This window comes from Pseudomonas sp. PDM17, from assembly GCF_014851985.1.
Classification (GTDB): domain Bacteria; phylum Pseudomonadota; class Gammaproteobacteria; order Pseudomonadales; family Pseudomonadaceae; genus Pseudomonas.
On the sequence record NZ_JACVAT010000007.1, the window covers coordinates 230,686 to 286,149 of the forward strand.

The 55,464-nt window shown below is 65.1% G+C and carries 54 protein-coding genes (2 of these 54 cut by a window edge); 20 read left to right on the top strand and 34 right to left on the bottom strand.

Annotated elements, in window-relative coordinates; translation table 11 throughout:
* The 6 genes from IB256_RS24560 to IB256_RS24585 form a co-directional block, all read right to left on the bottom strand.
* Window positions 1–766, bottom strand: the beginning of a protein-coding gene (locus IB256_RS24560) for an outer membrane protein transport protein (protein WP_139791695.1). 833 nt of this gene lie to the left of the window's left edge; the window shows 766 of its 1,599 coding nt (coding positions 1–766); its start codon is at window positions 764–766; its stop codon lies off the left edge, out of view.
* Window positions 767–784: 18 nt separating this feature from the next.
* Window positions 785–1,789, bottom strand: coding sequence for a transporter (locus tag IB256_RS24565; protein WP_081520583.1), 1,005 nt, complete (start codon window positions 1,787–1,789; stop codon window positions 785–787).
* Window positions 1,790–1,837: 48 nt separating this feature from the next.
* On the bottom strand, window positions 1,838–2,599 hold the full coding sequence (locus tag IB256_RS24570) for a C39 family peptidase (protein WP_081520584.1): 762 nt from the start codon (window positions 2,597–2,599) through the stop codon (window positions 1,838–1,840).
* 90 nt (window positions 2,600–2,689) lie between these two features.
* On the bottom strand, window positions 2,690–3,145 hold the full coding sequence (locus tag IB256_RS24575; protein ID WP_017516894.1) for a DUF6160 family protein: 456 nt from the start codon (window positions 3,143–3,145) through the stop codon (window positions 2,690–2,692).
* 231 nt (window positions 3,146–3,376) lie between these two features.
* Window positions 3,377–6,100 (bottom strand): helix-turn-helix transcriptional regulator, encoded by a 2,724-nt coding sequence (locus IB256_RS24580; RefSeq protein WP_192295409.1) that lies wholly within the window; start codon window positions 6,098–6,100, stop codon window positions 3,377–3,379.
* 1 nt (window position 6,101) lies between these two features.
* The gene (locus tag IB256_RS24585) at window positions 6,102–8,810 is read right to left on the bottom strand and encodes a helix-turn-helix transcriptional regulator (RefSeq protein WP_192404450.1); all 2,709 of its coding nucleotides are present in this window, start codon (window positions 8,808–8,810) and stop codon (window positions 6,102–6,104) included.
* Between the two features lie 162 nt (window positions 8,811–8,972).
* Between IB256_RS24585 and pabB the strand changes: the two genes are divergently transcribed.
* Window positions 8,973–10,316, top strand: coding sequence for an aminodeoxychorismate synthase component I (gene pabB, locus IB256_RS24590; RefSeq protein ID WP_192295407.1), 1,344 nt, complete (start codon window positions 8,973–8,975; stop codon window positions 10,314–10,316).
* Window positions 10,317–10,374: 58 nt separating this feature from the next.
* Here pabB and thrH read toward each other — a convergent pair whose 3' ends face one another.
* Window positions 10,375–10,992 (bottom strand): bifunctional phosphoserine phosphatase/homoserine phosphotransferase ThrH, encoded by a 618-nt coding sequence (gene thrH, locus IB256_RS24595; RefSeq protein ID WP_024765701.1) that lies wholly within the window; start codon window positions 10,990–10,992, stop codon window positions 10,375–10,377.
* A 189-nt stretch (window positions 10,993–11,181) separates the two neighbouring features.
* Here thrH and IB256_RS24600 point away from each other — a divergent pair, with 189 nt between their 5' ends.
* The 3 genes from IB256_RS24600 to IB256_RS24610 all read left to right on the top strand — a co-directional run bounded on the left by IB256_RS24600 (window position 11,182) and on the right by IB256_RS24610 (window position 13,609).
* Window positions 11,182–11,916 (top strand): phosphoadenylyl-sulfate reductase, encoded by a 735-nt coding sequence (locus IB256_RS24600; protein ID WP_081520588.1) that lies wholly within the window; start codon window positions 11,182–11,184, stop codon window positions 11,914–11,916.
* Window positions 11,917–12,001: 85 nt separating this feature from the next.
* On the top strand, window positions 12,002–12,346 hold the full coding sequence (locus tag IB256_RS24605; RefSeq protein WP_192295406.1) for a hypothetical protein: 345 nt from the start codon (window positions 12,002–12,004) through the stop codon (window positions 12,344–12,346).
* Between the two features lie 78 nt (window positions 12,347–12,424).
* Window positions 12,425–13,609, top strand: coding sequence for an MFS transporter (locus tag IB256_RS24610; RefSeq protein ID WP_192295405.1), 1,185 nt, complete (start codon window positions 12,425–12,427; stop codon window positions 13,607–13,609).
* A gap of 54 nt (window positions 13,610–13,663) precedes the next feature.
* Here the strand turns inward: IB256_RS24610 and cysB are convergent, their stop codons facing one another.
* The 5 genes from cysB to IB256_RS24635 form a co-directional block, all read right to left on the bottom strand.
* A complete protein-coding gene (gene cysB / locus IB256_RS24615; RefSeq protein WP_024765699.1) occupies window positions 13,664–14,638 on the bottom strand; it encodes an HTH-type transcriptional regulator CysB in 975 nt (324 codons plus the stop codon).
* Between the two features lie 167 nt (window positions 14,639–14,805).
* A complete protein-coding gene (locus IB256_RS24620) occupies window positions 14,806–15,291 on the bottom strand; it encodes a universal stress protein (RefSeq protein ID WP_081520591.1) in 486 nt (161 codons plus the stop codon).
* Between the two features lie 96 nt (window positions 15,292–15,387).
* Complete coding sequence (locus IB256_RS24625) at window positions 15,388–16,299, bottom strand: 5'-nucleotidase (protein WP_192295403.1); 912 nt, start codon at window positions 16,297–16,299, stop codon at window positions 15,388–15,390.
* Between the two features lie 17 nt (window positions 16,300–16,316).
* The gene (locus IB256_RS24630; RefSeq protein WP_192295402.1) at window positions 16,317–17,264 is read right to left on the bottom strand and encodes a putative 2-dehydropantoate 2-reductase; all 948 of its coding nucleotides are present in this window, start codon (window positions 17,262–17,264) and stop codon (window positions 16,317–16,319) included.
* Window positions 17,264–17,650 carry a thioredoxin gene (locus IB256_RS24635; RefSeq protein ID WP_192295401.1) on the bottom strand — a complete coding sequence of 129 codons (387 nt, stop codon included), beginning with the start codon at window positions 17,648–17,650 and terminating at the stop codon, window positions 17,264–17,266. Before IB256_RS24635 ends, IB256_RS24630 begins: the two co-directional genes overlap by 1 nt.
* Between IB256_RS24635 and IB256_RS24640 the strand changes: the two genes are divergently transcribed.
* On the top strand, window positions 17,649–18,068 hold the full coding sequence (locus tag IB256_RS24640) for a PilZ domain-containing protein (protein WP_081520595.1): 420 nt from the start codon (window positions 17,649–17,651) through the stop codon (window positions 18,066–18,068). The genes IB256_RS24635 and IB256_RS24640 overlap by 2 nt on opposite strands.
* A 180-nt stretch (window positions 18,069–18,248) precedes the next feature.
* Window positions 18,249–19,325, top strand: coding sequence for a 3-deoxy-7-phosphoheptulonate synthase (locus IB256_RS24645; protein ID WP_192295400.1), 1,077 nt, complete (start codon window positions 18,249–18,251; stop codon window positions 19,323–19,325).
* A gap of 125 nt (window positions 19,326–19,450) precedes the next feature.
* On the opposite strand, the gene IB256_RS24650 is transcribed toward IB256_RS24645, so the two are convergent.
* Together IB256_RS24650 and IB256_RS24655 are read right to left on the bottom strand one after the other, a co-directional pair.
* Window positions 19,451–19,735 (bottom strand): GNAT family N-acetyltransferase, encoded by a 285-nt coding sequence (locus IB256_RS24650; RefSeq protein ID WP_024765462.1) that lies wholly within the window; start codon window positions 19,733–19,735, stop codon window positions 19,451–19,453.
* 22 nt (window positions 19,736–19,757) lie between these two features.
* Entirely contained in the window at window positions 19,758–21,032 is a 1,275-nt protein-coding gene (locus IB256_RS24655) for a hypothetical protein (RefSeq protein ID WP_192295399.1), read from the bottom strand.
* Window positions 21,033–21,269: 237 nt separating this feature from the next.
* Here IB256_RS24655 and IB256_RS24660 point away from each other — a divergent pair, with 237 nt between their 5' ends.
* The 4 genes from IB256_RS24660 (at window position 21,270) to IB256_RS24675 (ending at window position 23,944) form a co-directional block, all read left to right on the top strand.
* Window positions 21,270–21,959, top strand: coding sequence for a crotonase/enoyl-CoA hydratase family protein (locus IB256_RS24660; protein ID WP_045208591.1), 690 nt, complete (start codon window positions 21,270–21,272; stop codon window positions 21,957–21,959).
* 159 nt (window positions 21,960–22,118) lie between these two features.
* Window positions 22,119–22,310: a hypothetical protein gene (locus IB256_RS24665; protein ID WP_081520664.1), complete on the top strand. Its 192-nt coding sequence runs from the start codon at window positions 22,119–22,121 to the stop codon at window positions 22,308–22,310.
* Between the two features lie 348 nt (window positions 22,311–22,658).
* Entirely contained in the window at window positions 22,659–22,880 is a 222-nt protein-coding gene (locus IB256_RS24670; RefSeq protein ID WP_081520598.1) for a hypothetical protein, read from the top strand.
* Window positions 22,881–22,972: 92 nt separating this feature from the next.
* The gene (locus tag IB256_RS24675) at window positions 22,973–23,944 is read left to right on the top strand and encodes a magnesium and cobalt transport protein CorA (RefSeq protein ID WP_081520665.1); all 972 of its coding nucleotides are present in this window, start codon (window positions 22,973–22,975) and stop codon (window positions 23,942–23,944) included.
* 123 nt (window positions 23,945–24,067) lie between these two features.
* On the opposite strand, the gene IB256_RS24680 is transcribed toward IB256_RS24675, so the two are convergent.
* The 4 genes from IB256_RS24680 to IB256_RS24695 all read right to left on the bottom strand — a co-directional run bounded on the left by IB256_RS24680 (window position 24,068) and on the right by IB256_RS24695 (window position 29,024).
* Window positions 24,068–24,805, bottom strand: coding sequence for an amidotransferase (locus tag IB256_RS24680; protein WP_081520599.1), 738 nt, complete (start codon window positions 24,803–24,805; stop codon window positions 24,068–24,070).
* Between the two features lie 204 nt (window positions 24,806–25,009).
* Entirely contained in the window at window positions 25,010–25,564 is a 555-nt protein-coding gene (locus IB256_RS24685; protein ID WP_192404451.1) for a cysteine hydrolase family protein, read from the bottom strand.
* Between the two features lie 92 nt (window positions 25,565–25,656).
* The gene (locus IB256_RS24690) at window positions 25,657–27,801 is read right to left on the bottom strand and encodes a 3-hydroxyacyl-CoA dehydrogenase NAD-binding domain-containing protein (RefSeq protein ID WP_192404452.1); all 2,145 of its coding nucleotides are present in this window, start codon (window positions 27,799–27,801) and stop codon (window positions 25,657–25,659) included.
* A 17-nt stretch (window positions 27,802–27,818) separates the two neighbouring features.
* Window positions 27,819–29,024, bottom strand: a complete 1,206-nt coding sequence (locus tag IB256_RS24695) for an acetyl-CoA C-acetyltransferase (protein WP_192404453.1) — start codon at window positions 29,022–29,024, stop codon at window positions 27,819–27,821.
* Between the two features lie 672 nt (window positions 29,025–29,696).
* On the opposite strand from IB256_RS24695, the gene IB256_RS24700 reads away from it, so the two are divergent.
* Window positions 29,697–30,500: a c-type cytochrome gene (locus tag IB256_RS24700; protein WP_192404454.1), complete on the top strand. Its 804-nt coding sequence runs from the start codon at window positions 29,697–29,699 to the stop codon at window positions 30,498–30,500.
* A 236-nt stretch (window positions 30,501–30,736) separates the two neighbouring features.
* On the opposite strand, the gene IB256_RS24705 is transcribed toward IB256_RS24700, so the two are convergent.
* The 4 genes from IB256_RS24705 to IB256_RS24720 all read right to left on the bottom strand — a co-directional run bounded on the left by IB256_RS24705 (window position 30,737) and on the right by IB256_RS24720 (window position 34,710).
* Window positions 30,737–31,471: a proteasome-type protease gene (locus IB256_RS24705; RefSeq protein ID WP_192404455.1), complete on the bottom strand. Its 735-nt coding sequence runs from the start codon at window positions 31,469–31,471 to the stop codon at window positions 30,737–30,739.
* A 67-nt stretch (window positions 31,472–31,538) separates the two neighbouring features.
* Window positions 31,539–32,348: a transglutaminase family protein gene (locus IB256_RS24710; RefSeq protein ID WP_192404457.1), complete on the bottom strand. Its 810-nt coding sequence runs from the start codon at window positions 32,346–32,348 to the stop codon at window positions 31,539–31,541.
* Window positions 32,345–33,295, bottom strand: a complete 951-nt coding sequence (locus IB256_RS24715) for an alpha-E domain-containing protein (protein ID WP_045208605.1) — start codon at window positions 33,293–33,295, stop codon at window positions 32,345–32,347. The genes IB256_RS24710 and IB256_RS24715 overlap by 4 nt, the downstream gene beginning before the upstream one ends.
* Before the next feature lie 2 nt (window positions 33,296–33,297).
* The gene (locus IB256_RS24720; protein ID WP_192295392.1) at window positions 33,298–34,710 is read right to left on the bottom strand and encodes a circularly permuted type 2 ATP-grasp protein; all 1,413 of its coding nucleotides are present in this window, start codon (window positions 34,708–34,710) and stop codon (window positions 33,298–33,300) included.
* Window positions 34,711–35,037: 327 nt separating this feature from the next.
* Between IB256_RS24720 and ydcS the strand changes: the two genes are divergently transcribed.
* From ydcS to IB256_RS24745, 5 genes are all read left to right on the top strand, one after another.
* Window positions 35,038–36,210 carry a putative ABC transporter substrate-binding protein YdcS gene (ydcS, locus tag IB256_RS24725; RefSeq protein ID WP_192404459.1) on the top strand — a complete coding sequence of 391 codons (1,173 nt, stop codon included), beginning with the start codon at window positions 35,038–35,040 and terminating at the stop codon, window positions 36,208–36,210.
* A gap of 278 nt (window positions 36,211–36,488) precedes the next feature.
* Entirely contained in the window at window positions 36,489–37,508 is a 1,020-nt protein-coding gene (locus IB256_RS24730) for an ABC transporter ATP-binding protein (RefSeq protein WP_192295390.1), read from the top strand.
* Window positions 37,509–37,555: 47 nt separating this feature from the next.
* Window positions 37,556–38,407 (top strand): ABC transporter permease, encoded by an 852-nt coding sequence (locus tag IB256_RS24735; RefSeq protein WP_225601947.1) that lies wholly within the window; start codon window positions 37,556–37,558, stop codon window positions 38,405–38,407.
* Window positions 38,397–39,218 (top strand): ABC transporter permease, encoded by an 822-nt coding sequence (locus IB256_RS24740; protein WP_192404461.1) that lies wholly within the window; start codon window positions 38,397–38,399, stop codon window positions 39,216–39,218. The genes IB256_RS24735 and IB256_RS24740 overlap by 11 nt, the downstream gene beginning before the upstream one ends.
* Before the next feature lie 75 nt (window positions 39,219–39,293).
* Window positions 39,294–40,718 carry a gamma-aminobutyraldehyde dehydrogenase gene (locus IB256_RS24745; protein ID WP_192295388.1) on the top strand — a complete coding sequence of 475 codons (1,425 nt, stop codon included), beginning with the start codon at window positions 39,294–39,296 and terminating at the stop codon, window positions 40,716–40,718.
* Window positions 40,719–40,970: 252 nt separating this feature from the next.
* On the opposite strand, the gene IB256_RS24750 is transcribed toward IB256_RS24745, so the two are convergent.
* From IB256_RS24750 to IB256_RS24775, 6 genes are all read right to left on the bottom strand, one after another.
* The gene (locus tag IB256_RS24750) at window positions 40,971–41,675 is read right to left on the bottom strand and encodes a type 1 glutamine amidotransferase (protein WP_192295387.1); all 705 of its coding nucleotides are present in this window, start codon (window positions 41,673–41,675) and stop codon (window positions 40,971–40,973) included.
* 228 nt (window positions 41,676–41,903) lie between these two features.
* Complete coding sequence (locus IB256_RS24755) at window positions 41,904–42,242, bottom strand: ribonuclease E inhibitor RraB (RefSeq protein WP_045208619.1); 339 nt, start codon at window positions 42,240–42,242, stop codon at window positions 41,904–41,906.
* A 280-nt stretch (window positions 42,243–42,522) separates the two neighbouring features.
* A complete protein-coding gene (locus tag IB256_RS24760; protein WP_192404462.1) occupies window positions 42,523–43,206 on the bottom strand; it encodes a hypothetical protein in 684 nt (227 codons plus the stop codon).
* Between the two features lie 154 nt (window positions 43,207–43,360).
* Window positions 43,361–44,119 (bottom strand): SDR family oxidoreductase, encoded by a 759-nt coding sequence (locus IB256_RS24765; protein WP_192222934.1) that lies wholly within the window; start codon window positions 44,117–44,119, stop codon window positions 43,361–43,363.
* Window positions 44,116–45,093 (bottom strand): alpha/beta hydrolase, encoded by a 978-nt coding sequence (locus IB256_RS24770; RefSeq protein WP_192295385.1) that lies wholly within the window; start codon window positions 45,091–45,093, stop codon window positions 44,116–44,118. Before IB256_RS24770 ends, IB256_RS24765 begins: the two co-directional genes overlap by 4 nt.
* Window positions 45,077–46,552, bottom strand: coding sequence for a flavin-containing monooxygenase (locus IB256_RS24775; RefSeq protein WP_192404465.1), 1,476 nt, complete (start codon window positions 46,550–46,552; stop codon window positions 45,077–45,079). Before IB256_RS24775 ends, IB256_RS24770 begins: the two co-directional genes overlap by 17 nt.
* Window positions 46,553–46,698: 146 nt before the next feature.
* Between IB256_RS24775 and IB256_RS24780 the strand changes: the two genes are divergently transcribed.
* Entirely contained in the window at window positions 46,699–47,715 is a 1,017-nt protein-coding gene (locus tag IB256_RS24780) for an AraC family transcriptional regulator (RefSeq protein WP_192295383.1), read from the top strand.
* 19 nt (window positions 47,716–47,734) lie between these two features.
* On the opposite strand, the gene IB256_RS24785 is transcribed toward IB256_RS24780, so the two are convergent.
* From IB256_RS24785 to speE, 3 genes are all read right to left on the bottom strand, one after another.
* Window positions 47,735–48,520: a sulfite exporter TauE/SafE family protein gene (locus IB256_RS24785; protein ID WP_192295382.1), complete on the bottom strand. Its 786-nt coding sequence runs from the start codon at window positions 48,518–48,520 to the stop codon at window positions 47,735–47,737.
* A 229-nt stretch (window positions 48,521–48,749) separates the two neighbouring features.
* Entirely contained in the window at window positions 48,750–50,828 is a 2,079-nt protein-coding gene (locus IB256_RS24790; RefSeq protein ID WP_192404467.1) for an LTA synthase family protein, read from the bottom strand.
* Window positions 50,829–51,150: 322 nt separating this feature from the next.
* Window positions 51,151–52,011: a polyamine aminopropyltransferase gene (gene speE, locus IB256_RS24795; protein WP_192404469.1), complete on the bottom strand. Its 861-nt coding sequence runs from the start codon at window positions 52,009–52,011 to the stop codon at window positions 51,151–51,153.
* Between the two features lie 194 nt (window positions 52,012–52,205).
* Here speE and IB256_RS24800 point away from each other — a divergent pair, with 194 nt between their 5' ends.
* Window positions 52,206–53,111 carry a DNA-3-methyladenine glycosylase family protein gene (locus tag IB256_RS24800; protein WP_192404471.1) on the top strand — a complete coding sequence of 302 codons (906 nt, stop codon included), beginning with the start codon at window positions 52,206–52,208 and terminating at the stop codon, window positions 53,109–53,111.
* A gap of 2 nt (window positions 53,112–53,113) precedes the next feature.
* Window positions 53,114–53,590, top strand: coding sequence for a methylated-DNA--[protein]-cysteine S-methyltransferase (locus IB256_RS24805; protein WP_081520622.1), 477 nt, complete (start codon window positions 53,114–53,116; stop codon window positions 53,588–53,590).
* 26 nt (window positions 53,591–53,616) lie between these two features.
* Here IB256_RS24805 and IB256_RS24810 read toward each other — a convergent pair whose 3' ends face one another.
* Both IB256_RS24810 and IB256_RS24815 read right to left on the bottom strand, forming a co-directional pair.
* Window positions 53,617–54,150 (bottom strand): methylated-DNA--[protein]-cysteine S-methyltransferase, encoded by a 534-nt coding sequence (locus IB256_RS24810; protein ID WP_192295378.1) that lies wholly within the window; start codon window positions 54,148–54,150, stop codon window positions 53,617–53,619.
* A gap of 24 nt (window positions 54,151–54,174) precedes the next feature.
* Window positions 54,175–54,753, bottom strand: coding sequence for a helix-turn-helix domain-containing protein (locus tag IB256_RS24815; RefSeq protein WP_192295377.1), 579 nt, complete (start codon window positions 54,751–54,753; stop codon window positions 54,175–54,177).
* Between the two features lie 67 nt (window positions 54,754–54,820).
* Between IB256_RS24815 and IB256_RS24820 the strand changes: the two genes are divergently transcribed.
* Entirely contained in the window at window positions 54,821–55,348 is a 528-nt protein-coding gene (locus tag IB256_RS24820) for a dihydrofolate reductase family protein (protein WP_192295376.1), read from the top strand.
* 54 nt (window positions 55,349–55,402) lie between these two features.
* Here the strand turns inward: IB256_RS24820 and IB256_RS24825 are convergent, their stop codons facing one another.
* Window positions 55,403–55,464 carry the final stretch of a PLDc N-terminal domain-containing protein gene (locus tag IB256_RS24825; protein ID WP_045208647.1) on the bottom strand. It continues 130 nt past the right edge of the window, so 62 of the gene's 192 nt are visible here — the last part of the coding sequence; its start codon lies off the right edge, out of view — the gene reads right to left on this strand; it ends in the stop codon at window positions 55,403–55,405.

Consider the following 55,464-nt stretch of genomic DNA (forward strand, 5'->3'; position numbering starts at 1 on the left):
AGTCGTAGGGGCCGATGCGGCCGCCGCAGACGTTGAACACCAGCTCGACGATCTCCTGCGCACCGGGCACGCAAGTGGTGTCGTGCAGGGTCTGCAACAGGCCGGTAAGCAGGCCTGGGTTGCGGAAGTCGGTGTCCAGCGCCATCGCCTGGTGGGAGAAGCCGATGCTCAGGCCCACCGACAGGTCGTCGTTGACCTCGTAGCCCACCGAGGGCGAGAAGTAGGTGATGCGCTGCAGCGAGACGCGGCGGCCTTCGTAGCGTGCCGGGTCGCTGTCCGAGTCGCGCGAATAGCCTAGCGCCTGGGGCGCGTAGACGTTGGTGGCGAAGGTGAACTTGGAGCCCGGCGGGTTGATCGACAGGCCGGCCAGTGGCGCCACCAGCAGCGGCATGTCGGTCATGCCGCCAAGGCCGGGCAGGTACATGGTCGGAGTCAGGGTACGGCTGTTCTCACCGGCCACCGGGTCGTCGTCCAGGCCGAAGGAGGACGAACCATAGTCCGGCGGCGCCTTGAAGCCGGCGCGGATATCCATGACCCCGGTGATCAGCTTGAGCTGAGTTTGGCGGCCCTTGAGCTTGGTCAGGGCGGCGGGGTTGTAGTGCACCGCGTCGATACCGGTGGAGTCGGCCGTGACCGCGTTGGCCATGGCCATGGCCTTGGGGTTGCCGATGGTCAGGTCGTTGGCGAGCTGGGCGTTGGCGAGCGTCGCCCAGCCAAACCCTACCCCTGCCATCGCCACCGCGAGGGGCGAAATGCGCATAGTCATGTGGTGGTCGCTCGTCGGTTACTGGGCTTTGAGGCCTTGGATATCCAGGGGAAGGGAAACCCCCAGCAGTACATCCGGCGAGTCTTCGGTCAGACCGAAACCGGCGTTCACGTTGACGATGTAGTCCGGCGATGTTCGCAGGCCGAGCGAGAAGTTCATGATCGCGCTGGTCTGCTCGGGCGCCTCGACCGTGCGGTCGTTGAAGTAGTACTTGTTCTTGAACGAGTAGGCCATCTGGTAGGAGGTGGCCAGGGAAACGTCGTAGGACAGCGCGTAGGCCATCCCCATGGCGAAGTTCAGCGTATCGCCCGGCACCACCTTCTCCAGCTCTTCGCCGAACTGGTTCTGGTGGATGTCATCGACCTTCATGTTGTAGGTGTAACCCAGCGAGCCGTAGAGCACGACGGGATCGATCACGTAGGACATGTTGGCGCCGGCGCCCAGGCTGTAGAAGCCGTTGCCGGTGGAGACGTCGTCCTGCACGTTGCCCTTGTACGGGCTGTCGCCGGTGGGCAGGCCGAGGGTGGCGTAGAGCGTGGTGACCGGAGCGCCACGACGCGCGGCCCAGGGCTGCCAGCGCAGGGTGGCGGAGACATCGCCCAGGCTGTAGGCATGGATGTCGCGCTCGGTGTCGTACTTGGCCACGAACGGCAGGCGCATGCTGAAGGTCAGGTTGTCCCAGATGCCGTAGTCGAAGGTGAACGAGTTGGTGAAGGTGTGCTGCGCCTCGCTCTGGGCCAGCACGCTGTAGACGTTCTCGCCACTGCGCACGGCCTGCAGGCGGGTGTCGCGCATCAGGGTGTAGTCGAAGCCATAGGTCAGCTGGCGCTCACCTTTCTTGAGCAGGGTGTAGCTCTTCTCGGCGGCCTGGAACACCTGCTCCAGCGCCTTGGCGCTGTCGGCGTCGGTATCCTTCTTGGCCAGCGCATCACGCGCGTCTTCGGTTGTCGCTTCTTCGGCGATGGTGCTGGTACTTGCCAGCAAGGCCAGAGCGGCAACGCACGCAAACCCCTTGAAATCCATGTTGCTATCCCCTGGTCTTGTTCTTATTCGTATGGGCCGATCGGGCGATCACTTGCGCCGGATGTACTGGACATCTCCGTTCGTGGCGGCTGTGCCAATCTGGTTCTGGGTGACCTTGCTCATCTCCGGGAACTCGCGGAAAGCCAGCAGGCTCACGGTCCGGTCGTCCACCAGGCGCATGTCGGCTTCCTTCAGCTCCAGAGCGTTCCTGGGCTCCTGGCCGCTGGGGTAGATCACGAAGAGCACGTTCTGGTCCCAGATTTCCTCGAAACGGGCGCGGGTGAAACTGATGTTGCCCAAGGCAGGATCGGCAACGAAGACGTGGTCGTTGTAGACGTCGCGGACCACGACGAAATGCTTGAAGCCGGCATAGTGGATCGGCACCAGCGCCGGGTGTTCGAGCGAGTCCAGGTCGGAGAACTCGGCACGGAAGCCGCCACTCTTGTAGCCGAGTGCGGCGGCATAGCGCTTCATGTCCAGAAGCGAGAATCCACGGCGCTGGACGATCTTGTCGGCCTCGCCGTACTTGATCAGGCCTTCCATGACCTGACGCTCTTCCAGGTTGCGGCCCAGGTAGTAGTCCAGCAGCGTGGTCAGCGCCGCCGAGCCGCAGCTGTAGTCGTAGGCCTGACGGATGACGTTGCGGAACTGCACCTGGCTCATCGGCTCGAGCTGGACCGACTCGCGGAAAGGACCGTTGGGCGTGAGCGGCTGCGAGATGTTCACTGTGCCCTGCTGTTGCGGCTTGGTATCCACGGCCTGGGTAAAACCGAACAGGCCCAGCAGGCTTCCCAGCAGAATCTCGAACATCCCACCCCTCGCTTCAAATTCTGGAAGTCATTCCTGGAAGACCCTCGCCGGCAGGCGCCGGCAAGGGGTACTGCGCTTCAACCTGCGGGATCAGTGACCCCAGACCTTCACGGTCGAACCGGCGAGGTTCAGGTTGGAAACGGTCAGCGAACCAATGCTGGCGCCGCCGGTGCCTACCTTGACGGCGTCGATGGTGACGTCACCGGTCACGGTGGGCAGGCCGATGGCCAGTTGTTCGGTGGCTACGGCAGTGCCGCCGCCAACCGGAGTGATGTTGGTTTTCACCACGTCGACGGTCATCGGCGCGTTGTCGGCGATGGTCACGCTCGGCAGGTGGATACCCTGCAGGACCAGGGAACCGCCGTTGGTGTCGGCGTCCTTGTAGGTGACAGCGCCAATGGAGGCGTTGAAGGTACCGGAAATGCTGATGCCATCCTGGCCGGTGATACCGGACAGTGCAGCGTCATCCATGGATTTCATGTCGGCATGTGCCAGGAACGGAGCGGCCAGAACTGCGCTTGCAAGAACCAGTTGCTTGATTTTCATTGTTATAACTCTCCAGTGTTCAGGTGGGGTTGCCCCAGGCACTGCAAGGGGCGTCCTACCCCGCTGCAGGTTGACCGGCTGATGCCGATCTTCCAGACCCCCGACTTCTTCCTTAGGCGCCGCGGGTATGGATTCGTGAAGCACGAAGCTTCTCGTCCTGGTCTCCAAGCTACTGACCCGCCGTGAACCTGCCAGCCCATCCAAGGGATGGCGCAAAACCAACCTTCCGACTCAAGCTTCGCTGAGCAGTCCCAGACTCTTCCCCTTGAGTACCGCCTGGGTGCGGCTGCGCACGCCGAGCTTGGCGAACAGGTTGTGCAGATGCCACTTGATGGTGGCCTCCGACAGATGCACCGCCTGGGCGATGTCCCGGTTCGACAAGCCGGCCGCCACGAGCCGCAGGATCTCTCGCTCACGGTGGCTAACATCTTGATTTTCATCGAAACTTTCAGGATCAACGGAGAGCCTGCGGCATTGCTCGCGAAGCATCTCGGCCACCCCTTGCCAGGCCGAAGCGCGCTTGGGTTCTGCGCCCTTCCAGGCCTCCCAGAGTGGCAGTAGCCACAGGGCGTCGTCCTGGAACAGGCGCCGGTAACCCAGGTTCCAGGCTTCCTCGAGGGTGGGGGCGAACAGAGCGAAGGCTTTTTCGCTGTTACCTTTCTGCCAATACGCCACAGAAAGTAACAGCGAAAGACGCAGCCGCCGGTCGCGCTGATAGGGCGAGGTAAAGCCCGCCAGACACGATTCCAGACGCTGCTGCGCACGTTCGGCGTGGCGCTCGGAAAGCGCCAGGCGCGCCTCTGCCATCACCAGCGCCGCGTGGGCATCGGCATAGCGTTCGGCGTTGAGTCCCGAGAGGTGCCGCGCCAGTTGCAGACACACACGCTCGGCCTCGTTGGGCCGGCGCATCCACAGCAGCAGTTGCACCTTGCAGCTCATCGCCAGCGCATGCACCCGCTCGTAGCCCGGCGACTGCAGGCCAACCAGCCATTCGTCGAGCTGGGCCAACCCTTGTTCGGCCTCACCAGCGAAGAATCGCGCCTTGGCCATCACCAACTGACCGCGACTGATCAGCTCCACCGGTGTGGCAACGTCGCGCCAGGTGGTGGCCAGCGGCAGTTCGGCGAGGATCGCCGCGTGGCGATCCTGCTCGTAGAGCAGATCCGCATAGGCCAGGGACAACGGTCCTCCGACCCGGCTGCGCCGGCCGAAGACCCGCTCCACGCGGCTGCGCGCGCTCTCGGCAATGGTCCGCCCGCGCTCCAGCTCACCGCGTTCCTTGCAGATCAGCGCCTCGATCATGCTGACGACGACCTGCAGGTATTCGCTGTCAGCCATGCGCAGGCAATCGCGGGCAACGCCGATGGCACTGGCCGCCTCGGCGTAGTCACCCAGCAGCGCATAGGCCGCAGCCTGGATGCACGACAGGCTGGCGCGAAATACCGGCTGGTTACCCGGCACCAGCGCCAGCCACTGGCGCGCCACCTTCAGGCAGGCCTCCAGCTTGTCCTGGTACAGCAGCACCAGCGCCTTCAGCACCTGGGCCACGGCGAGCAGCTCGGCCATGCCGAAGTGACGCACCTTGCCCTGCCCCTGCAGCAACCGGACGCTGAGCTCTTCGATCAGCGCCTCGGCCTCGGCGAACTTCTGCTCGAAGGCCAGCTGCCAGGCGTAGAAGATCTGGAACACCGGGTGCTCGCGGATCACCTCGGCGGGAATGCTGCTGAGCATGCCGAGGATGCCGTACACGCGGTTGCCGGCAATCAGCTTTGCGCCCTGGCGCTCCAGCAGGTCGGCGGCAAAGGCATAGTCGCGGGCGCGCAGGGCGTACTTGATCGCGCGGTCGGCCATGTCGCGGCCCTCGCACCAGCGCGCGGCGGCGTGCAGCAGCGGCGTCGGATCGGAGTTGCGCGCCAGGCGGCCCTGAAGGAATTCGGCGAACAGGTGGTGGTAGCGGAACCACTCGCGCTGGTCGTCCAGCGGGATGATGAACAATTGCTCGTTCTGCAGCCGCATCAGCATGTCCAGGCCATCACGGCGCCCGGTCAGGGCGTTGCACAGCTCGGCGCAGAATTCGTCGAGCACCGAGGTCTGGTCGAGGAACTGCTGCAGCGGTTCGGGCAGGCTGCGCAGAACGTCCTCGGCGAGGTAGTCGGCAAGGTCGCGCTCGGTGCCGGAAAGCCCCTTGAGCAGCGCCGCGCGGTCCGGGTTGCGCGCCAGCGCCAGGGCCGCGAGATGCAGCGCAGTGATCCAGCCTTCGGTGCGTTTATGCAGCAGCTTGAGCTCGCTGTCGCTCAGGGCCAGCCCCTTGAGTTCGGTGAGGAAGGTGTCGGTTTCCTCGCGGGTCAGGCGCAAGTCGTCGCCGCTCAGGCAGAAGGCCCAGGGCGCCAGGCCCGGCTCGTCCACCAGGAAGCGCGGGCGATAGCGGGTGCTGGTGACCAGGCGGATGTTGTCCGGCAGGTGCTCGATCAGGTAGCGCGCGCCGTGGGCCAGCGCCGGGTGGCGAATCTGGTGGAAGTCATCGAGCAGCAGGTAGATCGGCCCGTCGAGGCGACGCAGGTCGGAAAGGAAGGCGTCGATGATGCCTTCCAGCGGCAGGGTCATGTCCGACTGCAGCAGGTTCGAGGTGTTGGTGCCGAAATCCGCCTCGACGCTGCGGATACTCGCCACCAGGTACTGCACCAGGCGCTGCGGCTCGCTGTCGCCCTCGTCGCAGGACATCCAGGCAACCCGCGCGCCACCCTCCAGCAGGCGCTGGCGGAACAGGCTGAGAATGGTGCTCTTGCCGAACCCGGCCGGCGCGCTGAGGATCAGCACGCGCTGCTGGCGGTGGGCATACAGGCGGTCGATCAGGGCGCGGCGCGGCAGCAGCGAATCGCTGTCGGTGCGCGGCGGAAACAGCTTGGTGCGCAGCAGCGGCATGGGCTGCTGCGGCAGTGTGGTCAGGGTCGTCATGTCAGAGCAGACTCAGCTCGCGGGCACGGCGTATCGCTTGGGTCCGATTGCGCACCTTGAGCTTCTCGTAGATGTTGTGCAGGTGCCATTTGACGGTGCCCAGAGCCAGCGACAGCTGCTGGCCGATCTCCTCGTTGGAGAGTCCCTGGGCCGCCAGGCATACCACCTCGCGCTCGCGGTCGGTCAGACCTTCCTCGAGCACTTCGGGCGACCTGCGTGCTTCCTGCCCCGGCCAGACGGTCAACATTCCGCGAATGAAAACCTGCAGCGCCGGTTGTCGCTCGGTGGATTCCAGTTGCTGCAGCAACTGGCGAACCCCCTCGCCTTCCTCGATGAAAATGCTCCGCACCCCTTCCCGCTCGGCGCCGACCAGGCATTGGCCAAGCAGGCTATGGGAGCGTTCCTGGTAGCCCAGGCGCTGGTAGCTCAGGGCCGCCAGAAGATCCAGGCGCAGCCGTTGCAGGCCGTGCCAGCCCGGCTGCAGCATGCCGCGCAGCTGGGTGATTTCGTGCAACGCCTCGCTGAAGTGCCCGCGCGCCTGGAGCAGGCGCACGCGGCTGATGCCCTGCACCCAGAGTACCGGGTTGAACGGCATCTGCTTGTAGTGACTGGCGAGCTTCGCCCAGTCGATCGCCTTGAGCCGCTGTTCGGCGCGCTTGCAGCGGTCGGTGGCGGTTTCCTGGAGGATCAGGTTGATCTCCTCGCCCACCGCCATGGCGAAGAAGCGCCAGGACTGGTTTCGCGAAGCCAGGGTCTGCATCAGCCCGAGGGTGGCCAGCGCCTCCTTGCCGCGCCCTTGCAGGCGCTGGATGCGCGCCAGGCACTGCATGCCCTGGGCGTACAGATCAATGGGGTTGACCACGTCGACCCGGCCCAGCGCCCAGCGCAGGCGCTCTTCCAGGCCGTCCAGTTCGGTGCGGTAGTAGGCCGTCAGTGCTTCGGCTATGGCCGGCAACGCGAGAGCCTGGGAGCGTTTGTCGAACAGCGGCATGGCCTGCTCACGGACGCGCTCGATAAGCATCTGCGCCTGCTGGACCTGGCCCTGCTCCAGCGCCAGCACCACTTCGATGGTGCACTGCTGCATGTGCAGGTAGCGGCCATCGAGGAAGTGGTTGCGCTGCTGCGCCAGCCCCATCAGGCGACGTGCCTGTTCGGCCTGGCCGCGCACAACCTGGGCGAAGGCGGCGATCAGCAGAATCGCGCCCTCGAGGAACGCCGAATTCTGCCCCAGCTGGCTCTCCACCTTGCGCGCCAGGGTGATGCACTGTTCGAGGTCATCTTTCTGCAGCGCCAGCACGGCTTTCACCGCCAGCGCCGAGAGGTACTGGTTGCCCATCGGGCCGTTGCCGCGCGAGTCGCCCCAGCGCGCCAGCAGCTCGTCGATCATGCGGTTGGCTTCGGGCAGGCTGAGCTCGGTGGCGCGGGTCCAGACGTCGCTGAGCACGAGGATCGGGTAGCGCTCGGCGATCTCGTTCGGCACGTGCTTGCGCCAGCGCGAGATCAGGTAGAGCTGGCCCCGGTTGATCAGTTCAAGGCCACAACCATCGACCAGCGCGGCGAGCATCTCCGGGTCCTCGGCGAGGCAAGCGTGCTCGATGGCCAGGGTCGGCATGTGGTGGTTGGTGAACCACAGGCTGGCGTTGAAGTGCAGTTGCTTGAAGCGCTCCGGATCACGCTCGCGCAGGCAGGCGCGGAGGAAGTCGGCGAACAGCTGGTGGAAGCGGTACCACTGGCGGTCGCGGTCCAGCGGCAGGAGGAACAGCTGCATGCTGTCCAGATGCTCCAGCAGCGCCTGGCCGTCCTGGCGGCCGGTCAGGGTATTGGCCAGGTCGCCGTTCAGGCGATTGGCGATCCCCAGGGACAGCAGCGCGTCCTGCACGTCGGCCGGCAGGCGCTCGAACACCGCGCGCAACAGGTAGTCACCCACCGCCGCCTTGTCGCTGCTGAGCAGCTTGAGGTCTTCCGGAGCACCCGGCTGCTGGCGCAGCCACAGGCTGACCAGGTGAACCCCCGCCATCCAACCTTCGGTCTGGTTGTGCAGCGACTGCAGGCAGCTATCTTCGAGTTGCAGGCCATCGCGGGCCAGGTACTCGCGGGTTTCGTCGCGGGACAGGCGCAGCTCGTCCTGGCCAATTTCCAGCAGCAGGCCCTTGGCGCGCCAGGTAGCGAGGTTCAGCGGCGGCTGGGAACGGCTGCCGATGGCCAGGGTGAGGCCGGGCGGCGCGTACTGCACCAGGCGATTGAGGCCGGCGAAGACGTCGGAATGGGTGATCTCATGCAGGTCGTCGAGTACCAGCAGGACCTTGCGCTCGTCACGGGAGAGGTCCATCAGCAGGCTTTCCATCACCGCGACCACGGGCACGCGCATGGTGTTATGCACGTACCCCAGCGCATCCTCACCGGTGCCCGGCACGGAAGTGGCCAGGGCCTGGATGAGTTTCAGGCAGAAACGACCGGGATCGTCGTCGTCACTCTCCAGGGAAAGCCAGGCGACCTTGTGGCCTTCGCTTGCACGCTTGCCGGCCAGCGCCGCCAATGCGGTGGTCTTGCCGAAGCCGGCGGGCGCCGAGAACGACAGGATCGAGGCATAAGGATGTCGGTCCAGGGCATTCTGGACCTCGGGACGAATCAAATAATCAGCAGGCACCCGAGGGGGTGTTAATCTGGAGCGCAGAAGGCTGCCGGCTGCGGGCTCGAGCACTACATCCACGGCCTGTATCCCTATGTCATTATCGTTGTTGGTACGGAGCACTGTCCGCGTGGGATTCGTCACTTCTTATCAGAATGCTTTTCCTACGTAAACTGAAGAAATAGCTCTAGGATCGACACTTCAGCCGACCTGATCACCTCATTTGCCTGCACGCTGTTACCCATGCCTGACTGTTTTCTGTACCCGCTTCCTTACCGGGAAGACCCGGGCGAACGCTTCGCCCTGATTCATCGGGCACCCGGCGCCGTACTCCTGGACGCCGGTCGACCCATTGCCACACGTGGACGCTATGACCTTCTGAGCGCCTGGCCATTGGCAGAACTGGCACCAACCGCCGACGAATCGGCCAAGCGCTTCTTCGCCCGCGCAAGAGGCGCCTTGCAGAGCCTGGGCGAGGCAAAAGTCCCGGACAACCGCAAACTGCCATTCGTCGGCGGAATGATCGGTTATCTCGGTTATGACTTCGGCCGGCGCGTCGAGCACCTGCCCGAACCGAACCTCGACGACCTCGCCCTGCCCGATGCGCGCCTGGGCCTGTATGCCTGGGCACTGGTTACCGATCACGAGGAGCGCAGCAGCCAGTTGGTGTTCCACCCGTCACTGGCAGCCAGCGAGCGGGAACGCCTGATCGCGTTGTTCGAGAACGCCCACGACGATGAAGCGCTGCCGCCCTTCCAGCTTGCTGCGCCCTTCCGTCCGGACCTGAGCCGCGAGCAGTACCACGAGGCGCTGGAACGGGTGCACGGCTATATCCTCGCCGGCGACTGCTATCAGGTGAACTACACGCAGCGCTTCCGTGCGCCCTGCCAGGGCTCGCCCTGGCTGGCCTACCGCGCGCTGCGCGAGGCCTGTCCTACGCCCTTTGCCGGTTACCTGGCATTGCCTGAAGGCGCCGTCCTCAGCCTGTCGCCGGAGCGCTTCATCCAGCTCCACGGCAACCAGGTGGAGACCCGCCCGATCAAGGGCACCCGCCCGCGCGGCGACTCACCCGAGGCCGACCGACAGAATGCCGAGGCCCTGCTCGCCAGCGAGAAAGATCGTGCCGAGAACCTGATGATCGTCGACCTGCTGCGCAACGACCTGGGCCGCAGCTGCCGCCCAGGCAGCGTGCATGTGCCCGAGTTGTTCGCGGTGGAGACCTACCCCAACGTCCACCACCTGGTCAGCAGCGTGCGTGGCGAACTGGCAGACGGCAAGGACGCGCTGGACCTGCTCGAAGGCAGCTTCCCCGGCGGCTCCATCACTGGCGCACCGAAGGTCCGCGCCATGCAGATCATCGACGAGCTGGAGCCGACCCAGCGCAGCATCTACTGCGGCAGCCTGCTCTACCTCGATGTGCGCGGCGAAATGGACAGCTCCATCGCCATCCGCACCGTACTGGTCAAGGACGGCCAGGCAAGCTGCTGGGCCGGCGGCGGCATCGTGGCCGACTCCAACTGGGAAGAGGAATACGCGGAATCGCTGACCAAGGTGGGCGTGCTGCTGCGGACGCTGGAAAGCCTCTGACAGAAACGTAGAAAACAAAAAGCCCCGCATCAGCGGGGCTTTTTCGTCACAGCCGGTGTTACAGGCTGAGCGGGCGGTTGGACGCCTTGAGGAATTCCTTCTTCAGGTCCTCATAGGTGTGCACGGCCGGGAACTGCGGGAACTCACGAATCACGTTTTCCGGCGCGTGGAACAGGATGCCGGCATGGGCTTCGGAGAGCATGGTGGTGTCGTTGTACGAATCGCCAGCGGCGATCACACGGTAGTACAGGCTCTTGAAGGCGATGACCGACTGACGCTTCGGATCCTTCTGGCGCAGTTGGTAATCCACCACACGATCAGTCTCGTCGGTGATCAGCTTGTGGCACAGCAGGGTCGGGAAACCGAGCTGGCGCATCAGCGGCTGGGAGAATTCGTAGAAGGTGTCGGAGAGGATCACCACCTGGAAGCGCTCGCGCAGCCAGTCGACGAACTCCACCGCGCCTTCCAGCGGCTTCAGGGTGGCGATTACTTCCTGGATGTCTGACAGCTTCAGGCCGTGCTCGTCGAGGATGCGCAGACGCTGCTTCATCAGCACGTCGTAATCCGGGATATCACGGGTCGTCGCCTTCAGCGCTTCGATACCGGTTTTTTCAGCGAAGGCGATCCAGATTTCCGGAACCAGAACCCCTTCCAGGTCGAGACAGGCGATTTCCACGAACGATTTCCCCGCAGGTTTGACTTGAGAGGCGGCACTCTAGCCGCTCGCTCCAGGCGGTGCAACGCACCACTTATACCCAAACACCACAGTCGACCTTCCTGATGGTTATTTAGGGGCATATCCCCCTCTTTGCTACCATCGCGCCCACAGAGCGCCTTGCGCCATTAAAACTAGGAATACCGCCTGATGAGCCTCCCGTTCGATATCGCGGAAATCGCCGCGAGCTATGCCAGCAAAGCCCCACAGGACATCCTGAAGCTTGCCTTCGAGCACTTCGGCGACGAGCTGTGGATTTCCTTCAGCGGCGCCGAGGACGTGGTGCTGGTGGACATGGCCTGGAAGCTCAACAAGAACGTCAAGGTGTTCAGCCTCGACACCGGCCGCCTGCACCCAGAGACCTACCGCTTCATCGAGCAGGTGCGCGAGCACTACGGCATCGCCATCGAAGTGATGACCCCCGACCCGCGCCTGCTGGAGCCGTTCGTCAAGGAAAAGGGCCTGTTCAGCTTCTTCAAGGACGGTCATGGGGAGTGCTGCGGCATCCGCAAGATCGAGCCGCTCAAGCGCAAGCTGTCCACCGTGACCGCCTGGGCCACCGGCCAGCGCAAGGACCAGAGCCCCGGCACCCGCAGCCAGGTCGCCGTGGTCGAAGTGGACGGCGCCTTCTCCACCCCGGAGAAACCGCTGGTGAAGTTCAACCCGCTGGCGAACATGAGCAGCGAAGAGGTCTGGGCCTACATCCGCATGCTGGAAATCCCCTACAACAGCCTGCACGAGCGCGGCTTCATCAGCATCGGTTGCGAGCCCTGCACCCGCCCGGTCCTGCCGAACCAGCACGAGCGCGAAGGCCGCTGGTGGTGGGAAGAAGCCACGCAGAAAGAGTGCGGCCTGCACGCCGGCAATTTGATCAGCAAGGCCTGAAGCCGTACCCTCGGCTGACGGAAACTTCCTTGTCAGCCCGCAGCCCAGGATCGGACGCCTGCATGCCTGCGGCGGAGCCGATCCCATGCGCATCACCCTGGTGAAGAAAGTCCTGGCCGACGGCCAGGACTGCCGCAAGTGCCGCGAAGTCCACGACCGCCTGGTCAAGGGCGGCTACCTGGACCGCATCGACCGCACCCTGGTCGCCGACGAGCGCAACCCCGCCAGCACCGGCTGGCTGGTCGCCGCGCAGTACGGTGTGGACACCGCCCCCTTCTTTGTCGTCCGCCACGATGATGGCCGCGAGGTCGTCTACACGGTGTTCATGAGCTTTCTCCATGAAGTTCTGGAAGGCCGCGGCGAACTCCCGCTGGACTCCCGCGAAGCGCTGGCCGAACTGGCCCAGCGCGACGACCTCGATCGCCTCTGAGCGTCGTCTTTGACGCTTTCTTGATGCCCGTTCGGCCAGACTGTTTTCTCCTTCCCTGACGCACAAGGATGTTTCGCCATGGCCGACGGCACGGATCGCAGACGCCCCCGCATTCCCACCACCGTCTGGGCACTGGGTTTCGTCAGCCTGTTCATGGACCTGTCCTCCGAACTGCTGCACAGCCTGTTGCCGCTGTTCCTGGTTGGCAGCCTCGGCCTTAGCATGGTCGCGGTGGGCCTGATCGAAGGCATCGCCGAAGCCACCGCGCTGATCGTGAAAGTATTCTCCGGCGCCATCAGCGACTACCTTGGACGACGCAAGGGCCTGGTGCTGTTCGGCTACGGCCTGGCGGCGCTGTCCAAGCCGCTGTTCCCGCTGGCTACCTCCGGCGAGACCATCTTCGCCGCACGCCTACTCGACCGTATCGGCAAAGGCATCCGCGGCGCACCACGCGACGCACTGATCGCGGACGTTTCGCCGCCGTCGATCCGCGGGGCCTGCTTCGGCCTGCGCCAGTCCATGGACACCGTCGGCGCCTTCGCCGGCCCGCTACTGGCCATTGCGCTGATGCTCTGGCTTGGCAACAACCTGCCACTGGTGTTCTGGTTCGCCTGTATTCCAGCCGGCTTCGCGGTGCTGGCCATCGTCTTCTTCGTCAACGAACCGGAACCGGCCGAAGGCCCCCAGCGCTTCCGCTCGCCGATCCATCGCGACGCGCTGCGCAGCTTCCCGGCGCGCTACTGGTGGGTGGTCAGCATCGGCGCGGTGTTCACCCTCGCGCGCTTCAGCGAAGCCTTCCTGGTGCTGCGCGCCCAGGACATCGGACTGCCGATGGCCTGGACACCCATTGTCATGGTGGTGATGGCCCTGGTATTCATGCTCTCGGCCTACCCGGTGGGCTGGTGGTCGGACCGCACCGACCGCACCGGCCTACTGGCTATCGGCATGGCCCTGCTGGTGGCGGCCGACCTGCTGCTGGCCTGGGCCGACTCCACGCCGCTGATGCTCGTCGGCGTCGCACTGTGGGGCCTGCACATGGGCTTCACCCAGGGGCTGCTGGCCACCTTGATCGCCGACACCACGCCAGCCGACCTGAAGGGCACCGCCTTCGGCGTGTTCAACCTCGCCAGCGGTATCGCCATGCTGCTCGCCAGCGTACTGGCTGGCTGGTTGTGGCAGAGTTTCGGCGCCAGCTGGACCTTCTTCATCGGCGCGGCGCTGGCCTTCGCCGCCCTGCTATTGCTGCGCTGGCGCATCCACTGAAGCCAGCAATGAAAAAGCCCGGCATCTGCCGGGCTTTTTCGAGTGAGGGGGCGATCAGTAGACCGGCAGTTCGATGCCGTCGAACAGCTCGTCCAGCTCGGTCTTGTTGTGGCACTGAACGGCCTTGGCCAGCAGGTCGCGGGTCAGGTGCGGGGCAAACTTCTCGATGAAGTCGCACATGAAGCCGCGCAGGAAGGTGCCGCGACGGAACCCGATCTTGGTCACGCTGGACTCGAACAGGTGGCTGGCATCGAGCATCACCAGGTCGCTGTCGAGCTTCGGATCGACCGCCATGTGGGCGACGATGCCCACGCCCAGCCCCAGGCGCACGTAGGTCTTGATCACGTCGGCGTCGGCCGCGGTGAACACCACTTTCGGCACCAGGCCACGCTGGTTGAAGGCTTCGTCGAGCTTGGAGCGGCCGGTGAAACCGAATACGTAGGTCACGATGGGCTGCTCGGCCAGCAGCTCCAGGGTCAGCTTCGGCACCTTGGTCAGCGGGTGGCCCTGGGGCACGATCACGCAGCGGTTCCAGCGGTAGCACGGCATCATGATCAGGTCACCGAACAGCTCCAGCGCCTCGGTGGCGATGGCGAAGTCGACGGTGCCGTCGGCGGCCATCTCGGCGATCTGCATCGGCGTGCCCTGATGCATGTGCAGGGAGACGTCCGGGTATTGCTTGATGAAGCCGCTGATCACGCCGGGTAGTGCATAACGCGCCTGGGTGTGGGTGGTGGCGATGGACAGCGTGCCCTTCTTTTCGTTTGAGAACTCCTGGGCGATCTGCTTGATGCTCTCGACCTTGCGCAGGATCTCGCCAGCGGTGGTGATGATGCGCTCGCCGGCCGGGGTGACGCGGGTCAGGTGCTTGCCGCTGCGGGCGAAGACTTCGACGCCCAGCTCGTCCTCCAGCAGGCGAATCTGCTTGCTGATGCCGGGCTGGGAGGTGTACAGGCTTTGGGCAGTGGCCGAGACGTTCAGATCGTGGTGCGCGACTTCCCAGATATAGCGCAGTTGCTGAAGCTTCATGGACTTTCCTCGAAATGAATGTCGCGACCCGCGATCAGGGGCTTGTCGTTTTATAACCATATTAATGGTTTAAGGAATAAAACTAGACGTTTTTTTTCGCCCTGCATGCCATTCGTCTAAAGCCCTACGGAAATTCCGGGCTTGCCTGACGTATCGTCACAAAGCCTTCAGCGGTGCTGCAGCATCGGTACCAGGTAGACCGGCACTTCGGCCAGCTGTACCAGGCGCGCGGCAGTGCGTCCCAGCGGCGTATTCAGCCCATCCCCGTGGCTGTGGCTGCCGGCGACGATGATGTCGACGTCCAGGCGCTTGGCCTCGTCGAGAATCACCATCGGCGCGTCCCCCTGCACCACGCGCACCGAGCGGATCAGCTCGGCGTCCTGGCGCGCTTCCCCCAGCTCATCGCGGAAGCCTTCCATCACCCGCTGCTCGATGCTGCCCATGACATTGGTCAGGCCATTGGTGCGCATCTCGTTCAGCGTGCCTTCATCCAGGTAGGTCTGCAGCACGGACTCGGCAAACAGCCCCAACGGTTCCACCGCGTGCACGACATACACCTCGGCTCCGTAGGCACGGGCCAGCGACAGTGCGTGCTGAAGGACGTAGGGAGCGTAAAGACCGAGGTCGGTGGCGTAAAGAATCGTTCGGATCATGCGGCCTCCTCGACTGCCTGCGCGGCGGGGCCTATCCAGCAGCGTAGCAGGAGAACGCGAATCGCTCCGAGAAGGCCGGATGTCGCGGCCGGGCGGCTAACCGGCGACCTTCTTCTCGTTGCTCACGCCATGGGGAACATGGCCGGTCGCCACTACCTCCCGAGCCTTCTCGCAGTGCATCGGCTGGTCGTCGAAGAACACGTCGGCGGCGAAGGCTTCGAGGAAGGCAGCCTTGTCCAGGCCACCGAGGAACAGCGACTCGTCCAGGCGGATGTCCCACTCGCGCAGAGTGCGGATTACCCGCTCGTGGGCCGGGGCCGAGCGCGCGGTGACCAGCGCCGTGCGGATCGGGCAGGACTCCTGCGGGAAGGCCTGCTGCACGCGGTTGAGCGCTTTGAGGAAGGGCTTGAACGGCCCACCGCCCAGAGGTTCGCGCGCGGACTCGCGCTCGTGGGTCTGAAAGGCTTCCAGGCCGCCCTGCTGGTAGACGCGCTCGGAGTCGTCGGAGAACAGCACCGCATCGCCGTCGAAGGCGAAGCGCAGCTCGCCATTGGCTTCCCGGCGGGTGCCGCCGGAAAGGATGGTCGCGGCAGCGAAGCCGGCATCCAGCGCGTTGCGCACGTCATCTATATGGGTCGATAGGAACAGGTGGCAGTTGAACGCCTTGAGGTAGGGATAAGGGCTACGCCCGCCGACGAACGCAGCGCGGGAGATGCCCAGGCCGTAGTGCTGGATGGAATTGAATACGCGCAGTCCGGTATCGGCGCTGTTGCGCGAGACCAGGACGACTTCCACCGGCGCGCTGTCGGTCCCGCCGTTGAGGGCGAGCAGCTTCTGCACCAGGGCAAAGGCATCGCCCGGCGGCAGGACTTCGTCCTCACGGTCGATCTGGTACTGGCGATAGGCTTCGACGCCCTCGCTTTCATAAACCTGATGGCTTTCCCGCAGGTCGAACAGCGCCCGCGAGGAAATCGCCACCACCAGCTTGTCGCCCAGCCCTTTTGCCATGCTTCCCCCGGTGCTCGTCAGCGAGTCTGGTTGCGCACGTCGATGAACCGCAGCGCGCGATACAGCGCCTCGATCTTCGGCAGTTCGCGCCCGGCCTTGCGCGCAGCTTCCAGAGGCGCCGCGTAGATCGCGCCCAGCTCCAGCGGCCGGCGCTGGGCAAAATCATGGTACATGCTGGGCAGGTAGTCCGGCATGGCATCGGTGGAGTTGAGCATCGCCCCGACTATGCCCTGGGGCAGCGAGTGCCCGCACGCGGCGGCGCCGGCGATGACTTCCTCCATCAGTTCGGCCACCAGGGTGCGACTGTCGGGGTTGTCCATGATCGCCCGCGTGCCGCTGTCGAGCAGCACCGAGAGGCCGTTGTAGGGGATGTTCCAGACCAGCTTCTGCCAGCGCGCCTGCTCCAGATTGGGCATGGCGTTGGAGTCCAGGCCGGCGCTACGGAACAGCGCAGCGCCCTCCTCCACGATCGCCTGGCGCGCTTCGGCCTCCGGAGCGGAACCCGAGTGATAGCCGATGTTCACCCCGCCGAAGGCCTGGTGTTCGATCACACCCGGTTCGGCGCGGTGCACGCAGATGAAGCAGAGCCCGCCGAGCAGGTGGATGTGTCCGGGCAGCAGCGCGCGCAGTTCGTCTTCCACGGCAAGGCCGTTCTGCAGCAGCAGGACCTTGGCGCCTTGCGCAGCGGCCTGAATGATCAGCGGCGCGAGGTCGGCGTTGCTGGTGGTCTTGGCGCCCACCAGCAGCCAGTCGCAGGACGGCATCTTCGCCACATCGTCGTAGGCGTTCACCGGCGACAGGCTCAGCGCGCCGTGCACCTGGCTGTTCAGACGCAGGCCGTTCTGCGCGACGGCGGGATACTCGCTGCGCAGCAGGAAATGAACGTCATGGCCGGCGCGGGCCAGCATCAGGCCGTAGAAACCGCCAATGGCGCCGGTTCCGATGATGCCGATTCGCAGATTCATCAAGGCAATTCCTCAGCAGGACGCGCCAGGGCAGCGCGCAGGGCTTGGATCAGGGGTTCGGGGCGCAGCGGTGCGTGCACCGGGCCCAGGAAATGGCTGTCGCGCACCAGGAACAGGGACGGCAGATGGAAGACCTCATAGCGCTCGACCAGGCCGCCGCTGTGCCCGGCGTCGATCCAGCACAGGCGGTCGATGGGCAGGCCGAACTCCGGCAGCACCTGCCGCGCCCAGCGACAGGTGGAGCAGCCAGCGCCGGTGAAAATCAGCAGCGATACGCCCGGCAGCTCCAGCAGCCGGCGGTCGGCATCCAGGTCGGTCAGCTCCAGGGCCGGCACTATACTCAAGGTGCCACCACTATAAAGATTGCAGTCGGAGCGTTCCGTCATGCGTCAGTTCCTGCGCCACCCGTGCGATTTTCCGGTCGAGCTGGTCATCCGCAAACAGACTTTCCTGCCGCGCCAGCGGTTGCACAATATCAGCCTCGGCGGCGTCGCGTGCAATTCGCCACGGGGCTTTCGCCGCGGCACCTCCATCGAGCTGCGCATTCCCCTGCTGGGCGACTCCGCCTGCTACCCCGGCGTCATCGCCTGGAGCCGCAAGCAGGCCAGCGACTACCGCGTAGGCATTGCCTTCATCGACGAAGACACCCTGTTCCGGGCGCGCATGGTCGAGCAGGTCTGCCAGATCGAGCAGTACCGCCGCCAGCAGGAACAGGCGAGCGGCAGCAGCCTGCCGTTCGAGACCCTGGCGCTGGAGTGGATCGCGCAGAACGCCGCCGACTTCCCGATGTTTTGCGCGGTCTGATCGGCACCCCGCAGAAAGTCGCGCAAATGCCCGTGTTGCGGGCATTTTCCTGCATCGAGCCATTGTCGAGGCTACGCCTGAACGGTTAAGGTTCGGGTTCCCCTTAGCGACACCTCTGCCTGCGCCCCATCGCACGGGGATTTCTGGCGGCCGGCACCCGTGACCTGATTGAGTACCACGATGGCTGATTTACAGATCGACGACCTTAACGTTGCCTCCAACGAGACACTGATCACGCCGGAGCAGCTCAAGCGCGAAATCCCCCTGACCGACGCCGCCCTGCGCACCGTCGCCAACGGCCGCCAGGTCGTCCGCGACATCCTCGACGGCAAGGACCACCGCCTGTTCGTGGTAATCGGCCCCTGCTCGATCCACGACATCAAGGCCGCCCACGAATACGCCGAGCGTCTGAAGGTGCTGGCCGCAGAAGTCGCGGACACCCTGTTCCTGGTGATGCGCGTGTACTTCGAGAAGCCGCGCACCACAGTCGGTTGGAAGGGCCTGATCAACGACCCGTACCTGGACGACTCCTTCAAGATCCAGGACGGCCTGCACATCGGCCGCCAACTGCTGCGCGACCTCGCCGAGATGGGCCTGCCCACCGCCACCGAGGCGCTCGACCCGATCTCCCCGCAGTACCTGCAGGACCTGATCAGCTGGTCGGCCATCGGCGCACGCACCACCGAATCCCAGACCCATCGCGAGATGGCTTCCGGCTTGTCCTCGGCGGTCGGCTTCAAGAACGGCACCGACGGCAGCCTGACCGTGGCGATCAACGCCCTGCAGTCGGTATCCAGCCCGCACCGTTTCCTGGGCATCAACCAGGAAGGCGGCGTCTCCATCGTCACCACCAAGGGCAACGCCTACGGCCACGTGGTGCTGCGTGGCGGCAACGGCAAGCCGAACTATGACTCGGTCAGCGTCGCCCTGTGCGAACAGGAACTGACCAAGGCGAAGATTCCCCTGAACGTGATGGTCGACTGCAGCCACGCCAACTCCAACAAGGACCCAGCCCTGCAGCCGCTGGTGATGGACAACGTCGCCAACCAGATCGCCGAAGGCAACAACTCCATCGTCGGCCTGATGGTGGAAAGCCACCTGGGCTGGGGCGCGCAGCCGATCCCGAAGGACCTGTGCCAGTTGCAGTACGGCGTGTCGATCACCGATGCTTGCATTGACTGGGACACCACCGAGAAGGCCGTGCGCAGCATGCACACCAAGCTCAAGGAAGTCCTGCCCAAGCGCCAGCGCGGCTGACGCTCAAGGCACGAACGAAAAAAAAGCCGGGCATCTGCCCGGCTTTTTCTTTGGCGCTACGGCCATTCGGCAAGCACAAAAAAACCCGGCATTGGCCGGGTTCTTTCATTTCAGCGCGCTGAACGTCAGAGCGCTGTATCGGTGTGACGCTGGCGGCGTTCCAGGTAGCGCTCGACGTAGGAGCACGACGGGATGACGCTATAGCCCTTGCGCTCGGCGAACTGCAGCGCATGTTCGGTGAGCGCGGCAGCGATGCCGCGGCCGCGCAGGCTGTCCGGAACGAAGGTACGGTAGATGTCGAGCGTCTGCTTGCCCAGATCCATGTAGGCCAGATAGGCGCGATGACCATCAACAGTCGTTACGAACTGGTGGCTGGTTTCATCATGCTGGATGGACAACGACTCACTCACTTGCTCTCTCCTTCGCAGGGCCTCACAACATGACCCGCACCTGATTGATCTTGTTCAGGCGGAGGAACATTTCCGCCGAGCCCGTCCCGATCATGACGGTGATATAGACCCGGCCGTTCTCCACCTTGTGCAGCACACCCTGATAATAGGCACCATCAAACGTGATGAACTGCAGGCGCTTGCCTGTGTACTGGGCAAGACTTTCAACGCTAACGAACTCATATTGCTGCGTTTTGGCCTGCGACTCAACCGTTTCCGGGGCCGAAACCATTTGATACTGGCTTTCCGGCGTGAGTTTTTCCTTAGCCGGTTCGACCCACGCGAACCCCAGCGGTGTGACTGACTGCTGGTTCACTAAGACGACCGGATGGAGCATCTGGATCACATCCTTAGGCTCGAAAAATTGCAGACCGTCCCAGGCCATTCCCTCACTGGGCATCAGCTCGATGCGCAGCGAACGCGGATCTTCCAGGTAACGGCCATAGGCCTCGAGTAGCGGCTTGTCGAGCGCGACGCGCTGCTGGCGCAAGGCCTTGTCGAATTTCTCCAGCGACAGCGCGGTGTAGGCTTTCTGATCGACGCCCAGCTTGCCACGGCAGAATTCGCTGACCCGACGCTGGTACTGGTTGTCGTTCATCTCGAAGACGACCTGGGATACCCGGGGCGGGTTCACGCGCATGTCGCCCGGGCGCTCGGAGACGTTCATCAACGTCATGCTGGTGTGCATGTCGAGCATGTCGCGAGTATCGCTGCGCAGGTCAAAGGTCAGGGTCTGCGCACCCGGCTGCATGCGATAGGAGAACTCGATATCCGACTCGAGGGTGCGGTACCCCATCTGCAGCAACTCATCGACGCCGATGTTGCGAACGTTGCCGCAGGCCACTTCGCTCATGGCAGTGAAGGCGCTCTTCTCTGCCGGCTTGGCGTACAGCGATTGCATGAACGGGCCGTGGATCTGCAACTCGACGCCCTTCAGGTCCACCGCCATCTGCTCCGGCAGCTTGCCCTCATCCAGACGCTCCTTGAAGCTCAGCAGCTCGCGCAGCCCATTGAACTTCAACTGGGCGTGGGAGACCTTCAGGCTGTCACCGGCCATGGGGACCCTGATCACCACGTTCTGCAAACCGACACGGCCGTCGAAGGACGAGGAAATGCCGCCATAGGTAATTTCCATGAACGGCGAGACGCGGGCGATGGCGTCGTTCACCACGCTGCGCACCGAAAGCCAGAGCGACGCCTTGATGATGAGGGCGATCGCCACGACGGCGAATAGGGACCACTTGAGAATCTTCGACATGGCGGGCACATCCTGGATTGTGCGAGAGCGGGGCGTAGGGATACTGGCAGCTTAACAGTACGCCTGAGACCTCTCCACGAACGCCGTCGGAATTTGCGTGCACAGTACACAGAATTCGCCCGATTTTAGTGGCATGCAGCTGACTCACCAGTCAGTCAAAACGCTTTACGCACCAGGCCTGCGTCAGTATGTTCTGGCCACTTCCAACCCAAGGACTGCAACCCAGGACCCTCTGCCATGAGTGAGCTGATCAGCTACCAATTCGAAGACGGCATCGCCACCCTGACCCTGAACAACGGCAAGGTGAACGCCATCTCCCCGGCGGTCATCGAAGCCTTCAACCAGGCCCTGGACCAGGCGGAGAAGGACCGTGCCATCGTCATCGTCACCGGCCAGCCGGGCATTCTCTCCGGCGGCTACGACCTCAAGGTGATGACCTCCGGCCCGGAAAACGCCGTGAACCTGGTGGCCGCCGGCTCCACCCTGGCCCGCCGCATGCTGTCCCACCCGTTCCCGGTCATCGTCGCCTGCACCGGCCACGCCGTGGCCAAGGGCGCCTTCATCCTGCTCTCGGCGGATTACCGCATCGGCGTCGACGGGCCGTTCCAGATCGGCCTCAACGAAGTGGCCATCGGCATGACCATGCACCACGTCGGCATCGAACTGGCCCGTGACCGCCTGCGCCGTTCCGCCTTCACCCGCTCCGTGGTGAACGCCGAGATGTTCAACCCGCGCGACGCCGTGGACGCCGGTTTCCTCGACAAGGTGGTGCCGGCCGAACAACTCCAGGCCGCTGCCCTGGAGGCCGCCCAGCACCTGAAGAAGCTGAACATGACCGCCCACCGCAACACCAAGCTGAAAGTGCGCAAGCAGTTGCTGGAAACCCTGGACAAGTCCATCGAGCTGGACCGGAACCACCTGGCCTGATAGCCCGATGACCAAAAGCCCGGCCTGGTGCCGGGCTTTTTCATGCCATCACTATTACCTAAATAGCAATACTGATTAAGCCTGTTTGCTATTTTTCAAAAATTATTACGCATTAACCTATAGATGAACCCGAAACAAACCAACCCAGAGGTGTTCATCATGAAACTCAACATCATCGCCGCCAGCGTACTGGCCGCCGCTACCGCCTTCGCCGCCCAGGCCAGCTTTGCCGAAGAGTCCCCGCTGATGCAGGACCGCATGGTTCACATGACCCAGGCCGCTATTCAGCAACAACAGTCCGAGCAGTCCGCCAGCCAGGTGAATGTCGAAGCCGCTTCCAAGCAGGGCTGAAACTTTCACATCCCGCCAGCCGCCTGCAGCAGGTGACGTCATGCAACCCTGCCCGAAGCGAAAAGCCCGGCGTGATGCCGGGCCTTTCAGGGACGATGACGCAACCTCAGTGCTTTTCGACGGCCGCCACGCCCGTCGCCTCCCCTCCCTGACGAGGGTCAAGCAGCCATGAAGCCCGCCAGAGTTCCGGAAACATCCGATAGCGTCCCGCCACTCACCTCCTTGCGTCTGGTCGTAGCGCCGCCATCTATCAATTTGCCTGATACCGGGAACCAACCGGCATCGTTATTCAATCGAAATGACCAAAGCGACACTGGGCCATCACTTCCCCTGACCCGAGTCGCCAGCATGAACCGCCAAGCCCACCGCTACGCCCGCAACGGCGCCCTCGCCGCCCTGGGGCTCTACACCATCGTGATCCTGGTGGTCACCGCCCTCAGCGCCGGCTTCGACGGCGCACGCCGTGCCCCGGTGGACAACATCGACCGCAGCGGGCTCTTCGAACGCTTCAACCAGGCGGTGCCCGTGGCACTGCAAGGGCTCCAGGAAGCGCTCACGCCTCACTCCTGATTCCGCTTCGCTGGCGCGTCGCGCCAGGCTGGCCAACACTCAATCCCTGCAGAACGACTCCCGACCGATCCAGCAGCAGGGTGGGCTTGAGCATGGGCCGAGTCATCGCTTCCGCCGTCTACAGCAAGGGCCGCAAGGTCTCCGACATCCCGCTCGAGGACGGCTACCGCTGGGCGTGTCAGCCCGACCACTTCGTCTGGACCGGCCTGCAGGAGCCAACGCCGGAAGAGATGTTCAACCTGCAACGGCAGTTCAACCTGCACGAACTGGCCGTGTCAGACGCGCTGGAAAAGCACAGCCGGCCGAAGCTGGAAACCTTCGGCGACGCGCTGTTCATCGTCATCTACTCACCGATCCGCGCCGATAGCCGGCTGATGTTCGTCGAAACCCACCTCTTTGCCGGCATCGGCTACATCATCAGCGCGCGCCACGGCTTCTCCCAGTCCTACGCCCAGGTCCGACAGCGGTGCGAGGCGCGACCACTGCTGCTGGCCCATGGCACCGACTTCGTGCTCTACGCCCTGCTGGACTTCGTGATGAGCAACTACGAGCCGGTGGTCGAGGCGATCCGCGCGGAGATTGAGGAGGTGGAACAAGAGGTGCTGCGCAAGTCGCTGACCCAGGAGCAGATCGAAAAGATCTACGGCCTGCGCCGTGAGGTACTGCGGCTCAGGCGCTATGCCGCGCCCATGGTGGAAATCTGCCAGGAGCTGCAGCGCCTGGACTTCCCTTTCATCGACAAGCAGATGCGCCCCTACTTCCGCGACGTGGCGATCCATGTGAACCGCCTGCTCGAAGACCTCACCACTTTGCGCGACGTGGCCAGCCAGACCATCGAGGTCGGGCTGGCGCTGGAGTCCTCGCGGCAGAGCGTGGTGCAGCGCAAGTTCGCCGCCTGGGCAGCCATCCTCGCGTTCCCCACTGCCGTGGCCGGCATCTACGGGATGAACTTCGAGTACATCCCGGAGCTGCACTGGCACTACGGCTACTTCCTGATCATGGGGCTGCTGGCGCTGGGCTGCGTCGGGCTCTACATCAGCTTCAAGCAGGCCGACTGGCTCTGACCGCAAGCTACAGATGCCCCCGGGAAGCTCCACCCATCCTACAAAAGCCGTTTGCCGATACCCCGTCTCCAGAATCGAAAACGCCGCTCGATTGAGCGGCGTTTTCAGTCAACAGAGCAGGAGTCAGGCCGCGCTCTTCTTTTCATCACGCCCCTGCTGGACGAAGCGCATCATCCATTCGCCGACCGCCGTGCCCTGGTGCGGGCGCGAAAGGCTGTCGATGCCGGACTGGAACACCGGCTCGCTGAAGATGTGCTTGCGGAGCTCGAGGATCGCCTGGGAATAGTCGCTCTGGAACTCCGGGTGGCCCTGGAAGCACAACACCTGGTCGCCGATGGCGTAGGCCGCGTTCGGGCAGAAGTCGCTGGAGGCGATGCGACGTGCGCCGTGGGGCAGCTCGGTAACCTGGTCCTGGTGGCTGACCAGCAGGGTCAGGCCATCGCCCGGCGCCGGGCTCATCCACTCCGGCTGCTCCTCGATGCGGTAATCGTGGATGCCCACGCCCCAGCCCTGGCTCGCGCGCTCGGTCTTGCCGCCCAGCACCAGTGCCAGCAGTTGGTGGCCGAAGCACACACCCAGCAGCTTGTCGCCGCGCTGGTAGAGCTTGAGCACGTAGTCCTTGAGGGTCTGGATCCAGGGATCAGTGCCGAAGGAGTCCGCCTTGCTGCCGGTCACCAGGTACGCGTCGAACTTCTCATCTTCGGGCGGGTAATGCCCTTCCACCACGTTGTAGACCGTGAACTCGGCCGGAACGGGTTGCTTGGCGAACAGTTGCTGGAACATCCAGCCATAGCCCTTGTACTGATCGATGAGTTCGGGGCGGAGGATGTCGGTTTCCAGAATGCAGATGTGCAACGACATGCAGGGGTGATTCCTGGGGGGTTGGCGGCTGATAAGAATGGTTTTCCTGACACTGATGAAACGCGCGTGAAAATTACGCCCTATTTTTTCACCACACAAGATGCCGGGGCCGATTCTTGTGTAGGAATTTCAGGGGAAATACCGGAAAAACCGACTTCCTTCAATTGCACGGATGCACAGGAGTGACGGCCGGTTGGCAAGGATTCAGCTGATGGACTGCCTTTGCAGCAGCAAGTTCGTGTCCAGGACCTGCGCGTACTCGCCCTGCAAGTTGGCCAGGGACATGGCGTGAACGTCCTCGGCGCTGCGCTGCACACCGTTGAAATCGCGCTTGTCGAAGGCGAAACAGGCGTCCGCCACGACCTGCGTAGTGAAGCCCAGGTTGCCCGCCGTGCGCGCCGTGGCCTCCACCGAGTTGTTGGTGCTGACGCCACAGATCACCACTGCCCCGATGCCCCGCGCACGCAACCAGCGCTCCAGGCCACTGTTGATGAAAGCGTCGGGGACGTTCTTCTCCACCACGTGTTCGTGTTCCAGCGGCGCCAGCGCCTCCTGGAACTCGGCGCCCGTCTGTCCGGGCCAGAACGGCGAGCCCGGCGTGCGCGACATGTGGCGGATATGCACCAGCGGCCAACTTCCCCGGCGCCAGGCAGCCAACAGTTCGCCGATGCGCTGCTCGGCCTGCGGGTTGTTGCGCGGCTCCAGGCTGTCACGCATGCCTTTCTGCTGGTCGATTATCAACAAGACGGGAGGCGTCATCGGAGCGATCCTGCTGAAGGGGAAGACGCCATCCTACGGTTTGCACAGGCAAGAAAAAACCGGCACAGGGCCGGTTTTTCTTGCAGGTACGGTCAGAACTGCTCGTTACGTGCGGCCTTCTCCAGCAGCAGCGCCGGCGGCAGGAAACGCTCGCCGTACTGCTCGGCCAGGTACTCGGCGCGGGCGACGAAGTCCTTCAGGCCGTACTGGTTGATGAACTGCAGCGCGCCGCCGCTCCAGGCCGCGAAGCCAATGCCGAAGATCGAGCCGATGTTGGCGTCGGCGGTGGAGGTCAGCACGCCCTCCTCCACGCAGCGCACCGTCTCGATGGCCTGCACGAAGAGAATGCGGTCGCGCACGTCCTCGGCAGATATCTGCGCGTCAGCCTTCTCGAAGCGCTGCTTCAGCTCCGGCCACAGGTGCTTCTTGCCGTTGGCGGGATAGTCGTAGAAGCCGGCGCCGGCGGCTTTGCCCGGGCGCTTGTACTCGTTGACCATCAGGTCCACCACCGCGAAGGCCGGGTGTCTGGGCAATTGCTTGCCTTCGGTTTCCAGGTCCTTGCGGGTCTGCTCGCGGATGTGGGTCATCAGGCTCATCGACACTTCGTCGCTGATCGCCAGCGGGCCCACCGGCATGCCGGCCTGGCGCGCCTGGTTCTCGATCATCGCCGCCGACACCCCCTCACCGAGCATGGCAAGGCCTTCGTTGGTGAAGGTGCCGAACACGCGGGAGGTGAAGAAACCACGGCTGTCGTGGACGACGATCGGTGTCTTCTTGATCTGCAGGACGTAGTCGAAAGCGCGGGCCAGGGTGGCGTCGTCGGTCTTCTCGCCACGGATGATCTCCACCAGCGGCATCTTGTCCACCGGACTGAAGAAATGCAGACCGATGAATTTCTGCGGCTGCGCCACGGCTTCGGCCAAACCGGTGATCGGCAGGGTCGAGGTGTTGGAGGCGATCACCGCATCGGGCAGCGCGGCAGATTCGGCGGCAACGCTGACCTTGGCCTTCAGACCACGGTCCTCGAACACCGCTTCGATGATCAGGTCGCAGCCTTCGAAGTCAGCGTCGCTGGCGGTCGGCTTGATCCGTGCGAGGAAGGCGTCGCGCTTCTCGGCGCTCATCTGGCCCCGGCTGACCTTCTTGTCCAGCAGGCCGGCGGAATAGGCCTTGCCCTTCTCTGCCGACTCCAGGGAAACGTCCTTGAGCACCACCTCGATGCCGGCGGCGGCCGAGACGTAAGCGATGCCCGCGCCCATCATGCCGGCGCCGACCACCCCGACCTTCTTCGTCTGCTGCGGCGGGATGCCCTGCGGACGGGACTTGCCGGCGTTGATCTCGTTGAGCTGGAACCAGAAGGTGCCGATCATGTTCTTCGCCACCTGGCCGGTGGTCAGCTCGGTGAAGTAGCGCGCCTCGATCAGCTGAGCGGTGTCGAAGTCCACCTGCGCGCCTTCGACGGCGGCGCACATGATCTTCTCCGGCGCCGGGAAGCAGCCCTTGGTCTTATCGCGCAGCACGGAAGGCGCGATGGCCAGCATCTGCGCCACGGCCGGGCTGGATGGCGTGCCGCCGGGGATCTTGTAGCCAGCGCTGTCCCACGGCTGCTTGGCGGCCGGGTTGGCAGCAATCCACTCACGGGCCTTGCTCAGCAGCTCGTCGCGGCTGGAAGCCAGCTGATGGATCAGGCCGGCCTTGAGTGCCTGGTCCGGGCGCACCTTCTTGCCTTCGGCCAGGTACGGCAGGGCCTTCTCCAGGCCGAGCAGGCGCACCATACGCACCACGCCGCCACCTCCTGGCAGCAGGCCCAGGGTGACTTCCGGCAGGCCGAGCTGGACGTGGCTTTCGTCCAGGGCGATGCGGTGGTGACAGGCCAGGCAGATTTCCCAGCCGCCGCCCAGGGCCGCGCCATTGATGGCGGCGACCACCGGCTTGCCGAGGGTTTCCAGGCGACGCAGCTGGCCCTTGAGCACCAGGATGCCTTCGTAGAAGGCCTGGGCATCGGCCTTGGTCACCTTGATCAGTTCATTGAGGTCGCCGCCCGCGAAGAAGGTCTTCTTCGCGGAGGTGATCACCACGCCGGCGATCGACTCTTTCTCGGCTTCCAGGCGCGCCACGGTGGCGGCCATGGCCTCGCGGTAGACACCGTTCATGGTGTTGGCGCTCTGGCCGGGCATGTCCATGGTCAGGACGACGATGTTGTCCTGGCCTTTCTCGTAACGGATGGCGTCGGTCATTTTCTTGTTCTCCGGCCTCAAACCCTTTCGATAATCGTCGCGATGCCCATGCCGCCGCCCACGCAGAGGGTGGCCAGGCCGTAGCGCAGGTTGCGCCGCTCCAGTTCATCCAGCAGGGTGCCGAGGATCATGCAGCCGGTGGCGCCCAGCGGGTGGCCCATGGCGATGGAGCCGCCGTTGACGTTGACCTTGCTCTCCGGCACACCCATGTCCTTCATGAACTTCATCACCACCGAGGCGAAGGCCTCGTTCACCTCAAAGAGATCGATGTCCTCGGCCTTCAGCCCGGCCTTGGCCAGCGCCTTGCGGGTTGCCGGCGCGGGGCCGGTGAGCATGATGGTCGGGTCGGTGCTGGTCACTGCGGTGGCGACGATGCGCCCGCGGGCCTTCAGGCCCAGCTCGCGGCCCTTGGCCTCGGAGCCGATGAGCATGGCGGTGGCGCCGTCGACGATGCCGGAGCTGTTGCCCGGCGTGTGCACGTGTTCGATGCGTTCGACGAAGCTGTACTTGCGCAGTGCGCTGGCGTCGAAGCCCATCTGCCCCATCATTTCGAAGCTGGGCTTGAGCGCGCCGAGGCCTTCGAGGGTGGAATCTGCGCGAATGAATTCGTCATGGTCGAGCAGAACGATGCCGTTCTGGTCGGTCACCGGTACCAGGGATTTGGCGAACAGCCCTTCGGCGCGGGCCTTGGCGGCCTTCTGCTGCGAGCGCAGGGCGAAGGCGTCGACGTCGGCGCGGCTGAAGCCTTCCAGGGTGGCGATCAGGTCGGCGCCGATGCCCTGGGGCACGAAGCTGGTGTGCAGGTTGGTTTCCGGGTCCAGCGCCCAGGCGCCGCCGTCGGAGCCCATGGGCACGCGGGACATGGACTCCACGCCGCCGACCACCACCAGGTCCTCGAAGCCCGAGCGCACCTTCATGGCGCCCAGGTTGACCGCTTCCAGGCCCGAGGCACAGAAACGGTTGATCTGCACGCCGGCGACCTGCTCGTCCCAGTCGGCGACCAGCGCGGCGGTCTTGGCGATGTCCGAGCCCTGGTCGCCCACCGGGGTCACGCAGCCCAGGACGATGTCGTCGACCTGTGCGGTGTCGAGCTGGTTGCGCTGCTGCAGCGCGCGCAGGACCCCGGCCATCAGGTTGACCGGCTTGACGCTGTGCAGCGCGCCGTCCTTCTTGCCCTTGCCGCGGGGAGTACGCACCGCGTCGTAAATGAATGCTTCGGTCATGGCGTTCTCTCTTAGAGTTGTCGTCACGCAGGCGTGGCGTGTCGGCCTACCTTAGCGGCGTATCGGCGCGCGGCAATGACCGCAGCGCTCAGCGCAATTGACCGCCACGCTCAGCCACCGACCGGCGGCGAACGGGTCGAAGGCTCTGGAAAGGGGCTGCCGGAGCAGGCAGACGAACGGTCGAAAAGCTGAACAGAGCTGTCACGGCCCGGTCATATAGAGGGAATATGCCTGAAGCTGCAGGACTTGCTGCCAGATGGTCTAAGCCCCCGCGGCACTAGGCTTAGACTCAATCAGGCAGATGATGCGAAGAGTGCCGTTGCCGGGTTTTGCCGGCTCGGCTCGATAAACCAGAAGCCAAGGCATGCGCGTCACTATCAACAGGCCGTGAGTGAGCCGTGCCAAGAACAAGAAAGGCGGAAGGACATCATGGACAAACAATCGAGAAAGTGGCGTCAGGCTAGCCTGATCGTCTTCGCAACCACCGTTGTTTTGATCATCCCCAATCTGAGTCGTCTGGTCGGCTAGGGCCAACACCCGGCAACCCCGCCGCTGCGTACCGCGCGCCGCCATCCGCGAGCCACGGTCAACGCAGCGCGGGAGCCACCTGCCTCCTGCTGCGCCCACTCCTCTGCTAATGTTCCGCGGCCCTCTCCCGCCACGGATGCGACCATGCGCCCACTGCTGCTGACGCTGCTGCTGCTCTGCCCCACCGCTTTCGCCGCCACGCTCACCCTGGAATTGCCCGACGGCAAGCACGACTTCAGCACGGAACAACTGCTGGCCAACCCCAGGACGCAGGACATCGAGATTCCTGCCGACGTCTCCTACAACCGCACCATGCATTACCGCGCGGTACCGCTGGCGGCGCTACTGCAAGGCGTGAAGCCGGCCGACCACCTGCAGGCCGTGGCGCTGGACGGCTTCGCCGCCGAACTGCCGGCCGCGCCGCTGCTGGCTGAAAAAGGCTCGCGCGCCTGGCTGGCCATCGAGGAGGCCGGCAAACCCTGGCCACCGTTGGCCGAAGGCAAGCCTTCCGCCGGGCCTTTCTACCTGGTGTGGACCGATCCGAAAGCCGCCGGCATCGGCCCGGAGCAATGGCCCTTCCAGGTCGCCAGCATCCGTTACCTCAAGCCGCTGGCCGAGCGCTTCCCCGCGCTGCTGCCCGCGAAGAATGCGCCTGAATCGGTGCAGAAGGGCTTCGCCCAGTTCCAGAAGAACTGCCTGGCCTGCCACCGCCTGAACGGTGCCGGCGACTCGCAGTTCGGCCCGGACCTGAACCTGCCGCACAACCCCACCGAGTACTTCGCGCCGGGCTATCTCAAGCAGTACATCCGCGATCCGCAGAGCCTGCGGCACTGGCCGGAAGCGCGGATGAAGGGCTTTGCGGCGGATGTACTCAGCGATGCGGAACTGGAGCAGATCGTCGCCTACCTGAAGCACATGGCGGGGCGGAAGGTGAAGGCTGGCGGGTAACCAAACCGGCACGGTAATGGCTCGCGAGCATGCTCACTCCTGCAGAGCATCCATCGAAAGTTCCGGGTGCATCGGCGCAAGGGATTGCCCTCACCCTAACCCTCTCCCAGAGGGAGAGGGGACCGTTCGGAGCAGGATGAAACGACCGCGTCAGCCGGCACGGACGGCTCCCTCTCCCTCTGGGAGAGGGCTGGGGTGAGGGGGTTTCAGCTCAAGCGCAGATGCTTAACCAGGCCTCAGTGCCAGTAATCCCCCGGTGGCGCCGGCAGCTCGCCCAGCAGCTGTCGCAGCCCCGCGCCCCACTGGTTGCGAATGCCCTCGAAATACGGGTCACCCTCCTGGATGCGGTACCCCGCCGGCACTTCCAGGCTGCCCTCGCGGTACACCAGCAGGTCCAGCGGCATGCCCACCGAGAGGTTGCTGCGGATGGTCGAGTCGAAGCTGATCAGCGCGCAGCGCAGAGCCTGTTCCAGCGGCGTGGCGTAGCTCATGGCGCGGTCGATGATCGGCTTGCCGTACTTGCTCTCGCCGATCTGGAAGTACGGCGTATCGCGGCAGGACTCGATGAAGTTGCCCTGCGGGTAGACGTTGAACAGACGCGGCACTTCGGCGCCGATCTGCCCGCCGACCAGGAAGGAGCTGCCCAGGTCGACACCCTGGTTCTGGCCAATGTTCTCGTCGTGATCGACCACTTCGCGCAGCGTCGCACCCACGAGGCGCGCAGCCTCGAAGAGATTCTCCACCGTGCCGAGGTTCGGTCCGTCGCCGCCCATGCGCTGGCGCAGCGTGCTGATCACCGACTGCGAAGTGGCCAGGTTGCCGGCGCTCTGCACCACGATCAGGCGCTCCCCCGGCGTGCCGAAGACATGCAGCTTGCGGAAAACGGCGATGTTGTCGACGCCGGCGTTGGTGCGCGAATCGGAAACGAAGACCAGGCCCTGGGCGAGGTTCATGGCGACACAGTAGGTCATGGCTTTCTCATGGCGGCAGGAACTGGCACCGATCTTATGCCGGTGCCGTTGCTTGTGCCACGCATCCTCACTGCTGCGCCTGCTGCATCTGCTGCAGATGACCCGGCGCCACGGTGACGCGGGCGTGCATCTGTTCGCCGCCACCGCCCCGGCGCATTCCCCGCACCGGGCAGGCATCGAGGTAATCCAGGCCCACCGCCAGTTTCAGATGCCGCGCAGGGCGATCCAGCACGTTGGTCACGTCGAAGCTGTACCAGGCGTCATCGAGCCAGGCCTCGGCCCAGGCGTGGCTGGCCAGGTGATCCTCGACGTCGGTATAGAGATAGCCGGAGACGTAGCGCGCCGGCACACCGAGGTAGCGCAGGCAGGCGAGGAAGGCGTGAGCGTGGTCCTGGCAGACGCCCTGCCCGGCCGCGAAGGCTTCGGCGGCGGTGCTGTCCACCTGGGTCGAGCCGGGCACGTAGGCGATGCGCTCGTTCAGCGCCTGCATCAGCCGAATCATCGCCTTGCGGTCGCGGCGATCGGCACACTGGGCACGGGCGAACTCCTGCAGCGCGCCGTCGGCCTGGGTCAGCCGGGTGCTGCGCAGGAACGGCAGCGGCGACAGGTGATCGTGCTCGCGCTCGTTTTCCACATCGATCTCCACGTGGCCGTGGGCGGCGATGACGATGGCCTCGTGGGGCTCATCCAGAGTCAGTACGTGAAGGATGTTTCCGTAGGCATCGCGCTGCGGGTGTGCCGGTCGCGGCAGGTGCAACTGCCAGTCGAGCACATGCTGGCGCTCGCTTTCCTGCGGAGTCAGGCGCAGGTACTGGATGCTCGCGCGTACCTGGTCTTCGTAGCGGTAGGTGGTGTCATGGCGGATGGAGAGTTTCATGCGGCCTCCAGGTACGAGCTGTGAATGGCATTGGCGAGCTGACGAACCAGCCCGATATGGTCGGTGATCCAGGGATGCAGGCCGCTGCCCAGCACTTCGTCGATGCCGGTGTAGCGCACCCGCGCTTCCAGTTCGGCGGCCAGGCGCTGGGCCGGGCGGCCGTTGATGCCGGGCAGGCTGGCGAGGATCTGGCGCAGCTCTTCGGCGCAGGCCAGCAGCGAGCGCGGGACGTCCTCGCGCAGCAGCAGGAGTTCGGCGATATTCCGTGCGTTGAGGGCGTCGCGGTACAGCTCGGTGTACCCCTCGAAGGCCGACAGCGCGCGCAGCAGCGCGGTCCACTGGTAGTAGCCGCGCGCGGTGCCTTCGGCCGGGCCAGCGCTGTGCTCACCCAGCACCTGATGGCGCGCGTCGAGCAGGCGCAGGGTGTTGTCGGCGCGCTCGATGTAGGTGCCAAGGCGGATGAAGTGGAAGGCGTCGTTACGCATGCTGGTGCCGAAGGTGGCGCCGCGGAACAGGTGCGAGCGGTCTTTCACCCATTCACAGAAGTGGCTGATGCCGTAGCGCAGCAGGCCCTGATGGGCGATGTCGCGCATCTCCAGCCAGGTGGCGTTGATGTTCTCCCACATGTCGGTGGTGATCCGTCCGCGCACCGCATGGGCACCGGCACGGGCCGCGCCGAAGCAGGAATAGATGCTCGCCGGGTTCTGCGCATCGAGGGCGAAGAAGTTCAGCAGGCGCTCGGCGTGCAGCTCGCCATGGCGGGCGAGATAGGCGTCGAGGTTGCCGGTGATCAGCAGCGGCATGGCCAACTCCTCCAGGCCATCGCCACGGCCGTCCTGGGGCATCAGCGACAGCGAGTAGGACACGTCGAGCATACGCGCGAGGTTCTCGGCGCGCTCCAGGTAACGCGACATCCAGTACAGGTCGGAAGCGGTTCTACTGAGCATGCTTAATCCCCCACCACCCAGGTGTCCTTGGTACCGCCACCTTGTGACGAGTTGACGACCAGCGAACCCTCGCGCAGCGCCACACGGGTCAGTCCGCCGGGCACCAGGCGCACGTTGTCCGGCGCGGACAGCACGAACGGCCGCAGGTCGATGTGGCGCGGGGCGATGCCGTTCTCGACGAAGGTCGGGCAGGTCGACAGGCTCAGGGTGGGTTGCGCGATGTAGGCCTCCGGGCGCGCCATCAGCCGGGCGCGGAAGGCTTCGATCTCGGCGCTGCTGGCAGCCGGGCCGACGAGCATGCCGTATCCGCCGGAGCCCTGCGCTTCCTTCACCACCAACTCGGGCAGGTGCGCCAGCACGTGGGACAGGTCCTGCGGGCGGCGGCACTGCCACGTCGGCACGTTGTGCAGGATCGGCTCCTGGTCGAGGTAGAAGCGGATCATCTCCGGCACGTAGGGATAGACGGACTTGTCATCGGCGACGCCGGTGCCGATGGCGTTGGCCAGCACCACATTGCCTGCACGGTAGGCGGCCAGCAGGCCTGGCACGCCGAGCATGGAGTCGGGGTTGAAGGCCAGCGGGTCGAGGAAGTCGTCGTCAACCCGCCGGTAGATCACGTCCACCGGCATCGGGCCGGAGGTGGTGCGCATGTAGACGCGCTCGTCGCGGACGAACAGGTCGGCGCCTTCCACCAGCTCCACGCCCATCTCGCGGGCCAGGAAGGCATGTTCGAAGTAGGCGCTGTTGAAGCGGCCGGGCGTCAGCACCACGACGCAGGGCTGCTCCACTTCGCTGGCCTGGCGCAGGGTGTCGAGCAGCAGGTTCGGGTAGTGGTCGATGGGCGCGATGCGCTGGGCGCCGAACAGTTCGGGGAACAGGCGCATCATCATCTTGCGGTTCTCCAGCATGTAGGAGACGCCGCTGGGGGTGCGCAGGTTGTCTTCGAGCACGTAGTAGGCGCCGTTGCCGTCGCGCACCAGGTCGATGCCGGCGATGTGCGCATAGACGTTGCCGGGCACGTCCAGGCCCTGCATGGCCAGCTGGTACTGGTCGTTGGCCAGGACCTGCTCGGGCGGGATCAGGCCTTCCTTGAGGATGCGCTGGTCGTGGTAGAGGTCGGCGAGGAACAGGTTGAGCGCCTGGACTCGCTGGATGCAGCCGGCCTCGATGATCTTCCACTCGCTGGCAGGAATGCTGCGCGGGATGGTGTCGAAGGGGATCAGGCGCTCGGTGCCCTGGTCGTCGCCATAGAGGGTAAAGGTGATGCCCGCGCGATAGAACAGCAGGTCGGCCTCGCGACGGCGCTGCTGCAGCTGTTCGCCGGGCATGTCCGCCAGCCAGCGGGCGAACTCCGTGTAGTGCGGTCGGCAGGCGCCAGCGGCGTCATGCATTTCGTCATAGAACACCCGAGCCATCTTCCACTCCTTGTTGCCGCTCTCACTCGGCTGCAGGTGCCGTCGCAAGGCCCGTGCCAGAGGTCGATTTCCTGTCCATTCAATGACTTGCAAAGGCTGTTTGCGCAGGCCGCACTGCCATGGTGCGAAACCGCCACCGACCCTGCGCGCCGCGCCCTTTTTGGGGCCACGGGCCGCGCCAGGGCTCGCTTGTCAGCCTCCGGGGCCAGAACTACGCTGCAAGAGCGTGGCCATTCCCCATGGACTCGCAGCGGTCAACGGAGGTGCCATTTTTCTGCGCGCTGGTTCCGCAGTGGCTCCCACACGAAGAACAACAGGAGTCCGTCCATGTCATCAGTGCAATTGCTTTCACTGAAAGTCGCGGCGCTGGCCTTTGCCGGCGCCGGCCTGCTCGCCAGCGGCTCGTTGCAGGCCGCCGAGGCGCTCAAACAGCTCGGCAACCCCGAAGGCGCGCTGGATATCATTGCCTGGCCCGGCTACATCGAACGCGGCGAGAGCGACAAAAACTACGACTGGGTCAGCCAGTTCGAGAAGGACACCGGCTGCAAGGTCAACGTGAAGACCGCCGCCACCTCCGACGAGATGGTCAGCCTGATGGCCAAGGGTGGCTACGACCTGGTCACCGCGTCCGGTGACGCTTCCCTGCGGCTGGTCTACGGCAAGCGCGTGCAGCCGATCAACATCGCCCTGGTGCCCAACTGGAAGAACGTCGACCAGCGCCTGCAGAACGCGCCCTGGCACACGGTGGACGGCAAGCACTACGGCACGCCCTACCAGTGGGGGCCGAACGTGCTGATGTACAACACCAAGGTGTTCCCCAAGGCGCCGGAAAGCTGGAGCGTGGTGTTCAGCGAACAGAAGCTGCCCGACGGCAAGAGCAACAAGGGCCGCGTACAGGCCTATGACGGCCCGATCTACATCGCCGACGCGGCGCTCTATCTGAAGACCGCCGAGCCCAAGCTGGGCATCCAGGACCCCTACGAGCTCAACGAGGAACAGTACGCCGCCGCGCTCAAGTTGCTGCGCGGCCAGCAGAAGCTGATCCACCGCTACTGGCACGATGCGACGGTGCAGATGAGCGACTTCAAGAACGAAGGCGTGGCCGCTTCCGGCTCCTGGCCGTACCAGGTGAACGCGCTGCTGGGCGAGAAGCAGCCGATCGCCTCGACCATCCCCGGCGAAGGCGTCACCGGCTGGGCCGACACCACCATGATGCACGTCGACGCCAAGCACCCGGTGTGCGCCTACAAGTGGCTGAACTGGTCGCTGGAGCCCAAGGTGCAGGGCGACGTCGCCGCCTGGTTCGGCTCGGTGCCCGCCTCGCCCGATGGTTGCACCGGCAGCCAGCTGCTGGGCGAAAAAGGTTGCGCCACCAACGGCTACGACCAGTTCGACCGCATCGCCTTCTGGAAGACCCCGCAGGCCAAGTGCGACCAGGGCCAGTGCGTGCCGTACAGCCGGTGGACGCAGGACTACATCGCGATCATGGGCGGGAGGTGATGCTGCATTGCTCGCCTGAAAGCCCCTCTCCCCAGCCCTCTCCCTGAAGGGAGAGGGGGTATCCGAGTCAGGCATGCTGCCGTGCAAATAGCATGCTTGGGCGCAGGTTGATGCCATGATTACTCTTGATGCCGATCCAGTCCCCTCTCCCTTCAGGGAGAGGGTTAGGGAGAGGGAGCTCGGCATCAGCCACACCATGGATTCCGACTGACCAAGCACCCTCTTCCCCATGCGCTACCTTTTCTGATGCAGCCCCCGCCATTCAGGTAGCCAGCAGCATGACCACAGCCGTCCAGTTCACCGACGTGAGCCGTCATTACGGCGAGGTGCGCGCCGTCGATTCGGTATCCATCGAGATCCGCGACGGCGAGTTCTTCTCCATGCTCGGCCCTTCCGGCTCAGGCAAGACCACCTGCCTGCGGCTGATCGCCGGCTTCGAGCAACCCACCTCCGGCTCCATCCGCATCCATGGCGCAGAAGCGTCGGGCCTGCCGCCCTACGAGCGCGACGTGAACACAGTATTCCAGGACTACGCGCTGTTCCCGCACATGAGCGTGCTGGACAACGTCGCCTACGGCCTGAAAGTGAAAGGCGTGGCCAAGGCCGAGCGTTACCACCGCGCCGAAGAGGCCCTCGGCATGGTCGCCCTGGCCGGGTACGGCAAGCGCAAGCCGGCGCAGCTCTCCGGCGGCCAGCGCCAGCGCGTCGCCCTGGCCCGCGCCCTGGTGAATCGCCCGCGCGTCCTGCTGCTGGACGAACCTCTCGGCGCGCTGGACCTGAAGCTGCGCGAACAGATGCAGGTGGAGCTGAAGAAGCTGCAGCGCCAGCTCGGCATCACCTTCATCTTCGTCACCCATGACCAGAGCGAAGCGCTGTCCATGTCCGACCGCGTGGCAGTGTTCAACAAGGGCCGCATCGAACAGGTCGACACCCCCGGCAACCTCTACCGCCGCCCCGCCACGCGCTTCGTCGCCGAGTTCGTCGGCACCGCCAACGTGCTGCGTGGCGATCTCGGCCAACGCCTGCTGGGCGAGTCGCGCCCGTACTCGCTGCGCCCCGAGCACGTGCGCTTCGGCCATGCGGGCGAAGGCGAGCTGGAAGTCAGCGGCACACTATTCGACGTGCAGTACATGGGCGCCAGCAGCCGCTACGAGATCGAACTGGAAAACGGCGTGCGCCTGGTCGCCGCCCTGCCCAACGGCGAGCGAGAGGAGCAACGGCCGAAACCAGGTGACGCGGTGACCGCCTGCTGGGCACGCAGCGCGCTGGTGCCGCTGCTCGAGGAGCCGGCGCCGTGAGGGCGATCTCCAGCTTTCTCTACCGGCGCAGCACGCTCTACCTGCTGATGCTGCTGATCCCGCCGCTGCTGTGGTTCGGGGTGATCTATATCGGCTCGCTGTTTGCCCTGCTCTGGCAAAGCTTCTACACCTTCGACGACTTCACCATGGCGGTGACGCCGGACCTGACCCTTGCCAACTACCAGGCCCTGTTCAACCCGGCCAACTACGACATCGTCCTGCGCACCTTCAGCATGGCGATTGCCGTGTCGGTGGCCAGCGCCGTCCTCGCCTTCCCCATCGCCTACTACATGGCGCGCTATGCCGGGCCCAAGGAGAAGGCCTTCTTCTACATCGCAGTGATGCTACCGATGTGGGCCAGCTACATCGTCAAGGCCTACGCCTGGACGGTGATCCTGGCCAAGGGCGGCATCCTCTACTGGATAATCGAGCACCTGCACCTGCTCGGCCTGCTGGACCTGCTGCTGCAAGTGCCAGGCGTGGGTGGAAACACCCTGTCCACCTCGCACCTGGGGCGCTTCTGGGTGTTCACCTACGTCTGGCTGCCGTTCATGATCCTGCCGATCCAGGCTGCCCTGGAACGCTTGCCGCCATCGCTGTTGCAGGCCTCGGCGGACCTTGGCGCGCACCCGCGGCAGACCTTCTTCCAGGTGATCCTGCCGCTGGCCTTCCCCGGCGTGGTGGCGGGCTCGATCTTCACCTTCAGCCTGACCCTGGGCGACTTCATCATCCCGCAGCTGGTGGGCCCCAGCGGGCTGTTCATCGGCACCATGGTCTACGTGCAGCAGGGCGCGGTGGGCAACATGCCGCTGGCGGCGGCCTTCACCCTGGTGCCCATCGTGCTGATCGCCGTCTACCTGTCCATCGCCAAGCGACTGGGGGCTTTCGATGCGCTCTGAGGCACATTCCACCGATCGCCCCTCCTGGTTCCTGCGCCTGGCAGCCTGGGGCGGGCTGGTGTTCCTGCACTTCCCGATCCTGGTGATCCTGCTCTATGCCTTCAACACCGAGGAGTCGGCCTATAGCTTCCCGCTGCAGGGCTTCACCCTGAAGTGGTTCAGCATCGCTTTCCAGCGCGGCGACGTGCTCGACGCCATCTGGCTGTCGGTGAAGATCGCCTGCGTGGCCACGCTGATTGCCATGGTCCTCGGCACCCTGGCCGCCGGCGCGCTGTACCGCCGCGACTTCTTCGGCAAGGAGAGCATCTCGCTGATGCTGATCCTGCCCATTGCCCTGCCCGGGATCATCACCGGTATCGCCCTGCTGTCGGCATTCAAGACGTTGGGGATCGAGCCGGGCTTCCTGACCATCGTCATCGGCCATGCGACCTTCTGCGTGGTGATCGTCTACAACAACGTCATCGCGCGCTTCCGCCGCACCTCCTTCAGCCTGATCGAGGCGAGCATGGACCTGGGCGCCGACGGCTGGCAGACCTTCCGCTACATCATCCTGCCGAACATCGCCACGGCGCTGTTGGCCGGCGGCATGCTGGCCTTCGCCCTGTCGTTCGACGAGATTATCGTCACCACCTTCACCGCCGGCCACGAGCGCACTCTGCCGCTGTGGCTGCTCAACCAACTGAGCCGCCCGCGCGATGTGCCCATCACCAACGTCGTCGCCATGCTGGTGATGCTCGCCACCATGCTGCCGATCCTCGGCGCCTACTACCTGACGCGCGGGACCAGCGACGTGGCAGGGAGTGGGAAATGACTCTGTGCCGAACGCCCCCTCCCTAGCCTTCCCCCTGAAGGGAGAGGGAAACCCACTGAAGAAAAGGAGCCTCCGATGCAAACCAAACTCCTGATCAACGGCCAGTTCGTCGCCGGCGAAGGCGCCCCGCTGGATATCCTCAACCCCGCCACCGGCACCGTGATCGGCCAGATCGCCGAGGCCAGTGAAGCCCAGGTGGACAGCGCCGTGCGCGCCGCCGACGCTGCCTTCGACGGCTGGTCGCAGACCGCGCCGAAAGACCGCGCCATGCTCCTGCTGCGCCTCGCCGACCGCATCGAAGAACACGCCGAAGAGTTGGCCCGGCTGGAATCCGACAACTGCGGCAAGCCCTACGCCGCGGCGCTGAACGACGAGATCCCGGCCATCGCCGACGTATTTCGCTTCTTCGCCGGTGCCTGCCGCGTGCTGCCAGGTTCCGCCGCCGGCGAGTACCTGCCTGGCTTCACCTCGATGATCCGCCGCGACCCGGTGGGCGTGGTCGCCTCCATCGCACCGTGGAACTACCCGCTGATGATGGCCGCGTGGAAGCTCGGCCCGGCGCTGGCCGCCGGCAACTGTGTGGTGCTCAAGCCTTCGGAGCAGACGCCGCTGACCGCTCTGCGGGTGGCCGAATTCATTGCCGAGCTGTTCCCCGCCGGCGTGGTCAACCTGGTCTTCGGCCGCGGCCCGAGCGTGGGCGCGCCGCTGGTGAGTCACGACCTGGTGCGCATGGTTTCGCTGACCGGCTCGGTGGGAACCGGCAAGGCCATCATCCGCAGCGCCGCCGACAGCGTGAAGCGCCTGCACATGGAGTTGGGCGGCAAGGCCCCAGTGATCGTCTTCGACGACGCCGACCTGGAAGACGTGATCGCCGGCATCCGCACCTTCGGCTTCTACAACGCCGGGCAGGATTGCACCGCCGCCTGCCGCATCTACGCCGGCAAGAAGGTCTACGACAACTTTGTCGCCGACCTCGCCAGCGCGGTGTCGAGCCTGAAGACGGGCCTGCAGAACGACCCTGATACCGAGCTTGGTCCGCTGATCACCGGGGCCCAGCGCGACCGCGTTGCCGGTTTCGTCGAGCGCGCCAAGGCCAGCCCGCACATCCAGATCGCCACGGGTGGCAGAGTGGTCAGCGGCAACGGCTTCTTCTATGAGCCGACGGTGGTGGCCAACGCCCAGCAGGACGACGAGATCGTCCGCCGCGAAGTGTTCGGCCCGGTGGTATCAGTGACCCCGTTCAGCGACGCCGACGAGGCGGTGCGTTGGGCGAACGACTCCGACTACGGACTGGCCTCGTCGGTGTGGACGAAGGATGTCGGCCGCGCCTCACGGGTGGCGGCGCGGCTGCAGTACGGCTGTACCTGGGTGAACACCCACTTCATGTTGTGCAGCGAGATGCCCCACGGCGGCTTCAAGCAGTCCGGCTACGGCAAGGACCTGTCCATGTATGGCCTGGAGGACTACACCGTGGCGCGGCACATCATGTTCAAGCATTGAGCCGGTGGCAGAACGGATTACCTGTAGAAACAACAGCGCTCTTCTGCGCAATCCGTGCCTGGGCTATCCCCCTCACCCCAACCCTCTCCCTTAGGGAGAGGGGGCAGTCCGTATCGGCTGACACCAAGGTTTCATCCTGCACCGAACGGTCCCCTCTCCCGCTTGCGGGAGAGCGGTTAGGGTGAGGGGTTCTTGATCTCGTAGGAGCGGACTCCGTCCGCGATGGCTCGCCGCCGTACCGAAACAGCAGGATCAGACCAACCCGGCCAGCTTCAGCCAGTGCTGATAGAACCCTTCCGCCACGCGGTTCATCGCCGCGACCTTCTGCGGCAGGTCGGCCAGCATCGCCTCCGCGCACTCCTGGCTCGGCTGGCTGGGGTCCTGGTATTCCGGGAAGCCGTTGACCCAACCGCTCACCAGTTCCTCCGTCATCTCCGGGTGGCCCTGCAGGCCGAGGATGCGCTCGCCGAAGCTGAAGCCCTGGTTCTCGCACCAGGGGCTGGAGAGCAGGCGGGTGGCACCGTTGGGAATGTCGAAGGTATCGCCATGCCACTGGTAGATCGGGAATTCCTCGGGCAGGTGCGCCAGCCACGGGCTCTGCCCTTCCTGACGGCGCATCGGCTGCCAGCCCATCTCGGTGTAAGGCAGGCGGTGGATATCGGCGCCCAGCGCCTTGGCCAGCAACTGGCCGCCCAGGCAGTGGCCGATCATCGGCACGTCGCGCTCGATGAAGCGGCGGATCGCGGCCATCTCGTCGCGCAGCCATTGCAGGTCGTCGTTCACGCTCATGGGCCCACCCATGATGGCGACGGCTTTCGGCCGCTCCAGGTCGTAGCCATCCAGCTCGCCCAGATCGACACGGCGTACGTCGAACGGCAGTTGCAGACGGTCGAGCAGCGCACCCAGGTGGCCGGGCGGGCAGAAATCGACATGGGTCAGGATCAGGATATCGGTCATGGTCACCTCCGCGCGGCAGTCTGCCGCATCGGTGGCGGTGAGGAAACCCGGCGTGTCCGCAAGCGCGTCCTTGCACGGCTGCCGTCCTGGCGCCGTTCCCCGGACGAAGAAAGGCGCGCCGTCACAGCTGGCGACGGCGCGCATTTTCATTCTTACGGGTAAAGAGCACGGGTGAAAAACGCGGGTAGAAGATCGGCCGTCGAAAGACGGCTCAACGACGTGTTGCGATCAACGCAGGGAGGTGACCTCCTGGGTCACACCCCATCCATCGAGCGTGCCGCCCAGTGGCACCACGACTTCCTCAAGGTCGTGTTCGAAATCGCCGATGGCGGCATGGGTGGCGAACATCACCTTGCTGATCTGCAGGTTCCAGCCGCCGTCATCGCGCGCTTCGACCTGGGTTCTCAGCGACTCGCCGCGAAACTGCCGGGCAGCTTTGCGGGCGTTCTGTTCATCGGAAAAGATGGCGAAAAAATCGATGGGATGAATACGAGCGAAATCGAAGCCACCTTCCTTCATCCGGCGCAACACGTTGACGCTGATATCCTCCGAGAGGGGCTTTTCCATGGTACGCACCTCCTGTCGAGACGTTCAGAGTGTATTCCCCGCCAACGAACACGCCCTGCGCGGGCGTATTCCGGGCACTTCAGTGTGCCGCCGGGAAACGTCAAATGACGCAACGTCCCCCGAAATGGTGGCCAACTCCGCCGAACGCGCCGAGCGGCGCAGCGGAAATCTCCCGGCCACATTGCTCAGCGTAGCGTCTGGCGGCGCGCCCTGCCGCTACTTTGACACCAAGGCCCGTTCGGCGGCGACAGGCGGCAGCCGGATGGCGCCCTTCAGGTGGCTACCCACCCAGCGCCAGGCAGATGCCAGTCATGGCCACACCCAGCGCGGTGAAACCAACGGCGCCCTGCCACGGCCGGCCGCCAGCCCAGCGCGCCAGCAGCCAGCCCAGGCCGAACATCAGCAGCAAACCCGTGATCTGCGCCAGGCGCAGCGCCAGCAGGTCGTCACGGATAACCAGCAGCGGCAGGATGATCGGCAAGGTCGCAAGGAAGGTATGCCCGGCCAGGATCAGCCACGCGAGCCAATGCTCGCGTCCCAGGCTGGGCGCTTCCCCGGTACCGAGCAATGATTTCAGGAAGTTGCCGCGCAGGCGCTGGACGTCGCTGCTCTGCAGGTGATCCACCATCAGGTCCGGGAGGAATTCCCGCAGGCCTTCGCGGAAGCTCTTCTCATCCGTCGAACGGCGCAGGGCGCGCAGGCCGGCGTGGCGATGCTCACGGTCCACGCGCATGCCAACCAGGGTCATCAGGGCGTCGACCATGCCCCACGCCAGGTTGCAGCCCAGCGCCGCCAGCACCAGTTGCTGTCGTCCTGCGCCATCGGCGGCGGTGGGAATGACCGAGATGATGGTCAGCGCCATGATCACCCCGAAGGCGACCTCGCTGAGCCGGTCGAACGGATCAGTCAGGTCGCCCCAGGCCTTGCTCCAGGCGGCTTTCCAGGAAAGTCGCGATTGCTCCACGAATCAGGCTCCTTCACTGCGTTGCCGCCCCGGCCAGAAGGCGCCGGGGCGGATTTCCAGTACGCAGTCTACTGGGAGCGTCCGACAGTGACGTTGATCGCAGCCGTCCTCCGGGGAACTCTCGAAGCGGACCGTGAATGCCCGCGCGTTGCGCTCAGCGACTGAGCCAGGCCATCACCCAGCGGTTGATCGCCGGCGGCGAGAGCTGGCCGGACCAGTACATGGCGCGGAACATCGCACCGATGGGTCGGTGCACACCGCCGCTCTGGGCCTGCCGCCACGCGGCCTGGGCGATGTCCTCGGCCACCAGGGTGACCCCCAGTCGGCGCAGCACCGGCGGCTCGAAGGTCTGGCTGGCGACCATCGGTGTGCGCACGAAGGGCGGCATCAGGTCGGCGACGCGGATGCCCAGCTCCCGCCACTCCAGCTCCAGCGCCTCGGTCAGCCCGCGCACGGCGAACTTCGACGCCGAGTAGCTGGCCATCTGCGGCACGCCATAGAGCCCGGAAGCCGAGCCCATGTTCAGCACCTGCGCGCCCGGCGTGCGTTTGAGGTAAGGCAGCGCGGCATAGCAGCAATTGAGCACGCCCTGAACGTTGATGGCGATGATGCGGTTGTGCTCGGCGAGGCTGATGTCCTCGAAGCGCCCGAAGCGCAGGATGCCCGCGCAGTTGAATAGCAGGCGCAGGTGCCCATTGTGGGCTTCGGCGAACTCGCGCACCGCCGCCGATACCGCCTCGGCATCGGTGACATCCAGCGCCCTCTGCCAGGCGCCGTCCAGCTCGGCTGCCAGCGCCGCCAGTGGCTCGGGATTGAGGTCGATCAGGCCGACGCGCCAGCCGCGCTGGTGGAACAGCTTCGCGGTGGCGGCGCCGATCCCCGAGGCCGCTCCGCTGATCAGGATGGTGTTCATCGCTGCATTCCTTGCGTTGAGGTGGGTTGCGGGTGCCTGGCCTGCAAATGGCTGGCGAGAAAATTGGCGACGTCCCGCAAGGCGCGATCGGCCACGTCCAGCAGGCCGGCGTGGGCCTGGAACACGTGCCAGCAACCGGGAAAACGCTGCAGTTGCACGGTATTGCCATAGCGCCGCGCAGCATCGACGAAGCGCAGGCTGTCGTTGCGCAGCACCTCGTCCTCGCCGACCTGGATCAGTAGCGGCGGCAAACCGCCCAGATCAGCATGCAGCGGTGACAGCCGGGCGTCCGTGCGGGGCACGCCCGGCGGGCAGAACATGCCCATGGCGCTGTCCATCCAGGCACGGGTGATCAACGGGTCGCCCGCGGCTGGCGCATGCAGGTGTTCATTGGAGAGATCGGTGACCGGCGAGAAGGTCACCAGCGCACCGGGCATCGGCAAGCCCTGCGCCTTGGCTTCCAGCGCCAGCTGCAGGGTCAGGTGACCGCCGGCGGAATCCCCGGCCACCGCGATGGTGGGCGCGGGGATGCCCTTGTCCAGCAGAGCGCGGTAAGCCGCCACGGCATCTTCACGCTGAGCGGGGAAGCGATGCTCTGGCGCCAGGCGATAGTCGAGCACCCAGACCTCGGCCTTGCAGAACCGCGCCAGGTTGGCAGTGATCGCCCGGTGCGTGGCCGGTGAGCCGATCAGATAGGCGCCGCCATGCAAGTACAGGATCACCCTGCCCTCGCTCACTCCTTCGGACCGCCAGACCTCGGCAGGCACGCCACCCAGCGTCGTCTGCTCCCGGTGTACGCCACGCGGCGTCAGCGTGGCGGCCGTCAGCCCACGCAACAGGGCGCGCTGCGCCTTCACCGACAGTTGCGGGCCCATCAGCCCACGGAACAGCAGGTTGAGCGCACCGCGCAGGGTGGCCGTCAGCAGCTTCTGGCGGGTCGACAGCGGCAGTTGCGGTTCAACGGATGCAGTCATAGTCGGCGAACTCCGGCTGGCGGGTCTGTTGGCGATAGCGGAAGGTGAAGCCCGGCCAGTTCACGGTGTTGCGCCCGCTGGCGGTCTTGTACCAACTGCTGCAACCGCGCTCCCAGATAGTGTGCTGCAGGTCGTGCTGCAACTGGCGGTTGAAGCCCTGCTGCGCCTGCGGCTTGAGGTCCAGGTACTTCAGGCCCTCGCGCTGGATCCGCTGCAGGCAGCCGAGCACGTAGGGGAACTGGCTCTCCAGCATGTAGATGATGGAGTTGTGCCCCAGGTTGGTGTTCGGCCCGTAGAGGATGAAGAAGTTGGGGAAGCCGCTGACGCTGATGCCCTTGTACGCCTCGGCGCCGTCGCTCCAGGCCTGGTTCAGTTCGCGCCCGGCCAGGCCGGTGATGCGCATCGGCGCGAGGAACTCGGTGGCGGCAAAGCCGGTGCCGTAGATGATCGTATCCACCGGATGCCGCACACCGTCACGGGTGACGATGGCGTCCTCGGTGACTTCGCGGATGCCGGTATCCACCAGCTTCACGTTGCTGCGCGCCAGCGTCGGGTAGTAGTCGTTGCTGATCAGGATACGCTTGCAGCCCATGGGGTAATCGGGCTCCAGCCGCGCGCGCAGTTGCGGATCGCTGATGCTCTTGCGCATGTGCAGGTGGAAGCTGATCCGCATGATTTTCATCATCGGCGGGAATACGGTGAAGGCCAGCGCGCGGGCCTCATGCTGGATGTACTTCAGGCCCCGGTCCAGACGCTGCAGCCAGGGCAGGCGCGACTTGATGCGGCGCTCCCAGTCGGCATAGGGGCGGTCCGGCTTGGGAATCACGTAGGCGGCGCTGCGCTGGAACAGCAGCAGCTCGGCCACCTTCGGAGCGATCTGCGGGACGAACTGGATGGCGCTGGCGCCGGTGCCGACTACCGCGACGCGCTTGCCCTCCAGCGGCGCGCCGTGGTCCCACTGCGCGGAGTGGAACGCCTTGCCCTGGAAGCGTTCGATGCCCGGCAGCTTCGGGATCAGCGGGCGGCTCAGCTGGCCGAGGGCGCAGACCAGCGACTGGGCGCGCAGCTCCTCGCCGTCGGCGCAGGTCACCCGCCACTCGCCGGCCGCTTCGTCGAAGCTCGCCTCGCGCACTTCGCAGTTGAAACGGATGCGCTCGCGCAGGCGGTACTTGTCCGCGCAGTGCCGCGCGTAGTCGAGGATTTCCGCCTGGGGCGCGAACTTGCGCGACCAGTCGGCCTTGGGTTCGAAGGAGAAGGAGTACAGGTGCGAAGGCACATCGCAGGCAGCGCCCGGATAGACGTTCTCGCGCCAGCAGCCTCCGACGTCGGCGGCCTTCTCGAGGATCAGGAAGTCCTGGATGCCCGCTTGCTGCAGGCGGATCGCCAGGCCCAGGCCGGCAAAGCCGGCACCGATGATCAGCACGCGCGGGGCGGCCGATCGACGGGAAGGTGTTGTCATTGTTGTGCTCCCGGTTTCGAAGTCCGCACAGCGGCGGATGACAACATCCTAGTGCGACTTCCCACGGCGGGTTATGGCATAGTCGGACATAAAATTGTGACTTTCGGTCACCCCTGATTTTCGGTCATTTGAAAGCCGAGGTTTCGATGCCTGCCACCCCAGCCTGGTCGCCCCGGCGCAGCGCCATCAGCGTGCAGCTCATGACGCAGTTCGGCCTCGACCACGGCATGACCCTGGAACAGTGCCTGGATGGCACTGGCCTGGACATCAGCGTGCTCGCCGACCCCGGCGCCGAGGTGGAAGCCACGCAGGAACTGGAGCTGCTGCGCAACATCAACCGGCAGATCGGCCAGCGCCCCGGCATCGGCCTCAAGGCCGGCCTGCGTTATCACCTCAACACCTATGGCATCTGGGGCTTCGCCCTGCTCAGCAGCTCGACCTTCCTCAGCGCGGCGCACCTGGGCCTGCGCTACCTCGACCTGACCTACGCCTTCCACCGCATGACGCTGGAGGAGCACGACGGCGAGGCGCACCTGGTGCTGGACGACTCAGCGGTGCCGGAAGACCTGCGCGACTTCCTCATCGACCGCGACGGCGGCGGCGTGCTGCGTATCCAGCGCGATCTCACCAACCAGCCCCCGCCAATCCGCCAGGCGCTGTTCCGCCGCGAGGCGCCGGCCGACCTGCAACCGTACATCGATGAACTGGGCGTGACGCCGTTCTTTGGCCAGGCGGAGAACCGCATCGTCTTCGACAGCCGCATCCTCGAAATGCCGCTACCCGGCGCCAACCCAGAGGTGGCGCGCCGCTGCGAAGAACAGTGCCGCGCCCTGCTCGCCCGGCGCCAGGTGCGCACCGGGCTGTCCGGGCAGATCCGTGATCGGCTGCTGGGTACGCCGGGGCGGCTACCGGACATGGAGCAACTGGCAGATGAGTTGCACATGACGTCGCGCACGCTGCGCCGCCGGCTGGAAACCGAAGGCAGCAGCTATCGCACCTTGCTGGACGAGGTACGCCAGGCGCTGGCCGAGGAATTACTGGCCACCGGGGCGATTCGTCTGGAGGAGATTGCCGAGCGGCTCGGCTATGGCGAAGTGTCGAACTTCATTCACGCCTTCCGCCGCTGGAAAGGCGTGACTCCGGGGCGTTTCCGCCGCGGCTGAGCGCTCGGGAAGCCGGGGCTCAGAAGACCAGCTTGTAGCCGATCATCGCCAGCATCACGGCCAGGCACGGCCGCAGGATGCCGTCCGGAATGCGTCCGGCCAGGTGGCTGCCGACGTAGATGCCCGGCAGCGAGCCGATCAGCAGGTAACCCAGCAGGCCCCAGTCCATGTTGCCCATGCTGGCGTGGCCGAGGCCAGCGACCAGGGTGAGCGGTACGGCGTGGGCGATCTCGGTGCCCACCAGGCGGCGAGTGGCGAGGAACGGATAGAGGATGAACAGTGCCACGGTGCCCAATGCGCCGGCGCCGATGGAGGTCAGCGCGACCATCGCGCCGAGGATGGCGCCGGTGATCACGGTCAGGGTGTTCAGCTTCGAGCCACTGAAGTGGAAACTGTCGCCGGCATGGCGCTGGGCGAAGGCCAGCACCTGCTTCTTGAACAGCACCGCCAGCGCAGTGAGCAGCAGCACCACGCCCAGGGCGTTCTTGATCACGGCGTTCATGGCCGCGGTATCGGCGTGCAGGCTGTGCAGGAACAGCAGCGTCAGCGCCGCCGCCGGAACGCTGCCCAAAGCCAGCCAGCCGGTGATGCGCCAGTCGATGTTGTCGTTCTTGCGGTGAACCAGGACGCCGCCGGACTTGGTAATGGCGGCATAGAGCAGGTCGGTGCCCACTGCGGCAGCGGGGTTGATACCGAACCAGAGGAGAATCGGCGTCATCAGCGAACCGCCGCCGACACCGGTCATTCCAACGATAAAGCCAACGACAAGACCCGCGATTACGAAACCGATATTGCCAACATCCATCTACGCGTCCTGACTGGCGAAACTGATCACCTCGTGGTGTGGCGGCGAGGATAACCAGTTTTCTTATAATCCATTAGACCGATGTGGTCTTAATTTATAACTGGATTCTACAGTTTGACTCTGCGCGAAATCCTGACGCAGATCGCCTGCCGCGACGGTTTCCCGTGGGCACGGGAACGTCAATGAAATGAAAAAGGGGCCCGCAGGCCCCTTTTCACTCAACGCTCGATTACTTCGCGTCGGGCTTGCCGTCCACCACGCCAGCGGTGTTATCCAGCAGGCTCTTGGTCGCGGTCTGGATGAAGGACTCCAGGCGCACGCGCAGGCTCTCCTGGTCCGGCGCGCTGTCCACACGCTTCACGCCGAAGTCGCTGCCCAGCTTGTAGTCGTAGACGCGGATATCGCCTTCCTTCGGACGGATGAGGATGCGGTTACCGGAAATCACGGCGACCACCTGCTCGCTGCCCGACGGCTTGATGACGCCGATGCCCTTGTCGCCAGCCGGCAGGTTCAGCAGGTCACGGCCCCAGCACTGGTGACGCACTTCGCCGCCCAGGCGACCCATGATGGTCGGCACGATGTCGATCTGCGTGCCGACGGTATCGCGGGTCGCGCCGAACTTCTCCTGGATGCCCGGGGCGACCAGCAGCAGCGGCACGTTGAAGCGGAACAGGTCCATCTCGGTCAACTGCTCGGGACTGCCGAAACCATGGTCGCCGACGACCACGAACAAGGTGTCCTTGTAGTACGGCGATTTCTTCGCCTTCTCGAAGAACTGCCCCAGCGCCCAGTCGGAATAACGCATGGCGGTCAGGTGCTCGTCGAGGCTGCCGTTACCGGTCACGCGCTCCACCGGCAGGTCCTTGGGCAGTGCGTAAGGCACGTGGTTGGACAGGGTCTGCAGCAGGGCATAGAACGGCTTGCCGGTGGCTTCGAGCTTGTCCAGTTCCTCGTTGCCGCGAGCGAACATGTCCTGGTCGGACACGCCCCAGGTCGGGTCGGAGAACACCGGATTGACGAAGTCGTTGCGGCCGATGAACGAGGTCATGCCCTGGTTGGCGAAGAAGCCGGACTGGTTGTCCCAGGCGAAGTCGCCGTTGTAGACGTAGACGTCCTCGAACTTGCGCGCCGACAGCAACTGCGGCAGGCCGGAGAACTTGTGGCCGCCCTCGGGCGTCTGCATCAGGTACTCGAAGCCCGGCAGGTTGGGGAAGCACGCCATGGTGGCGAACATGCCCTGGTGGGTGTGGGTGCCGTTGGAGAAGTACTGGGTGAACAGCAGCCCTTCCTTGCTCAGCTTGTCGAAGTACGGCGTGATGTTGCCCTTGCCGCCCAGCGCACCGACGTAGTGGCCGGCGAAGCTTTCCATCAGAATCACCACGACGTTCTTGATCGGCAGGGTGCCGTCGGCCGGCGGGGTGTAGTCGCGGCGCACGGCGGCATCGTCGGCGTCGACCAGCTTGTCGTCCGGCATCACCAGCATCTGGCGCACCACGTCGCGTGCCTGGTCCACCGGCAGGGTGGCTTTCCAGATGTTGTCACGGTCTTCGGACAGGAAGCGGCTCTCGGCGGCCTTGATCAGGCTAAGGGTGCCGTTCAGGCCCAACTGGTTGGCGAACATCGAATCGGTGGTGAAGGCATCGCCCCAGCGCAGCGGCGGGCCCTGGCGCAGGGTGCCGCGAGCGGCCACCACGCACAGCACGATCACCACCAGCATCACGGCCACGCGGATGTACCAGGCGGCGGCGGACGGACCGGACGCATCCGGACGGGTGGCGCGGTCGATGCCGCGGAACAGCAGGTACAGGATCCAGGTAGCGAAGGCCCAGGCCAGCAGGTAGCGAACCACCGGGTAGCCGTACCAGATCATGCTCATGACCGTCTTCGGGTCTTCGGACATGTACTGGAACACCAGGCTGTTCAGGCGCTGGTGGAACTCGCGGTAGAAATCCATCTCCAGCACGCCGAGGAACAGCGTGATGCTCGCGGCGATGGTCAGCCAGGTCTTCCACAGCCAGCGCCAGCCCATGGCACGCACGCTGGCAATGGCGAACACCAGCGGGGCGACGATGTAGACCACTGCACGGATGTCGAAGCGCATGCCGGTGATGAAGGCCTCGACGAAAGTGGACGCCGGGGTGCTGCCGATCAGCTCGCGGTTGTAGACGAGCAGCGCCACGCGCAGCAGGGAGAACATCACCATCAGCGCAACGACGCTGAGCGCGGTGAACGCCAGGTGGCTGGACAGGGTCGGCCGCGTGAGGCTCGCACCGGTCTGGCGGTTGGTCAGGACTTCTGATTGGCCCATTTCTTGGTTCCGTTGTGAACGTTCAGGGTTCGAAGGAGCGTCGCCATGGCCGGACAGACGGGCTGCCCGCGCGAGCGCGAAAGGCTGCGGCATTACACCGCAAAAGCAGCGGCGTCGCATTCTATTGTGCGCGCCTTAAGCGGACATTAAGCCTGGCCATGCATTCGTTTCGGGATGATGCAAGCGTGAACCGGCGCAGGTGGGACCGCCTGACGGCGGGGATAGTGCCGGCCGGCATGTGAAGAAAATGTCCCGAAGGACGGGCAATCCGGGGCATTGCGCCCCTGCCCACCACGCGCGGGGCGTGGCGGGCAGCGCTGGATCAGTCGTTGGCCGGTTTGCCGATGGCCTGCAGCACGTACTGCGGCAGGGCGAATGCGCCCTGGTGGATGGCCGGGTTGTAGTAGCGGGTCTGAATGCCGCTTGCAGCGAAGCGCCGGGCCAGGGTGGCAACGTCGACCTTGCGCAGCGCCGGGTTGGTCGAGCCCCAGGCGAAGGTCATCGAGCCGCCGATGTAGGTCGGCACGGCCGCCTGGTAGAAGTGCCAGTCGGCGAACAGGCCATTCATGCGGCCAGCGGTGTTGCGCACGGCGTCCAGTTGCATGAACGGCGTGCCGTTCTGGGTCACCAGCACGCCTCCTTCGTTCAGGCAGCGGTGGCAGGCCTGGTAGAAATTCTCCGAGAACAGCACTTCGCCCGGACCGATCGGGTCGGTGGAGTCGGAGATGATGACGTCGAACTTCTCCGTGGTGGTGGCGACGAAGCGCATGCCATCGTCGATCACCAGGTTCAGGCGCGCATCGTCGAAGGCGCCCTGGGAATGATTGGGCAGGAACTCCTTGCACATGTCGACCACGGTACCGTCGATCTCGACCATGGTGATGTGCTCGACGCTGGCGTGCTTGGACACCTCACGCAGCATGCCGCCGTCGCCGCCGCCAATGATCAGCACGCGCTTGGCCGCGCCATGGGCGAGGATCGGCACATGGGTGAGCATCTCGTGGTAGATGAACTCGTCGGCCTCGGTGGTCTGGATCACACCGTCCAGCGCCATCACCCGGCCCATGCGGGCATTCTCGAAGATCACCAGGTGCTGGTGCTCGGTGCGCACCTCGTGGAGCATCCTGTCGACGCTGAAACGCTGGCCATAGCCGTCGTAGAGGGTTTCCTGGTAATCGTGCATGCAGTGGGCTCCCGTCGGGACAAGACACTAGGAGGGGACGGCCGGGCCGCCCCGAAAGAGGCGCGCATTCTACGTGCCGGAAGATGACAGGTCGAACCCTGCTGTCGGCGCCTTCCATATAAACAGCTTGAGCACGACAGTTTGAAAGTCAGGCGCGGGACGACAGTCCGTCGCGCAACAGGTAAGGTCGCTGCATGAAAAACAGAGCCGCCGATTCCAGCATCATCCGCCTGCCCTACCAGGCCCCCTGGGACTGGCAGCAGTTCCACGACCACTTCGCCCTGCGCAGCCTGACCGGCGTCGAATGCCTGTCGCCCCGGCGCTACGCCCGCAGCGTGCGGCTGGGCGCCGACAGCGGCTGGTTCAGCGTCACGCCACTGGATGACAGCGCCGAGCTGGAGCTGGAGCTCCACCTGCCGGCCTATCATCACGAGGCGCTGACGGAGCGGGTGCGCAAGATGTTCGACCTGGACAGCAGCCCCGCACACATCGCCGGGCACCTGGGCAACGACCCCGTCCTCGGCCCGCTCCTGCTGCAGGCCCCCGGTCTGCGCCTGCCCACTGCGTTCGACCCGTTCGAGCAGGCTGTGCGCGCCATCGTCGGCCAGCAGGTCACGGTAAAAGCGGCGGTGACCATCGTCGGGCGGCTGGTGCAGCGTCTGGGCGAGACGTTGCCCGGAGAAGCCGAAAGCCAGCCAACCCGCCTGTTCCCCACGCCCGAAGCCCTGGCCGGAGCCGACCTCGCCGGTATCGGCATGCCGGGCAAGCGGGTGGAAACCTTGCAGCGCTTCTCCGCCGCCTGCGCCAGCGGCGCGCTGGCGCTGCATGTGGACGACGGCGCCGAGGATCTGGTGACGCGCCTCTGCGCCCTCCCCGGCATCGGCCCCTGGACCGCCGAGTACGTCGCCCTGCGCGCCTTCGGTGATCCGGACGCCTTCCCTGCCGCCGACCTGGGTCTGCTCAAGTCGCCGGTCTGGGGCGCCGAAGGCATCACCGCCCGCGAACTGCAACGCCGCGCCGAAGCCTGGCGGCCGTGGCGCGCCTACGCCGCCGTCTATCTGTGGCACGCCTATTCCCAGGCCGGCCGCACCGGAGGATGACCATGCACTACCGCTACCACGACAGCCCCACCGGACGCCTGCTGCTGGCCGGCGACGAGGGCGGTCTGCGAATGCTCTACATGGACCTGGAGACGCGCCACTATCCCGAGCCTGACTGGCAACAGGGCAGCCCTTTGCTGGACGAGGTAGCGCGGCAGCTGGACGAGTATTTCGCCGGCAAGCGCCAGCGCTTCGATGTGCGTCTCAATACTGGCGGCACCGAGTTCCAGCGCCAGGTCTGGCAGGCGCTGCTGGAAATCCCCTACGGCTACACCACCGTCTATGCAGAACTCGCACGGCGCATCGGCCGGCCCAGGGCAATTCGGGCGGTGGGCGCAGCTAACGGCGCCAATCCCATCAGTATCATCGTCCCCTGCCACCGGGTGATCGGCAGCAACGGCAGCCTCACCGGCTACGCCGGCGGCCTGCCGCGCAAGGAACTGTTGCTACGCCTGGAAGGCGCGCTGGAGTCGGCTTAGCTGCAGTCGGCTCAGGAGAATCCTGCCTAGAAATCGAAGGCGGTCTGCGCTGCCTGCGGGTCCTCGAAACCTTCCAGCGCCAGCATGCGCATCTTCGAGGTACTTCCGCCCGGCGCGGAGAAGCCGCCGGTCTTGCCGCCACTGGCGAGCACACGGTGACAGGGAATGATCAGCGGGATCGGGTTGCTGCCCATCGCCTGCCCTACCGCACGGGACAAGCCGACATCGCCCAGTCGCCGGGCGATCTGGCCGTAGGTCGTGGTTTCACCGCGCCCCAGCTGGAGAATGTCGTCGTAGACCCGGCGGTGAAAATCGCTCACCGCGGAAAGGTCCAGTGGCAGATTGACGAAGGACACTGCCTCGCCCCGCGCATACCCCAGGATCAGCTGGCGCGCCTCGTCGATGAACGCCGGCCAGTGGGCAGTTTCGCTGCCGAGCTTGTCGAAGCGCTCGCGCACGCTGTGCACGGAGTCACCCGGCAGATAGGCGCGCGTGATCCCCTGCGGGCTCCAGGCGAGCCCGAACCAGCCGAGGTCTGTTTCGATCAGGCAGTAATGCATCGAACGAGTCTCTATCCCTGCGCCCTATCCCGCAACCCTTTCAGCCTTCAGCACGACGTCGCACCAGCGCCGCAACTCTGCGCCGATGGCGCCGGCCGGATCACCCTGACGCTCGAAGGCCCACCACAGCTGCGCGCCCTGCCATTGGCTGGCCATCAGCCGGCCGAGTATCGGCTGCCGCTGCGGATCATCGCTCAAGCGCCGGCCCAATGCCTTGGCCAACGTGGCGCCCCACTGCGCACCACGCTCTCGCAGCAGCGGATCGCGCATGTCTTCCCTCAGGATCAGCAGGCCTTCGGCGTAATCCGTCTCGCCCTCGCCCACCGGGAACATCGCCACGAGCATCTGCACCGCACCCTCAGGGCTCAACCCGGCGCTCTCGTCCAGGCGCGCGGTCTGCTCATCCAACTGGTCCCAGGCGCGCAGCAGCACGGCGCGAAGGAACTCGGCCTTGGTTGCGTGTCGCTGCACCAGCGTCGCGGCGGACAGCCCGACCTCGCGGCCCACGGCGGCGAAGGTCACCGCCTCCGGCCCTTCACGCACCATCAGCGCCATGGCGGCGTCGAGTATCGCTTCGTCACTCACCGTCTTGGTTCGAGCCATGCCACCCTCTTTTATAAATGAACATTCATTTATATATTAGCGCAAAGCTTACCCAGGGAGACCTCACATGGCCAGGATTCTAGGCTACATCGCCAGCAGCCTCGACGGCTTCATCGCCACCCCGGAACACGGGCTGGACTGGCTGTTCAAGCATGACCAACTGCAGCTGGGCGAACACGACTACAGCCTGTTCCTCCAGCGCATTCGCACGGTCGTCATGGGCCGTTCGACCTACGACTTCCTCGCCGCCGATCCCGGCCCCTGGCCCTACGGCGAACAACGCGTGCTGGTGGTGACTTCTCGCCCCATCGACGACCCGAAGGGCCCGCTGGAAATCCGCAGCGATGTCGACGCGCTGGTCGCGGAGCTGCGAGCGCTGGACGATGGCGACGTGTGGATGCTCGGCGGCGGCCAGTTGCAGATGGCCTTCCTCGAGCGCGGGGCGCTGGATGAGCTGGAGGTTTACGTAATGCCGGAGATCATCGGCGGCGGCTTCCCGCTGTTCCCCGCCACCGGCCTGCGGGTGTCACCGACGCTGCTGTCGGCCAAGGTCATCGAGCCAGGCTGCGTGCGGATGCATTATCGGTTTGGCTGAGGAGCACCCTGCAGGAGCGCCCATGGGGCGCCCCTGCAGGGAGCGGTACGGCAACTAGATTTTCACATTCCCCCGCGGCCCCGCTACAGCCCAGATAATCAGGCCCAGTACCGGCA

What these genes read in the sequence shown, in the direction of transcription:
- ydcS (WP_192404459.1), top strand. Translation starts at nt 35,038, where the DNA reads ATGTCATCAGTGCAATTGCTTTCACTGAAAGTCGCGGCGCTGGCCTTT.
- IB256_RS24640 (WP_081520595.1), top strand. Translation starts at nt 17,649, where the DNA reads ATGCGTCAGTTCCTGCGCCACCCGTGCGATTTTCCGGTCGAGCTGGTC.
- IB256_RS24620 (WP_081520591.1), bottom strand. Translation starts at nt 15,291, where the DNA reads ATGATCCGAACGATTCTTTACGCCACCGACCTCGGTCTTTACGCTCCC.
- IB256_RS24770 (WP_192295385.1), bottom strand. Translation starts at nt 45,093, where the DNA reads ATGACTGCATCCGTTGAACCGCAACTGCCGCTGTCGACCCGCCAGAAG.
- cysB (WP_024765699.1), bottom strand. Translation starts at nt 14,638, where the DNA reads ATGAAGCTTCAGCAACTGCGCTATATCTGGGAAGTCGCGCACCACGAT.
- IB256_RS24710 (WP_192404457.1), bottom strand. Translation starts at nt 32,348, where the DNA reads ATGAAACTCTCCATCCGCCATGACACCACCTACCGCTACGAAGACCAG.
- IB256_RS24720 (WP_192295392.1), bottom strand. Translation starts at nt 34,710, where the DNA reads ATGGCTCGGGTGTTCTATGACGAAATGCATGACGCCGCTGGCGCCTGC.
- IB256_RS24745 (WP_192295388.1), top strand. Translation starts at nt 39,294, where the DNA reads ATGCAAACCAAACTCCTGATCAACGGCCAGTTCGTCGCCGGCGAAGGC.
- IB256_RS24655 (WP_192295399.1), bottom strand. Translation starts at nt 21,032, where the DNA reads ATGTCGAAGATTCTCAAGTGGTCCCTATTCGCCGTCGTGGCGATCGCC.
- IB256_RS24815 (WP_192295377.1), bottom strand. Translation starts at nt 54,753, where the DNA reads ATGGCTCGAACCAAGACGGTGAGTGACGAAGCGATACTCGACGCCGCC.
- IB256_RS24730 (WP_192295390.1), top strand. Translation starts at nt 36,489, where the DNA reads ATGACCACAGCCGTCCAGTTCACCGACGTGAGCCGTCATTACGGCGAG.
- IB256_RS24740 (WP_192404461.1), top strand. Translation starts at nt 38,397, where the DNA reads ATGCGCTCTGAGGCACATTCCACCGATCGCCCCTCCTGGTTCCTGCGC.
- IB256_RS24600 (WP_081520588.1), top strand. Translation starts at nt 11,182, where the DNA reads ATGAGCCTCCCGTTCGATATCGCGGAAATCGCCGCGAGCTATGCCAGC.
- IB256_RS24685 (WP_192404451.1), bottom strand. Translation starts at nt 25,564, where the DNA reads ATGACGCCTCCCGTCTTGTTGATAATCGACCAGCAGAAAGGCATGCGT.
- IB256_RS24690 (WP_192404452.1), bottom strand. Translation starts at nt 27,801, where the DNA reads ATGACCGACGCCATCCGTTACGAGAAAGGCCAGGACAACATCGTCGTC.
- IB256_RS24755 (WP_045208619.1), bottom strand. Translation starts at nt 42,242, where the DNA reads ATGGAAAAGCCCCTCTCGGAGGATATCAGCGTCAACGTGTTGCGCCGG.
- IB256_RS24675 (WP_081520665.1), top strand. Translation starts at nt 22,973, where the DNA reads ATGGGCCGAGTCATCGCTTCCGCCGTCTACAGCAAGGGCCGCAAGGTC.
- IB256_RS24580 (WP_192295409.1), bottom strand. Translation starts at nt 6,100, where the DNA reads ATGACGACCCTGACCACACTGCCGCAGCAGCCCATGCCGCTGCTGCGC.
- IB256_RS24820 (WP_192295376.1), top strand. Translation starts at nt 54,821, where the DNA reads ATGGCCAGGATTCTAGGCTACATCGCCAGCAGCCTCGACGGCTTCATC.
- IB256_RS24775 (WP_192404465.1), bottom strand. Translation starts at nt 46,552, where the DNA reads ATGACAACACCTTCCCGTCGATCGGCCGCCCCGCGCGTGCTGATCATC.
- IB256_RS24735 (WP_225601947.1), top strand. Translation starts at nt 37,556, where the DNA reads ATGCTGCTGATCCCGCCGCTGCTGTGGTTCGGGGTGATCTATATCGGC.
- IB256_RS24570 (WP_081520584.1), bottom strand. Translation starts at nt 2,599, where the DNA reads ATGTTCGAGATTCTGCTGGGAAGCCTGCTGGGCCTGTTCGGTTTTACC.
- IB256_RS24805 (WP_081520622.1), top strand. Translation starts at nt 53,114, where the DNA reads ATGCACTACCGCTACCACGACAGCCCCACCGGACGCCTGCTGCTGGCC.
- IB256_RS24785 (WP_192295382.1), bottom strand. Translation starts at nt 48,520, where the DNA reads ATGGATGTTGGCAATATCGGTTTCGTAATCGCGGGTCTTGTCGTTGGC.
- IB256_RS24565 (WP_081520583.1), bottom strand. Translation starts at nt 1,789, where the DNA reads ATGGATTTCAAGGGGTTTGCGTGCGTTGCCGCTCTGGCCTTGCTGGCA.
- IB256_RS24630 (WP_192295402.1), bottom strand. Translation starts at nt 17,264, where the DNA reads ATGAATCTGCGAATCGGCATCATCGGAACCGGCGCCATTGGCGGTTTC.
- IB256_RS24680 (WP_081520599.1), bottom strand. Translation starts at nt 24,805, where the DNA reads ATGTCGTTGCACATCTGCATTCTGGAAACCGACATCCTCCGCCCCGAA.
- IB256_RS24800 (WP_192404471.1), top strand. Translation starts at nt 52,206, where the DNA reads ATGAAAAACAGAGCCGCCGATTCCAGCATCATCCGCCTGCCCTACCAG.
- speE (WP_192404469.1), bottom strand. Translation starts at nt 52,011, where the DNA reads ATGCACGATTACCAGGAAACCCTCTACGACGGCTATGGCCAGCGTTTC.
- IB256_RS24695 (WP_192404453.1), bottom strand. Translation starts at nt 29,024, where the DNA reads ATGACCGAAGCATTCATTTACGACGCGGTGCGTACTCCCCGCGGCAAG.
- IB256_RS24810 (WP_192295378.1), bottom strand. Translation starts at nt 54,150, where the DNA reads ATGCATTACTGCCTGATCGAAACAGACCTCGGCTGGTTCGGGCTCGCC.
- IB256_RS24660 (WP_045208591.1), top strand. Translation starts at nt 21,270, where the DNA reads ATGAGTGAGCTGATCAGCTACCAATTCGAAGACGGCATCGCCACCCTG.
- IB256_RS24715 (WP_045208605.1), bottom strand. Translation starts at nt 33,295, where the DNA reads ATGCTCAGTAGAACCGCTTCCGACCTGTACTGGATGTCGCGTTACCTG.
- IB256_RS24665 (WP_081520664.1), top strand. Translation starts at nt 22,119, where the DNA reads ATGAAACTCAACATCATCGCCGCCAGCGTACTGGCCGCCGCTACCGCC.
- IB256_RS24605 (WP_192295406.1), top strand. Translation starts at nt 12,002, where the DNA reads ATGCGCATCACCCTGGTGAAGAAAGTCCTGGCCGACGGCCAGGACTGC.
- IB256_RS24645 (WP_192295400.1), top strand. Translation starts at nt 18,249, where the DNA reads ATGGCTGATTTACAGATCGACGACCTTAACGTTGCCTCCAACGAGACA.
- pabB (WP_192295407.1), top strand. Translation starts at nt 8,973, where the DNA reads ATGCCTGACTGTTTTCTGTACCCGCTTCCTTACCGGGAAGACCCGGGC.
- IB256_RS24625 (WP_192295403.1), bottom strand. Translation starts at nt 16,299, where the DNA reads ATGGCAAAAGGGCTGGGCGACAAGCTGGTGGTGGCGATTTCCTCGCGG.
- IB256_RS24790 (WP_192404467.1), bottom strand. Translation starts at nt 50,828, where the DNA reads ATGGGCCAATCAGAAGTCCTGACCAACCGCCAGACCGGTGCGAGCCTC.
- IB256_RS24700 (WP_192404454.1), top strand. Translation starts at nt 29,697, where the DNA reads ATGCGCCCACTGCTGCTGACGCTGCTGCTGCTCTGCCCCACCGCTTTC.
- IB256_RS24635 (WP_192295401.1), bottom strand. Translation starts at nt 17,650, where the DNA reads ATGACGGAACGCTCCGACTGCAATCTTTATAGTGGTGGCACCTTGAGT.
- IB256_RS24765 (WP_192222934.1), bottom strand. Translation starts at nt 44,119, where the DNA reads ATGAACACCATCCTGATCAGCGGAGCGGCCTCGGGGATCGGCGCCGCC.
- IB256_RS24670 (WP_081520598.1), top strand. Translation starts at nt 22,659, where the DNA reads ATGAACCGCCAAGCCCACCGCTACGCCCGCAACGGCGCCCTCGCCGCC.
- IB256_RS24750 (WP_192295387.1), bottom strand. Translation starts at nt 41,675, where the DNA reads ATGACCGATATCCTGATCCTGACCCATGTCGATTTCTGCCCGCCCGGC.
- IB256_RS24575 (WP_017516894.1), bottom strand. Translation starts at nt 3,145, where the DNA reads ATGAAAATCAAGCAACTGGTTCTTGCAAGCGCAGTTCTGGCCGCTCCG.
- IB256_RS24780 (WP_192295383.1), top strand. Translation starts at nt 46,699, where the DNA reads ATGCCTGCCACCCCAGCCTGGTCGCCCCGGCGCAGCGCCATCAGCGTG.
- IB256_RS24610 (WP_192295405.1), top strand. Translation starts at nt 12,425, where the DNA reads ATGGCCGACGGCACGGATCGCAGACGCCCCCGCATTCCCACCACCGTC.
- IB256_RS24705 (WP_192404455.1), bottom strand. Translation starts at nt 31,471, where the DNA reads ATGACCTACTGTGTCGCCATGAACCTCGCCCAGGGCCTGGTCTTCGTT.